At 63.0% G+C, this 57,671-nt stretch carries 47 protein-coding genes and 1 tRNA gene (2 of these 48 running past the window's edge); 33 read left to right on the forward strand and 15 right to left on the reverse strand.

From position 1 onward, the window contains the following. From accD to AC5WNI_RS05190, 8 genes are all read left to right on the forward strand, one after another. Positions 1-373, forward strand: the 3' portion of a protein-coding gene (gene accD, locus AC5WNI_RS05155) for an acetyl-CoA carboxylase, carboxyltransferase subunit beta (protein WP_175088101.1). It extends 647 nt beyond the left edge of the window; the window shows 373 of its 1,020 coding nt (coding positions 648-1,020); its start codon lies beyond the left edge, outside the window; the stop codon is at positions 371-373. Continuing rightward, complete coding sequence (locus AC5WNI_RS05160; protein WP_368448511.1) at positions 366-1,880, forward strand: bifunctional folylpolyglutamate synthase/dihydrofolate synthase; 1,515 nt, start codon at positions 366-368, stop codon at positions 1,878-1,880. The genes accD and AC5WNI_RS05160 overlap by 8 nt, the downstream gene beginning before the upstream one ends. Positions 1,881-1,929: 49 nt before the next feature. Beyond that, positions 1,930-2,640 carry an SPOR domain-containing protein gene (locus tag AC5WNI_RS05165; RefSeq protein WP_175088099.1) on the forward strand — a complete coding sequence of 237 codons (711 nt, stop codon included), beginning with the start codon at positions 1,930-1,932 and terminating at the stop codon, positions 2,638-2,640. Then, positions 2,637-3,365, forward strand: a complete 729-nt coding sequence (locus tag AC5WNI_RS05170; protein ID WP_175088098.1) for a CvpA family protein — start codon at positions 2,637-2,639, stop codon at positions 3,363-3,365. The genes AC5WNI_RS05165 and AC5WNI_RS05170 overlap by 4 nt, the downstream gene beginning before the upstream one ends. Before the next feature lie 242 nt (positions 3,366-3,607). Then, positions 3,608-5,122, forward strand: a complete 1,515-nt coding sequence (gene purF, locus AC5WNI_RS05175) for an amidophosphoribosyltransferase (RefSeq protein ID WP_175088097.1) — start codon at positions 3,608-3,610, stop codon at positions 5,120-5,122. A gap of 235 nt (positions 5,123-5,357) precedes the next feature. Then, complete coding sequence (locus tag AC5WNI_RS05180; RefSeq protein ID WP_368448514.1) at positions 5,358-6,572, forward strand: O-succinylhomoserine sulfhydrylase; 1,215 nt, start codon at positions 5,358-5,360, stop codon at positions 6,570-6,572. Positions 6,573-6,750: 178 nt separating this feature from the next. Next, entirely contained in the window at positions 6,751-7,293 is a 543-nt protein-coding gene (locus AC5WNI_RS05185; RefSeq protein WP_175088095.1) for a cytochrome b, read from the forward strand. 66 nt (positions 7,294-7,359) lie between these two features. After that, positions 7,360-7,959, forward strand: coding sequence for a YceI family protein (locus AC5WNI_RS05190; RefSeq protein WP_368448516.1), 600 nt, complete (start codon positions 7,360-7,362; stop codon positions 7,957-7,959). A 182-nt stretch (positions 7,960-8,141) separates the two neighbouring features. Here AC5WNI_RS05190 and AC5WNI_RS05195 read toward each other — a convergent pair whose 3' ends face one another. Further along, the gene (locus tag AC5WNI_RS05195) at positions 8,142-8,759 is read right to left on the reverse strand and encodes a LysE family translocator (protein ID WP_175088093.1); all 618 of its coding nucleotides are present in this window, start codon (positions 8,757-8,759) and stop codon (positions 8,142-8,144) included. Positions 8,760-9,328: 569 nt separating this feature from the next. Further along, positions 9,329-10,195, reverse strand: a complete 867-nt coding sequence (locus AC5WNI_RS05200; RefSeq protein ID WP_175088092.1) for a 2OG-Fe dioxygenase family protein — start codon at positions 10,193-10,195, stop codon at positions 9,329-9,331. A 695-nt stretch (positions 10,196-10,890) separates the two neighbouring features. Here AC5WNI_RS05200 and AC5WNI_RS05205 point away from each other — a divergent pair. Further along, the gene (locus AC5WNI_RS05205) at positions 10,891-12,681 is read left to right on the forward strand and encodes a putative bifunctional diguanylate cyclase/phosphodiesterase (protein WP_254626934.1); all 1,791 of its coding nucleotides are present in this window, start codon (positions 10,891-10,893) and stop codon (positions 12,679-12,681) included. Between the two features lie 400 nt (positions 12,682-13,081). On the opposite strand, the gene AC5WNI_RS05210 is transcribed toward AC5WNI_RS05205, so the two are convergent. Further along, a complete protein-coding gene (locus AC5WNI_RS05210) occupies positions 13,082-14,005 on the reverse strand; it encodes a LysR family transcriptional regulator (RefSeq protein WP_175088091.1) in 924 nt (307 codons plus the stop codon). 235 nt (positions 14,006-14,240) lie between these two features. On the opposite strand from AC5WNI_RS05210, the gene trpB reads away from it, so the two are divergent. Together trpB and trpA are read left to right on the forward strand one after the other, a co-directional pair. Then, positions 14,241-15,482: a tryptophan synthase subunit beta gene (trpB, locus tag AC5WNI_RS05215; RefSeq protein ID WP_175088090.1), complete on the forward strand. Its 1,242-nt coding sequence runs from the start codon at positions 14,241-14,243 to the stop codon at positions 15,480-15,482. Positions 15,483-15,608: 126 nt separating this feature from the next. After that, positions 15,609-16,448, forward strand: a complete 840-nt coding sequence (trpA, locus tag AC5WNI_RS05220; RefSeq protein WP_175088089.1) for a tryptophan synthase subunit alpha — start codon at positions 15,609-15,611, stop codon at positions 16,446-16,448. 163 nt (positions 16,449-16,611) lie between these two features. On the opposite strand, the gene AC5WNI_RS05225 is transcribed toward trpA, so the two are convergent. Then, positions 16,612-17,403: an alpha/beta fold hydrolase gene (locus AC5WNI_RS05225; protein WP_175088088.1), complete on the reverse strand. Its 792-nt coding sequence runs from the start codon at positions 17,401-17,403 to the stop codon at positions 16,612-16,614. A gap of 547 nt (positions 17,404-17,950) precedes the next feature. Between AC5WNI_RS05225 and AC5WNI_RS05230 the strand changes: the two genes are divergently transcribed. Next, positions 17,951-20,302, forward strand: coding sequence for a sensor domain-containing protein (locus AC5WNI_RS05230; protein WP_495928871.1), 2,352 nt, complete (start codon positions 17,951-17,953; stop codon positions 20,300-20,302). Between the two features lie 190 nt (positions 20,303-20,492). Next, a tRNA-Arg gene (locus AC5WNI_RS05235) sits at positions 20,493-20,569 on the forward strand. A gap of 324 nt (positions 20,570-20,893) precedes the next feature. On the opposite strand, the gene AC5WNI_RS05240 is transcribed toward AC5WNI_RS05235, so the two are convergent. Then, positions 20,894-22,063: a glycosyltransferase gene (locus AC5WNI_RS05240; protein WP_175088086.1), complete on the reverse strand. Its 1,170-nt coding sequence runs from the start codon at positions 22,061-22,063 to the stop codon at positions 20,894-20,896. Between the two features lie 312 nt (positions 22,064-22,375). Here AC5WNI_RS05240 and AC5WNI_RS05245 point away from each other — a divergent pair, with 312 nt between their 5' ends. Then, positions 22,376-23,317, forward strand: coding sequence for a methyltransferase domain-containing protein (locus AC5WNI_RS05245; RefSeq protein ID WP_175088085.1), 942 nt, complete (start codon positions 22,376-22,378; stop codon positions 23,315-23,317). Positions 23,318-23,398: 81 nt separating this feature from the next. Further along, complete coding sequence (locus AC5WNI_RS05250; RefSeq protein WP_175088084.1) at positions 23,399-24,454, forward strand: methyltransferase; 1,056 nt, start codon at positions 23,399-23,401, stop codon at positions 24,452-24,454. Between the two features lie 90 nt (positions 24,455-24,544). Here the strand turns inward: AC5WNI_RS05250 and AC5WNI_RS05255 are convergent, their stop codons facing one another. Then, a complete protein-coding gene (locus AC5WNI_RS05255; RefSeq protein WP_175088083.1) occupies positions 24,545-25,084 on the reverse strand; it encodes a GreA/GreB family elongation factor in 540 nt (179 codons plus the stop codon). A gap of 196 nt (positions 25,085-25,280) precedes the next feature. Between AC5WNI_RS05255 and AC5WNI_RS05260 the strand changes: the two genes are divergently transcribed. The 6 genes from AC5WNI_RS05260 to cysN all read left to right on the forward strand — a co-directional run bounded on the left by AC5WNI_RS05260 (position 25,281) and on the right by cysN (position 31,447). Further along, positions 25,281-25,964 carry a tetratricopeptide repeat protein gene (locus AC5WNI_RS05260; RefSeq protein ID WP_368448525.1) on the forward strand — a complete coding sequence of 228 codons (684 nt, stop codon included), beginning with the start codon at positions 25,281-25,283 and terminating at the stop codon, positions 25,962-25,964. 344 nt (positions 25,965-26,308) lie between these two features. Further along, complete coding sequence (locus AC5WNI_RS05265) at positions 26,309-26,947, forward strand: NUDIX domain-containing protein (protein WP_043337028.1); 639 nt, start codon at positions 26,309-26,311, stop codon at positions 26,945-26,947. Positions 26,948-27,279: 332 nt separating this feature from the next. Beyond that, positions 27,280-27,726, forward strand: coding sequence for a DUF1249 domain-containing protein (locus tag AC5WNI_RS05270; protein ID WP_043337025.1), 447 nt, complete (start codon positions 27,280-27,282; stop codon positions 27,724-27,726). A 120-nt stretch (positions 27,727-27,846) separates the two neighbouring features. Beyond that, entirely contained in the window at positions 27,847-28,593 is a 747-nt protein-coding gene (locus tag AC5WNI_RS05275) for a metallophosphoesterase (protein WP_175088081.1), read from the forward strand. 333 nt (positions 28,594-28,926) lie between these two features. Continuing rightward, entirely contained in the window at positions 28,927-29,838 is a 912-nt protein-coding gene (cysD, locus tag AC5WNI_RS05280; RefSeq protein WP_054557074.1) for a sulfate adenylyltransferase subunit CysD, read from the forward strand. Between the two features lie 157 nt (positions 29,839-29,995). Further along, positions 29,996-31,447 (forward strand): sulfate adenylyltransferase subunit CysN, encoded by a 1,452-nt coding sequence (gene cysN, locus AC5WNI_RS05285; protein ID WP_175089729.1) that lies wholly within the window; start codon positions 29,996-29,998, stop codon positions 31,445-31,447. A gap of 165 nt (positions 31,448-31,612) precedes the next feature. On the opposite strand, the gene AC5WNI_RS05290 is transcribed toward cysN, so the two are convergent. Beyond that, on the reverse strand, positions 31,613-32,830 hold the full coding sequence (locus tag AC5WNI_RS05290; RefSeq protein ID WP_368448529.1) for a globin domain-containing protein: 1,218 nt from the start codon (positions 32,828-32,830) through the stop codon (positions 31,613-31,615). Positions 32,831-33,023: 193 nt separating this feature from the next. Here AC5WNI_RS05290 and norR point away from each other — a divergent pair, with 193 nt between their 5' ends. Next, positions 33,024-34,805, forward strand: coding sequence for a nitric oxide reductase transcriptional regulator NorR (gene norR, locus AC5WNI_RS05295; protein WP_285460224.1), 1,782 nt, complete (start codon positions 33,024-33,026; stop codon positions 34,803-34,805). Positions 34,806-34,928: 123 nt separating this feature from the next. Here norR and cmoB read toward each other — a convergent pair whose 3' ends face one another. Both cmoB and cmoA read right to left on the reverse strand, forming a co-directional pair. Next, positions 34,929-35,957 (reverse strand): tRNA 5-methoxyuridine(34)/uridine 5-oxyacetic acid(34) synthase CmoB, encoded by a 1,029-nt coding sequence (cmoB, locus tag AC5WNI_RS05300; protein WP_285460225.1) that lies wholly within the window; start codon positions 35,955-35,957, stop codon positions 34,929-34,931. Between the two features lie 31 nt (positions 35,958-35,988). Continuing rightward, positions 35,989-36,735: a carboxy-S-adenosyl-L-methionine synthase CmoA gene (cmoA, locus tag AC5WNI_RS05305; RefSeq protein WP_043335167.1), complete on the reverse strand. Its 747-nt coding sequence runs from the start codon at positions 36,733-36,735 to the stop codon at positions 35,989-35,991. Between the two features lie 204 nt (positions 36,736-36,939). Between cmoA and pgi the strand changes: the two genes are divergently transcribed. From pgi to AC5WNI_RS05335, 6 genes are all read left to right on the forward strand, one after another. Next, positions 36,940-38,643, forward strand: a complete 1,704-nt coding sequence (gene pgi / locus AC5WNI_RS05310) for a glucose-6-phosphate isomerase (RefSeq protein WP_285460227.1) — start codon at positions 36,940-36,942, stop codon at positions 38,641-38,643. A 274-nt stretch (positions 38,644-38,917) separates the two neighbouring features. Beyond that, positions 38,918-39,670, forward strand: coding sequence for a YqiA/YcfP family alpha/beta fold hydrolase (locus AC5WNI_RS05315; protein ID WP_285460228.1), 753 nt, complete (start codon positions 38,918-38,920; stop codon positions 39,668-39,670). Between the two features lie 253 nt (positions 39,671-39,923). Beyond that, complete coding sequence (gene parE / locus AC5WNI_RS05320) at positions 39,924-41,804, forward strand: DNA topoisomerase IV subunit B (protein WP_285460229.1); 1,881 nt, start codon at positions 39,924-39,926, stop codon at positions 41,802-41,804. Positions 41,805-41,965: 161 nt separating this feature from the next. Next, on the forward strand, positions 41,966-44,242 hold the full coding sequence (parC, locus tag AC5WNI_RS05325; RefSeq protein WP_368448534.1) for a DNA topoisomerase IV subunit A: 2,277 nt from the start codon (positions 41,966-41,968) through the stop codon (positions 44,240-44,242). 106 nt (positions 44,243-44,348) lie between these two features. Then, positions 44,349-45,560: a phosphoserine phosphatase SerB gene (gene serB, locus AC5WNI_RS05330; protein WP_175089736.1), complete on the forward strand. Its 1,212-nt coding sequence runs from the start codon at positions 44,349-44,351 to the stop codon at positions 45,558-45,560. Positions 45,561-45,799: 239 nt separating this feature from the next. Next, entirely contained in the window at positions 45,800-46,048 is a 249-nt protein-coding gene (locus AC5WNI_RS05335) for a TIGR02647 family protein (RefSeq protein WP_043335179.1), read from the forward strand. A 110-nt stretch (positions 46,049-46,158) separates the two neighbouring features. On the opposite strand, the gene AC5WNI_RS05340 is transcribed toward AC5WNI_RS05335, so the two are convergent. Further along, positions 46,159-46,518: a 5-carboxymethyl-2-hydroxymuconate Delta-isomerase gene (locus AC5WNI_RS05340; protein WP_043335180.1), complete on the reverse strand. Its 360-nt coding sequence runs from the start codon at positions 46,516-46,518 to the stop codon at positions 46,159-46,161. Positions 46,519-46,643: 125 nt separating this feature from the next. Beyond that, positions 46,644-47,861, reverse strand: a complete 1,218-nt coding sequence (epmB, locus tag AC5WNI_RS05345; RefSeq protein ID WP_368448536.1) for an EF-P beta-lysylation protein EpmB — start codon at positions 47,859-47,861, stop codon at positions 46,644-46,646. A 91-nt stretch (positions 47,862-47,952) separates the two neighbouring features. On the opposite strand from epmB, the gene efp reads away from it, so the two are divergent. Beyond that, positions 47,953-48,519, forward strand: coding sequence for an elongation factor P (gene efp, locus AC5WNI_RS05350; RefSeq protein WP_175089738.1), 567 nt, complete (start codon positions 47,953-47,955; stop codon positions 48,517-48,519). Positions 48,520-48,757: 238 nt separating this feature from the next. After that, complete coding sequence (gene epmA / locus AC5WNI_RS05355; RefSeq protein ID WP_495929166.1) at positions 48,758-49,828, forward strand: EF-P lysine aminoacylase EpmA; 1,071 nt, start codon at positions 48,758-48,760, stop codon at positions 49,826-49,828. A 485-nt stretch (positions 49,829-50,313) separates the two neighbouring features. Here the strand turns inward: epmA and asd are convergent, their stop codons facing one another. After that, entirely contained in the window at positions 50,314-51,231 is a 918-nt protein-coding gene (gene asd, locus AC5WNI_RS05360) for an archaetidylserine decarboxylase (protein WP_175089739.1), read from the reverse strand. Between the two features lie 251 nt (positions 51,232-51,482). Continuing rightward, complete coding sequence (locus AC5WNI_RS05365) at positions 51,483-52,346, reverse strand: sulfurtransferase (protein ID WP_175089740.1); 864 nt, start codon at positions 52,344-52,346, stop codon at positions 51,483-51,485. Positions 52,347-52,885: 539 nt separating this feature from the next. Here AC5WNI_RS05365 and AC5WNI_RS05370 point away from each other — a divergent pair. Next, positions 52,886-54,220, forward strand: a complete 1,335-nt coding sequence (locus tag AC5WNI_RS05370) for an NCS2 family permease (RefSeq protein ID WP_175089741.1) — start codon at positions 52,886-52,888, stop codon at positions 54,218-54,220. Between the two features lie 145 nt (positions 54,221-54,365). On the opposite strand, the gene rsgA is transcribed toward AC5WNI_RS05370, so the two are convergent. Then, positions 54,366-55,376, reverse strand: coding sequence for a small ribosomal subunit biogenesis GTPase RsgA (gene rsgA / locus AC5WNI_RS05375; RefSeq protein WP_285460236.1), 1,011 nt, complete (start codon positions 55,374-55,376; stop codon positions 54,366-54,368). A 183-nt stretch (positions 55,377-55,559) separates the two neighbouring features. Here rsgA and orn point away from each other — a divergent pair, with 183 nt between their 5' ends. After that, the gene (gene orn, locus AC5WNI_RS05380; protein WP_175089743.1) at positions 55,560-56,132 is read left to right on the forward strand and encodes an oligoribonuclease; all 573 of its coding nucleotides are present in this window, start codon (positions 55,560-55,562) and stop codon (positions 56,130-56,132) included. Between the two features lie 45 nt (positions 56,133-56,177). Here the strand turns inward: orn and queG are convergent, their stop codons facing one another. Next, positions 56,178-57,248 carry a tRNA epoxyqueuosine(34) reductase QueG gene (gene queG, locus AC5WNI_RS05385; protein WP_254627104.1) on the reverse strand — a complete coding sequence of 357 codons (1,071 nt, stop codon included), beginning with the start codon at positions 57,246-57,248 and terminating at the stop codon, positions 56,178-56,180. A gap of 306 nt (positions 57,249-57,554) precedes the next feature. Between queG and AC5WNI_RS05390 the strand changes: the two genes are divergently transcribed. Next, positions 57,555-57,671, forward strand: the 5' end (the start) of a protein-coding gene (locus AC5WNI_RS05390; protein ID WP_495928878.1) for an NAD(P)H-hydrate dehydratase. Its footprint extends 1,689 nt past the window's final position; 117 of the gene's 1,806 nt are visible here — the first part of the coding sequence; the start codon lies at positions 57,555-57,557; the stop codon falls past the right edge of the window.

Raw genomic sequence — 57,671 nt, forward strand, 5'->3', positions numbered from 1 at the left:
GCTGGGTGACCTGAATGTCGCCGAGCCGAATGCTCTGATCGGCTTTGCTGGTCCGCGTGTCATCGAGCAGACCGTGCGCGAGAAGCTGCCGGAAGGCTTCCAGCGCTCCGAGTTCCTGCTCGAACATGGCGCCGTCGACATGATCATCCACCGCCGCGAGATGCGTGAGCGTTTGTCCAGCATCCTGCTCAAGCTGCAGGGCATGCCGGTCAACGCCGCCAACCTGCCGGTCGCGGATGCGGTCGTCGAAGAAGAATCCGCCGAGGCGGATGCGCCTGTCGAAGCACCGGCCGAGCCGCGCTCCGCCGTAGACAGCGTGCTCGACGAGACCTTTACCAGCGAGAAGCCGCAAGGCGAACGTCGCGATGGCTGAGCAGGGCTCCGCCCCGGCAAGCTGCAGCACCGACGAGGTGCTGCAGTCTTCCTCACTCCCTCCGCTGGATGCCGCTTCGTGGCAGCTTTCTCCTCTGCATGATGCTGTGCCGCGCGGCCTCTCGCTGGATGAGTGGCTGACGCGCCTCGAGCATCAGCACCCCGTCAGTATCGATATGGGCCTTGCCCGAGTGCTGTGCGTGGCCAGGCGTCTCGGTCTGGTCGGGGCGGGCGCGCGTCGACTCGGTGGCCGCATCATTACCGTGGCGGGCACCAACGGCAAGGGATCGACGGTTGCCATGCTCGAGGCGCTGGGGCGTGCCCATGGGCTGAGCACCGCCACCTATACCTCTCCGCACCTGCTGCATTACAACGAGCGTCTGAGCTTCAATGGCCACGACGTCGGTGATGCCGCATTGGTCACGGCCTTCGAGCAGGTCGATTCCGCGCGCCACTCCGGGCTGTCAGCCAGTGGTGAGCCGGTGGATGACGAGGGCGTGATCAGCCTGACCTACTTCGAGGCCGGTACACTGGCCGGGCTGTGGTTGATCGCTCAGCAGCAGCCGCAGCTCGCGATTCTGGAAGTCGGCCTGGGCGGGCGTCTGGACGCCGTCAACATCATCGATTGTGATGTCGCGATGATCATCACGGTCGCGCAGGACCATGCCGCGTTTCTTGGCACCGATCTCGAGAACATCGGCTTCGAGAAGGCCGGTATTCTGCGCGCCGGCAAGCCGGCCGTGTTCGGCTCGGATGTGCTGCCGTCCAGTTGCGCGGCGCACGCACGCTCACTGGGCGTCACGCCGCAGGTGCTGTGGCAGGACTTTCGCTGGCAGGCCGCGGCTGACCTTGTGGGTAGCAGTTCAAACAGCAGCCTGGATGGCAGTACGAGCAATTCGGCTACCTCGCGATGGCAATGGCAGCGCCTGTCGGCGCCGGCGCTGACATTCGATTCACTGCCAGACCCGGGCTTGCCGCGGGACAATGCGGCCAGTGCGCTGAATGCTCTGGTCGAGGCCGGTATCGAGCTCAACGCCGAATGCGTGCGGCAGGCCATGGCGAGCGTCAAGCTCAAGGGGCGCATGCAGTGGCTGACCCGCCACGGGCGTGACTGGTGTCTGGATGTCGGTCATAACCCGCATGCCGCGAGTTATCTGGCCAGTCGTCTTGCCGCTCATGACCTGCGTTGCGCGCGGGATTCTGCCAGCCAGCCGCGGCGGGCGTTGCTCGCCATGCTGGGCGACAAGGATGCCGCTGGCGTGATTCAGGCGCTGGCGCCGGTGGTGGACGGCTTCGTCGTCGCCACCCTGGATGGCGAGCGTAGTCGCCAGGCCAGTGAGCTTGCCGCCGTGGTCCGCCACTGTGGTGGTGAGGTGCTGGCGGAGTGCGAGACGGTCACCGCTGCAGCCGAATGGCTGGCGCGCGAGACGAGCGCTGGAGAAGTATTGGTCTGTGGTTCCTTCTTCACGGTCGGTGAAGCATTGATGTGGCTCGACGCCCAGGCCTGATGCAGGCCGGCGGCGGGTCCGGGATTTCGGGTGCAAGGGAGATGTCACAATGAAATATGGCAAACGCGAGCGAATCAGCGGTGCGGTCATCCTGCTGGCGTTGGGGGTGATCTTCATCCCGATGCTCTTCGATGAGCCGCCGGCCCGTGATGAGCGCCCGAGTCCGGTGATGACGCTTGGCAAGCCGGTGGATATCGATCGCTCCAACGTCGATGAGCCGCAGCCGCCCAGTGAGCTGAAGATCGGCACGGATGTGCCGATTACCTTCGTCGATAGCAACGGCAAGGTGCGTGACAGTGACCCGGGTGCTGGCAGTGGCAGCGGTTCCGAGTCCCCAAGCCGTGTCGCCGAGGCCGAGCAGTTGTCGCCGACCCGCTCTGTGGCCAGCAGCGAGCCGCAGTCAAAGCCGAAGCCGGAACCCGCTGCCAAGCCGGAGCCCAAGCCCACTCCCAAGGCTGAACCCAAGCCCGCGCCCAGTTCTGAGCCAAAGCCTGCGGTGGCCTCGAATGCGCCTTCGTCTTCCGCCGGTGGCTGGGCCGTGCAGGTCGGCAGCTTCGGTGACCCGGCCAACGCCGAGCGTCTCCAGAAGGAGCTGCAGGGCAAGGGCTTCGCGGCATACCGGATTCCGCGTGGCAGCAAGTTGACCGTTGTCTTCGTCGGTCCGTACAAGTCCTCCGAGATCGGTGAGTCCGCACGCTCGCGCCTGCAGCAGCAGGTCAATATCAAGGGCCTGCTGGTACGGCGCAAGGAGGGTGAGTGAACGAGCTGGTCTGGATCGATTGGCTATGTCTGGGCTTGATCGGGATCTCGGTACTGCTGGGGCTGATGCGGGGCCTGCTCAGCGAGGCCCTGGGCCTGGCGGGCTGGCTGGTGGCTCTGGTAGCGGCACGCCAGTTCGGCGCCGAGGTGGGTGGCCTGCTCGATGAGGTGATCGTCTCGCCTGGCATTCGCACCGCGGTAGGGTTCGTGCTGGTGGTGATCGCGAGTGTGCTGATCTGGGGGCTGATGCTGCGCCTGCTGGAACGCTTGATTCATGCGGTCGGCATGGGCGGTTTCAATCGTCTGCTCGGTGGCGTGTTCGGCGCATTGCGCGCGGCGGTCATACTGGTATTGATCACCGCCGTGGTAGGGCTGACGCCCCTGCGTGACAGCGCCGACTGGCAGGCCGCGCAGCTGCGGCCGACGCTTGAGCAGCTGCGCGACTGGTCGTTGGCTCGCTATCGTGAGTGGGATACGAGCGGTGACTGGGGCCAGAGCGTGTCGCTGCCGGATTCCGCCAGTGGCACCCGGCTCAAGCAACAGGCCAGCGGCCTGATCGACAGCGCCCAGCGAGAAGGGCGTGAGTTGAGCGACAGACTCAGCCAGCAGGCGCTGCAGTCGTTCACGCGCCAGGATTCCGCGCAGGAGCAGCCCTCGCTGGAGGCGTTGCTCAGAGGCAGTACCGCTGGCGAGGCCGAAAGCCGCAATGTGGGCGGTGAGCAGTGACAGGCAGGTTTTTCAGCGCCGGGCATCGTGGCCCGGCGTTGTCGTTTTCAGCATTCGGCACGTGTTGCTGAAGCCTCATGCCGGCAGTCGAAGGGGTTGACCCATCGGTCAGGTGTTGCCTGCATGGGGGGCAGGCCTGACAATTGCGCCGTGTGAGCACTCATATTGCCATATGGACGGGCGCCGGCAGCCGCCAGCGTGCGCTTCCCTATCCAAGTGTGTATTAGTGAGGTAATGACGGGATGTGCGGGATTGTAGGTTTGATGGCCAACGCCTCGGTCAACCAGGCGCTGTATGACGCGCTGACCGTATTGCAGCACCGCGGGCAGGATGCCGCGGGCATGATGACCTGGCACGAAGGTCGTTTCCTGCTGCGCAAGAGCAATGGTCTGGTGCGTGATGTCTTCCGCACTCGTCACATGCAGCGTCTCAAGGGCAACATGGGGATCGGCCATGTTCGCTACCCGACCGCCGGCTCCTCCAGCGAGGCGGAATCACAGCCGTTCTATGTCAACTCGCCTTACGGCATCACGCTGGCGCACAACGGCAACCTGACCAACTCCGAGCAGCTCAAGCAGGAGTTGTTCTCCTCTGATCTGCGTCACATCAACACCAGCTCCGATTCCGAGGTGCTGCTCAACGTCTTCGCTCACGAGCTGGGCAAGCAGGGCATGCGTCTGGGTGCCGGTGATGTGTTTGATGCCGTACGTCGTGTGCATCGTCGCTGCAAGGGCGGCTACGCGGCGGTCTCGATCATCAACGGCACTGGCCTGGTCGCTTTCCGCGATCCGCACGGTATCCGTCCGGCGTGTTTCGGCAAGCGTGACTCCGCCGAAGGCGTCGAATACATGATCGCCTCCGAATCCGTGGCGCTCGACGTCGCCGGCTTCGAGCTGATCCGTGACCTGGCCCCGGGCGAAGCGGTATTCATCGATATGGAGCGTGAGCTGCACACCCTGCAGTGCGCGGATGATCCGGTTCTCAAGCCGTGCATCTTCGAACACGTCTACCTGGCGCGTCCGGATTCCCTGCTCGACGGCGCCTACGTCTACGGCACCCGCATGCGCATGGGCGAGAAGCTGGCCGACAAGATCGTGCGTGAATGGCCGGAGCAGGACATCGATGTCGTGATTCCAATCCCCGATACCTCGCGCACTTCCGCCCTCGAGCTGGCCCAGCATCTGGGAGTGACTTACCGCGAAGGCTTCATGAAGAACCGCTATATCGGCCGTACCTTCATCATGCCGGGTCAGACACTGCGCAAGAAGTCGGTGCGTCAGAAGCTCAATGCCATCGATATCGAGTTTGCCGGCAAGAACGTGCTGCTGGTGGACGATTCCATCGTGCGCGGTACCACCTGCAACGAGATCATCCAGATGGCGCGCGAAGCGGGCGCCAAGAACGTCTACTTCGCCTCGGCAGCACCGGCGGTTCGCTACCCCAATGTCTACGGCATCGACATGCCGGCGGCGGAAGAGCTGATCGCCCATGACCGTACCGAGAAGGAAATCGCGGACCTGATCGGCGCTGACCGTCTGTTCTATCAGGACCTCGACGACCTGAAGGACGCCTGTCGTGAAGTCAACCCGGCGCTGGATGAGTTCGATTGCTCCGTGTTCGACGGCGTCTACGTGACCGGCGATATCGATGAAGCCTATCTGAACGACCTGCGTGCCTCGCGCAATGATGGCGCCAAGAGCGCTGGCGAGACCCACGCGGTAGTGGATCTGCACAACGATTCCGAAGATATCGACTGATCCGGCTGCCTGTCATCCTTGGCTGGCAATCACGCGATGAGCGAATCGCAACGGGCTCCGGAGAAATCCGGGGCCCGTTGCGCGTTCAAAACCGGTAACATTGGCGCATCGCTTTTCCTTCTTCTTGCTGTCGACACGACCCGAAATGCTGAAGACGCGACATGTCACAGCGGCGCGTGGCGCTGAATCGTGATTCACAGGGCAGTAGATTCCATCAGTAGAGGTACTGGACACCATGCACGACGACAATCTTTCCCGCGCCGGTCTTTCCCGCGATGAGCTGGGCCTCGAGACGCTTGCCATCCGTGCCGGTCACCTGCGCGGTGCCGAGCAGGAACACGGCGAGCCCATCTACACCACCTCAAGCTTCGTCTACGGCAGCGCCGCTGAGGCCGCAGCCAAGTTCGGCGGTGATGAAGCCGGCAACATCTACTCGCGCTTCACCAATCCGACGGTGCGCTTCTTCGAGGAGCGCCTGGCGGCGATGGAAGGCGGTGAGCGTTGCGTGGCGACCAGTTCCGGCATGGCCGCGATCATGTCCACCGTGCTGGCGTTGCTGGAATCCGGTGATGAAATCGTCGCGTCGCGTTCCATCTTCGGTTCGAGTGTCAGCCTGTTCACCAAGTACTTCGGCAAGCTGGGCATCACCACGCGCTTCGTCGAACTGAAGGATCTGGACGCCTGGCGCGAGGCGATCACGCCGGCCACCAAGCTGCTGTTCGCCGAGACGCCATCCAACCCGCTGTCCGAGCTTGGCGATATCAAGGCTTTGGCTGCGCTGGCCCATGAGAACGACGCCTGGCTCGCCATCGACAACTGCTTCTGCACGCCGGCTCTGCAGCGCCCGCTGACGCTGGGCGCCGATATCGTCATCCACTCCGCCACCAAGTATCTCGATGGTCAGGGCCGGACGCTGGGTGGCGCCGTGGTCGGAAGCTCTGCGCTGATGGAGGAGGTCTATGGCGTGGTGCGTACCTGCGGAACGTGCCTGAGTCCTTTCAACGCCTGGGTCTTCCTCAAGGGCCTGGAGACGCTGAACATTCGCATGGAAGCCCACTGTGCACGCGCGCTGACGCTGGCACAGTGGCTGGAGGCACATCCGGCCATCGAGCGGGTGCATTATTCCGGGCTTGAGAGCCATCCGCAGCATGAGCTGGCCAAGGCCCAGCAGAAGGCCTTCGGTGCGGTGCTGGGGGTGGTGGTCAAGGGCGGCCGCGAGGCGGCCTGGTCGGTGGTCGATGCGACGCGCATCCTGTCGATCACCGGCAACCTGGGCGATGTGAAGACCACCATCACGCACCCGGCCACCACGACGCACGGTCGCCTCAGCGATGACCAGAAAGCGGCCGCCGGCATCGAAGAGGGCCTGCTGCGTGTTGCCGTTGGCCTGGAAGATCTTGATGATATCAAGCGTGATCTTGCGCGCGGGCTTGATCGGCTCGCGAGCTGAGTCCCTTGACGTCTGCCTTTGCGCACCCACGCCCGGTTCTGCCGGGCGTGGGTGTCTCTGGACAAATGTCGCTGGTGTTGCCCGCGAGGGTTGGCGTCCGTTCGGGCACTGGTTAAGCTCTTGCTCAAAGAACCTGTCAGATCGATGATCAGGTGGAGACTGTCATCAGGAGCACCTCATGTGGCGTAATTCTCGACGGGGCTGGGGCTGGCCTGTCATCGTGATGCATTGGCTGTCGGCGCTGGCCATCGTCGGACTCTTCGCGCTGGGCTGGTGGATGACGTCGCTTGGCTATTACGATGCCTGGTATCAGCTCGGCCCGTGGTGGCATCGCTCGGTCGGGGTGATATTGCTGGTACTGACGCTGGTGCGGCTTGCCTGGCGCTGGAGCCAGACGACCCCGCAGGCTCATGGTACGCGCAATGAGCAGCGCGCGGCCCTGATCGGACATGTGCTGCTCTACGTGCTGATGCTGGTGGTGATGATCTCGGGCTACCTCATTTCCACCGCTGACGGGCGTGGTATCAAGGTATTCGATCTCTTCGAGGTGCCGGCAGTGATCTCGGGGCTGAAGGATCAGGCATCGCTGGCAGGTGAGGTGCATTGGTATGCTGCCTGTGCGCTGATCATCCTGTCGCTGGGGCATGCGGCGGCAGCATTCAAGCATCACCTGCTGGATGGGCAGGACACGTTGCGGCGCATGATTCGGCCGCTGCGCTGACGAAAAGGAAGGCGTTGGGTACGGCTCGAACGCCAGATGTGACGAAACCTCTCAAGGAGCATCAACATGAACAAGACATCCTTCCTCGGCAAGTCACTGGTGGCGGGCCTCATGGCGGCGTCGTTGCCACTGATGGCGGGTCAGGCACAGGCCTCCGATTACACGATCGATACTGATGGCCAGCACGCCTTCATCCAGTTCAAGATCAGCCATCTGGGCTATTCCTACGTGCTGGGACAGTTCAAGGAGTTCAGTGGTGATTTCTCCTATGATCAGGGCAAGCCGGAAGACGCAAAGGTGTCGGTGGAAGTCGATGTCGATAGCCTGGACAGCGCCCACGCCGAACGCGACAAGCACATCAAGTCGGCCGACTTCCTGGATGTCTCTCAATATCCGACGGCGACCTTCACCTCGACCGGTTTCGAGTCCACCGGCGATGGTTCCGGCAAGCTGAAGGGGGAACTGACGCTGCACGGCCAGACACAGCCCGTGACTTTGGACGTGGATCATATCGGCGGCGGTGAAGACCCGTGGGGCGGCTATCGTCAGGGCTTTGAAGGCACCACCACGCTGGAGCTCGCCGACTACGGCATCGACACGTCCAAGCTTGGCCCGAATGCGGCTACCGTCGATCTGTATCTGGTCATCGAAGGCATCCGCCAGTAAAGACGGCAAGCGCAGGGTACTGGTACTGACTTCAGCGCCGACAGCGTGCACTGACGCCGTGGACTGAGCACCAGCGCTTTGCTACCCAATCACATGCCTCTCGACACGAACGCCCCTGCCAATCGGCAGGGGCGTTCGTGTTTGTGCAAGGTGCTCGTGTCACGGGGAGCGTCGTTCAGGCGTCAGCCGCGCAATGCCAGATAGCCACCCGCCCCGATCATCAGACCGCCGGCGCCGCGATTGAGGCGTTTGACCGCCTTCGCCGAGCGTAGATAGCGGCGGACACGGCCCGCGAGATAGCCCACCGGCACCACGCCCAGCAGCAAGGCGCTCAGGTTGAGTCCGGCGGCGATCACGATATCGCTGCCGGACAGCCGGGTGATATCCATGAAGGTGGGCAGGAAGGCGATATAGAACAGGATGACCTTGGGGTTGGATGCCGAGATGAGAAAGCCCTGCAGAAAGCCTTTCCACCAGTTGCCGCGTAGTTTGGGAATCTCAGCTTCCTCCAGCGTCGGTGAGCTCGTCCATAACTGGTAGCCGAGATAGAGCAGGTAGGCGGCGCCCAGGATACGGATGACCACGAAGACCTCGCCCCAATGCGTGGCCAGCGCCGACAGGCCGAACACCGCCGCCAGCATGTAGCAGACATCACTGAGACTCATGCCCACGGCCATCGGCACGCAGGCGTTGCCCCCCTGACTCATGCCGCGTGCCAGCAGCGCCAGGATGCCAGGCCCGGGGGTGATGCCAAACAGGAAGATGGCAACGAAGAAGGTCAGCCCGCTTTCAAAGGTCATGAGAGATTCCTGATGCATAGAGGGGAGGACAGCGCTTCCAAAGCGACGATGCAATCAAGCGCGTCGCGACGACTGCGATAGCGCCAAACGCAAGCCACCAGAGTAATGCAAAGTGCGGCGGCGGGGGAGAGCTGAAGGAAGAGGAAAGAAAGGAGAGAAGAGAGAGTAGAGAGAGTAGAGAGAAGAGAGAGAAGAGAGAGAAAAAGGAAGAATCGTGTAACAGGGCAGCGGCATGATCCAAGGCAAGCGCGAAGCAGGCGTTCTGTGGCATATAAAAGCGCCAGCCGGTTGCCCGGCTGACGCTTGGTGCTGCATATGCACGTTTTCGTCGGCGCGCACCTTGTGACAGTGCGTCACCTGATGGTGGCTCTCCTTCTTCATTCCTGCATCTGTCGCCAAGAGGCTCAGGCGCTCAGGCACTTGGGCGCTCAGGCGCTCAGGCGCTCAGAACAGGGTTTCACGTATCGGGGGGCATCGGCATCGTGGCTTCTGCGCGGCGGGGCTTCAGATGAGACGACGCCGCAAGTTGCGATGCGTCTCGCTGCGATGGCTCGCGAGCAGTCCGTTGCTCACTCGCAGTCGTTGAGGACGGCGTCCGGGAAATGACGACGCAGCATGCGGTTCTGGAACTCGTCGATGAACGAGCAGTTGATGATGATGATGAAGCGTTCGAAGTGCTCGCCGGCGTTCTCCTGGGTGATGGAGCTGACACTGTGGAACAGCTGGTCATCGTGGATATGCAGGACCTCGCCCGGTGCCAGCTCCGTGGTGGTCAGCAGCTCTTTGCCCGCCTTGTCCTGATAGAGGGTGTTGATGGCGCCACTGACATTCTCGCGGTTGAGCACCAGGATGCTCAGGTACTTGCAGCCATCGGCGTGGATGCCCTGACCCTGGAGAGGGTCGATGGTGCCATCACCGCGCACGCCGGTGATCTGCATCAGGATCGGTTCACGCGGGCCGATACCCCACATGTCGGCCCATGCCTTCACGAAGGCGCGCACATCCTCGCGCTCGGTGAAGCTCTCTTCCAGCGGTGCGTAATAGCGCAGACGGTCAGCCATGCTGGCGGCGTCATTGAACTTGCCGCCCTGTGCCATCGGACATTCGCCCAGCGTCTCGACCTCATGCTGGTCGTTCAGGTGCAGCCAGGACATGCGCTTCCAGCGGGTGTTGACGTAGGGGTCGCGCGGCAGATCCTTCAAGAAGCCCTGCCAGGCCTCGAGATCGATCTGGGAGGTGATGGAAGCCTTGCTCCAATGCTGGCGTGCCAGCTCCTCGTGGACTGCCTCCGGCCAGTACTGCGAGGCAAGCGGTAGGCGCAAGGGGGCGGTGTCCGTCTTGGGGGCCGGGTAGTGCTCCACCAGGCCGCCCTGTTCCAGGGTGATCTTGCGGGAAGAGTCGGCCAGTTGACGTACGCCACGATTTGCGATGTTCATATGAAATTCCTCGACGTTTTGTGCGCTTGGGCGCAGATGGAAGGTGTTGCGTTGGCAACGTCGAGGAGAATGGGAAGGTGCGCACGAGATAGTCAAACCCGTACCATGGCGGTAACACGCTAATCTCGCGCAAGTATCATCAATATGGGTACATGGCCAGTATCGAGGTATGAGTAATCTAATCGACTGGTATTATGTAAGTCATTGGCGCTATTCTTCGCCCTTTGCAGACGAGCAGCGCAACGCATGTTCAGGCCGTCTGGCACTGCATGAAGCGTTGAGGATAGTCATCGAGAGGCGCTGCAAGACGCTGGGTTTACGCGCAGCAGACCCTTAGACTTTTCTCATGACGACAAGAGCTCGTTCTGTGTGTGAGAGAACTCGTTCGAAGTGACATTCCGTCACGAGTTGATCTGCTCCGCCGAAGTCCGGCGAACAGGCGAAGGACGGCAGCGGAGGTATCCTTCAACATGGCTAAAGGGTTCCGCCAGGCCAGCAGGGTCGCCGGAATATTGTGCTCTCGTCCCGTCATCATTGCCGTGGTACTGACGTTGATGGCGGTGGTGGTGTGGAGCCAGAGCATGCTGGGTCGATGGCCAACCGCGTTACTGATGGTGATTCTTGGCGCAACTGCGGGCATCATGCTATCTCGCAAGCGTCAGGTGTCACATCATCAGCATACGCAGGAGGCGGTCATGCAGACGAGTATGGTTGGCCTCTCGACCAGCAAGGGACTTCCCGTCAGTGATCAGCGCTTTCGAGAGCTGTTGGAAAGTCTGCCGCGCGTCGCCGTTCAGGGCTATGACAGCCAGCGCCGCGTCATCTACTGGAACGAGGCCAGCGAGCGGCTATACGGCTATAGCGAGCAGGAAGCTCGTGGACGATGCCTGGAAACTCTGGTGATCCCGGAGACGATGGCAGATGTCGTGGTGGACGCACACCATGCCTGGGTCTCTCAGGGTATCGAGATTCCCTCCAGTGAACTTGAGCTCAAGCACAAGTCGGGTGCCCCCGTGCCTGTCTTTTCCCACCATGTGATGTTGGGGGAGCGCACTGACAACCCGCTGATGTTCTGTATCGATATCGATCTGGCGGGTGAGCGCAAGGTCCAGCGTGATCTGGATTACATGACGCGTTTCGACCCCCTGACGGAGCTGCCCAATCGCCAGACTTTCGAGAGCGAACTCGGTGAGGCGCTCAGTGAATGTCAGCGTCATGACGACACCCTGATGGTGCTGTTTCTCGATATCGATCATTTCACCGAGATCAATGACACCCTTGGTTACGAGATGGGGGACCGTGTCATCCGCAGCGTGGCCAAGCGCCTGCAGGGCTTCCAGCGCAGCCAGGATCTGCTCTCGCGCTTTGGTGGCGATGAATTCGTGCTGGCGATGCCACGTCTGGACTACGAGAGTGATGCACTGTCGGTGGTCGAGCGCATTCGCCAGGACTTCCAGCGACCCTTCGAGATCGAAGGGCGCCAGTTGCTGCTGCGTCTGAGTATCGGCATCAGCCTGTATCCCGAGAATGGGAGCGAGGCGGCCGAGCTGGTGCGCAATGCCGATGTCGCCAAGCATCGTGCCAAGCTGGCCGGGCGCGATGGCTATCAGTTCTTCAATCAGGAAGTCCGCAACGAGATGCTGCATCAGCACCATCTGGCCGGACGTCTGCAGGCGCTGTTGAATCAGGATGGCGGTGGGGAATTGTCGCTGCATTATCAGCCGCAGGTGGCGGCGCGCAGTGAGCGCATCGAATCCTTCGAGGCGCTGCTGCGTTGGCATTCTCCCGAGGGCTATATTCCGCCCTCAGATTTCGTTAAGGTCGCCGAGCGTACCAATCTGATCGAGCGTCTTGGAGACTGGGTCATCCGCCAGGCGTGTCGTCAGCAGGCCGAATGGCGCGCCATGGGGCTGAAGGGCTACCGGATCGACATCAACATCTCCGGACGCCAGGCCATCAGTTCAGATGTCTTCACCCGCCTTGAGGCCTATGTCGAGGAATACGGGCTGACACCGCGGGACATCGGTATCGAGCTGACCGAGAACGTGTTGATCGATGCCGATATCAAGGTGCGCGACAGCCTACGGGCGCTCTACGACCGTGGCTACAAGATCGCCATCGATGACTTCGGCACCGGCTATTCCTCGATGAGCTATCTCAAGTTGTTGCCCGTGACGGCGCTCAAGATAGATCGCTCCTTCGTGATCGAGTGCGCCCAGGAGCCCAAGGACCGCGCCATCATGGAGGCCACGGTCTTCCTCGGTCATCGCCTCGGGCTGGAGGTGGTCGCGGAAGGGGTCGAGAACGAACAGCAGCTGGAGTTGTTGCGCGAGATGCGTTGTGACTTGATCCAGGGCTATTACTTCTACAAGCCGATGGCGGCCACGGATATTCAGCGTCTGTTACTCGGCGGCAACAATCCGCCGAATCGCGCCTCGGGGGGGCTCGCCTCGGACAAGGGCGCTGCAGCCCCTGGCTGTCACTGATACCGGTCGTCATGCGAGCGATTGATGGTGCTTCTCCAGCAAAGGTCTGTTGCTGTTTGGGCTCTTTTTTGTTCGCGGACTAAAAGATATGATGCTGACAGTTGAAGCGCGTCAGGCCGTCACTCTTCATCTCGAGTCCTCCATCTCGGATAAGGACTGGCCACCTGACGTGAAGTCTTCGAGTTGAGCCTGCCATGGCTCCTCGATCATTTCTGCCGAGGATGGCTGCGTCGTTCAATGCGCAGGGTTGTTCGCCCATCCTCGCTTCCAGCCTGCGTTGCAGGTTGCGATGGTTCCTTGAGCGGATTCACGATCTTTCCGGCGTTATCCTCTGGATACATGGCCGGGCAAGCCAGTCCTTGTGACTGGCTTTTTTTATGCCTGTCACAAAGTGTGGCGGCTAGTGGGGCGGAGCCGTCGCCAGTTCCCGGGCGAGCCATTCGCCCAGCGCTTCGGCATGCGGATGGCGAGCACGAGCGCGGCCGACCTGCGGCAATGTCAGTGTCAGGCATGCCTCGGTCTCGACGAAGCCCCAGGGGGCCACGAGGCGCTTGCTGCGCAGGTCTTCCTCCACCAGATAGTCCGGTGCGATGCCGACGCCCAGCCCGACCAGTGTCGCCTCGAGCAGGTAGTTGAGGTGTTCGAACCCTTGCGCGTAATCAAGCCCCTCACTGGATAGCCCCTGGCGTGAGCACCAATCCGGCCAGGCTTGCGGGCGTGATCGGGTATGCAACAGGGGCAGGCCCAGCAGTACCTCGGGGGAAGGGGCGGTGGAGGCCTTGCCCAGCCACTCGCTGTCGGGCCGCAGGACAGGGCCGATGCGCTCGGTGCCCAGCACGCGCGTCTCCTGATGCTCGGCGTCGTCAAAGGGCGGCGTCTGAAAGCGCAGGACACCGTCCACGCCATTGCGCAGCCCTTCGTTGTCCTCACTGGCGGTCAGGTGCAGCTCGAGTTCCGGCAGGGCGTCCTTGAGTGCCCCCAGCCGCGGAATGAACCAGCGTGCCAGAAATGACCCCGGGCAGCTCAGCACGAAGGGCGCCCGCGCATCACTGCGTGCCAGTGCTCCGCACACGCGTGCCAGACCGCCAAGGTGATGACGGGTCGCAGTCGCCAGCTCACGGCCGGCCTGTGTCAGTGTCAGGCCACGTCCGGCGCGATCGAACAGGCGTGTGCCGAGTGCGTCTTCCAGCTGGCGAATCTGACGGCTGACGGCCCCGTGGGTCACATGCAGCTCCTCTGCGGCGCGCGAGGCGCTCTCATGGCGAGCCGCCACATCGAAGGTGCGCAGGGCATTGAGGGGCGGCAGTAGCTCGGTGCGCTCCATGGTGTGTCTCCTGAGCAAGTGCTGGGCGAATGCTGGACGTGTCATTGGTACGGAAAGGTTCACTGCGCGGCAATGACCGTCTCGACCATCTGTGAGATTTTCTCACACATCTTGGCGAATTTATCGTTTTTCTTCCAGTGCCTGCAGCGCTAGGATGATCACCATATCGCTGGCCCCGCAATTGCCTTGCGCATTCTGTGCGACCAGCCACTGACACGATTTCGAGGAGTTCAGCATGAGCCAGACGACTGCTACCCCCAGCCTGCGCCAAGGGCCTGATGCCAAGGGTTTCTTCGGTGATTTCGGCGGCCGCTTCGTTGCCGAGACGCTGATGCCGTTGATCCTGCACCTTCAGCGCGAGTATGAAGCCGCCAAGCAGGATCCGGCATTCGCCGAGGAGCTGGCTGGTCTGTCCGCGGACTATGTCGGCCGCCAGAGCCCGCTGTATTTCGCCGAGCGTCTGACCGAGCAGCTGGGCGGCGCCAAGATCTATCTCAAGCGTGAAGACCTGATGCATACCGGGGCTCACAAGATCAACAATGCGCTGGGCCAGGTATTGCTTGCTCGCCGCATGGGCAAGAAGCGAATCATCGCCGAGACCGGCGCCGGCATGCACGGTGTGGCGACTGCCACCGTGGCGGCGCGTTTCGGGCTGGACTGCGTGATCTACATGGGCTCCACCGATATCCATCGTCAGCAGCCCAACGTGCAGCGCATGCAGCTGCTGGGCGCCAAGGTCGTGCCTGTCACCGCCGGTGATGGCACGCTGAAGGACGCCATGAACGAGGCGCTGCGTGACTGGGTCACCAACGTCGATGACACCTTCTACATCATCGGTACTGTGGCCGGCCCGCACCCGTATCCCCAGCTGGTGCGGGACTTCCAGTCCATCATCGGTCAGGAAACCCGCGTGCAGCTGCAGCAGAAGGAAGGGCGCCTGCCGGATTCGCTGGTCGCCTGCATCGGCGGCGGCTCCAACGCCATGGGCCTGTTCCACCCGTTCCTCGATGACGAGAGCGTCGAGATCATCGGTGTCGAAGCCGCTGGCGAAGGCCTGGAAACTCCGCGTCATGCCGCCAGCCTCAAGGGCGGCCTGCCGGGCGTACTGCATGGCAACCGCACCTTCCTGCTGCAGGATGAAGAAGGTCAGATCGGCGATGCGCACTCCATCTCCGCCGGGCTCGACTATCCGGGGATCGGTCCGGAACACGCATGGTTGCATGACATCAAGCGTGCCGAATATGTCGCCGCGACCGACCAGGAAGCGCTGGACGCCTTCAAGATGCTGTGCCGTCTGGAAGGCATCATTCCGGCGCTGGAGTCCTCTCACGCGCTGGCGGAAGTCATCAAGCGTGCACCGGGCCTGCCGAAGGACCATCTGATGGTGGTCAACCTCAGCGGCCGTGGTGACAAGGACATGGCCACCGTGACTCATCACCTGGCCGACGAACTGGGCCTGAACCCTGACGGCGAGTAAGCCCGGGTCTGTCACGTGTTGCCCGGCGTCAGAGTCGTCAGTCGCTGATCGAGTCTGAGCGCCCCATGCCTTCTTCGCCTGCAGGTGTCATCGATGCCTGCAGGCCAGCAAATTCGGAGTCTATTGATGAGCACTTCCGCTATCGACACTACTGCCAGCCGCCGTCTTGACCGTCGTTTCGCTGCCGTGCGCGCCGAGAATCGTGCTGCGCTGGTGACCTACATCACTGCGGGCGACCCCGGCTACGATGCCAGCCTCGCGACCTTCCTCGGCATGGCGGACGCCGGCGCCGATGTCATCGAGCTGGGCATGCCGTTCACGGACCCGATGGCCGATGGTCTGGCGATCCAGCATGCCACCCAGCGTGCCCTGAAGGCCGGCCAGACCATGGACCACACCCTGGCGATGGTCAGCGAGTTCCGCAAGCGCGATCAGGACACCCCCATCGTGCTGATGGGCTACTACAACCCGATCTATCGTCGTGGCGTGAGCCGTTTTCTCGAGCAGGCGAGCGAGGCCGGTGTCGACGGCCTGATCGTCGTCGATCTGCCGCCGGAGCACGATGACGAGCTGTGCGTCCCGGCCAACGAAGCGGGCATCAGCTTCATTCGCCTCGCTACGCCGACCACTGACAGTGAGCGCCTGCCGGGTGTGCTGGCCAACACCTCGGGCTTCCTCTACTACGTCTCCAGCAATGGCGTGACCGGCGGCGCGGCACCGACTGCCGAGAAGGTCGAGGCCGAGGTCGGTCGCATTCGTGAACATACCGATATTCCGGTCGCGGTCGGCTTCGGTATCCGTACCGCTGAACAGGCGGCACGGATCGGGCGTTTCTCCGACGGCGTGGTGGTCGGCTCTGCCTTGATCGATCTGCAGGCCAATGCCGAGACACCGGAGCAGGGCACTCAGGCCGTACACGCCCTGACCCGTGAACTGGCTGATGCCCTGAAGACCGCGCGTCAGTGATCGCTGGTTAGCGGTCAGCATGCTCCTCACAGGGGCGATAATTAGATAGATAGACAGCAACGCCTCGAACTCTGTTCGGGGCGTTGCTGTTTGTAGGGCACGCGCTATCGGCATGAGTCGGCGTGTCACGGCCATCGCCTCGTTCTCGCTCTCGCTCTTGCTTTCATTCTTGTGAAGCGTGCGCCGGCAGGAACTCGGCCAACCAGTGTGCTATCCGCCCACGTACCTGCTCACTGTCGTGCCATTGCAGCAGCAGGTGGGGTGCCTCGGGCAGGTAATGTATCTCGAGCGTATCGCGTGAGGCGCTCGGCCAGTCATTGACCAGCCGCTCGATGGCCACACGGGGCACGGTGTCATCGCGATCACCGTGGAGCAGCAAGGTGTGCGGCAGCCGTGTGTCTGCAGAAAGCGCCGCGATGTCATCGCTGGCGTGATCCGTGAAGCGGATCAGACCGTAATAGGCATCAAGGCGCACGGAATGCACGACGCGGGAATCCTCGGCCAACCGCCTGGCGGCCACGGGCTGAAGTTCTCCTTCGGGGTACCTGCGGGGTACCTCCACGCTGGTTGCGGGGATCAGGTGCGCCGCTGTCCAGAGCCCTGCGTTGTACAGATAGCGCCAGCGGATGCCACCGCGGACGCCCGGGGCAGCGAGCAGGCTGCCATCGATCGACAGCTCCGGGTGGCGGGCGAGGGCATTGAGTATCACCGAGCCGCCCATGCTTTCGCCCGCCACGATCAAGGGGAGGTTCGGGTGGCGCTGGCGCAGTACCGTGATGGCGTCCACCAGGTCCTCGACCAGCAACGGGGACTCCGGCCATCGCCCTTGCTGGCCGGACTCCCCGAAACCGCGTTGATCATAGGCGTAGGTCACGATGCCTTGTCCGGCCAACCACGGACCCAGATCGGAAAATGCCAGGCGGAAGTCGCCGTAGCTGTGCAGGCCAAGCAGCATGGCGCGTTGAGGGGTTGCCTGCGCAGGTTGCCAGGACTCCCATGCCAGCGATGTGGCGTCGCGGGTCACGAGATGGGATGAGGGGGAGGATCCATCAAGGTAAGGGGCCTGGTGGATGTCATTGGCCGCAAGGTAGCGCGGGCCGCATCCCGATAACAGTATGCAGAGTGCGACTGACACAAAGGGCAGCAGAGCGTTCAAGGAGTGGCTCTCCATGGCGAATGGCGTGATGTGTGTACTACGCCCGAGGCTTCCGTGTGGATCATGCTGTCAGGCATCTGAAGTCTGAGCTGTCAGAGTTGTGGGAGTGATCGCGCTCGATTCAAAGGCCTGTGTGGCGCTCGAGAGCCGGATGATGGTCAACGCCAGTGCCGATTGAATGACGCTGGACTCATATTCAACGCATCGCAGTGGGTTACTATCACTGCTACATAGGCCGCATACTGGTGCCGAGGATCAGGCACGCTGGTGCTGGTAATTCGCCGAGTCCCAAGGCTCGGCATGTCATCCAGCCAGGATCGCAGAGGAGTCTGCTGAGGATACGCCAGTGAGTGACACCACATCGTTTGGCACCATGCCGAGCACTTCACGGCCCGCCAATGGCCAGGAAGCCGAAGGCTTGCTGAACCAGCTGCTGGATCACACCAGCAACGGCGTCTGTTGCTACGACCTCGAAGGGCGCATTCGCTGGGTCAATCCCGCCTTTGAGCAGCTTCTCGGCTATCGAGAGCAGCAGGTGGTCGGCAAGGTGCCCAGTGAATTCCTGATGGGGCCGGCATCCGATCTGATGGTCATCACCCGATTGCGTGAACAGCGCCGCCGCGGCGAACCCAGCGATGAGGAGCTGGTGCATTACGACAGCAATGGCCAACCACTGCGATTGCGGCTGCGCTGCATTCCGCTCAAGGATTCCGGGGGGCGGGTGGATGGGTATCTGGGGTTGCAGACGGACATTACCCAGATGCACCGAGCCTTGATGTTGAGTCACTCCCAGCTTGAGCTGCTGGAAGCTGTGGCGGCAGGCCAGTCTCTGGACAAGACATTGCGAGACCTGTGCCTGACCATCGAAGGTGCCGCGGTTCAGGTGCGCTCCTCGTTGCTGCTGCTGGATGATGTGGGCCTCACCATCGTGGCAGGGCAGGGGCCCAGTCTGCCCGCAAGCTTCATGCTGTTCACTTGTGGCTTGATGATCGGGGAAGGCGTGGGCACCTGTGGGACGGCGATGTGGCGGCGCAAGCCGGTCATGACGCCTTCCATCGCGCAGGAACCTGCCTGGGAGGGCTTCCGTGAGCATCCGCATGCATTGGGGTTGGATGCCTGCCTGTCGATGCCGATTCTCGATGGCGACGATAACCCCCTGGGCAGCTTTGCCTTCTATGCCGAGACAGGCGAGGTCTTCGATGCGACTCACCATGGCTTGCTCGAAGTCGCGGTCAAGGTGGCCAGACTGGCGATCGAACGCTATCGACGTGACCAGCAACTGACGCATCAGGCCATGCACGACTCGTTGACCGGTTTGCCCAACCGGCGTCTCGTGCGTCGTCATCTCTGTGAGCTGGCGGAGCAGGCCCAACCCGGCGAGATGGGCGCGCTGATGTTCCTGGATCTCGATCACTTCAAGCGTCTCAACGATATCCTCGGACACGATGCCGGTGACCTGGCGCTCAAGCAGGTCGCCTCGCGTCTGGCTGAGATGCTGGGCCCGCAGGACTTCCTCGCGCGCCACGGGGGAGACGAGTTCATCGTGCTGCTGGCACCGAGAGCCGGTGGGCCGCGCGAAGCGGCTAGCCGAGCGCGCCAGGTGGCGGAGCAGATGCTGGAGCGACTGCAGGGGCCGCTGGAGCTTGAAGGACGAACGCATCAGTTGACCGGCTCGTTGGGCATCACGCTCTATCCGCGTCACGAGGAAGGCTATGGCGCCTGCTCTCAGCAAGTGCTGCCGGCCGGCAAGGCGGAGCACGACGAGATCGACAGAGAAGAGGGCGATGCCTGGAGCCACCTCCTGCATCAAGCGGATATCGCGCTCTATGAAAGCAAGGGGGCCGGGCGTGCACGGCTGTGTTTCTTCGCACCAGAGATGCGCCAGCGCATCATCGATGCCGCCCAGATGGAGCACGCGCTGCGTGAAGCCGTGTCTTGCCAGCGGCTGAGCGTCCACCTCCAGCCGCAATTTTCCCTGCCCGAAAGTGGTGAGCCGCAATTGTGTGGCGCCGAGGCATTGCTGCGTTGGCATGATCCGCAGCTGGGGATGGTCTCGCCAGCGACCTTCATCCCCATCGCGGAGGAGTCCGGGCTGATTCTCGAGCTGGGGCATTGGGTGCTGGAGCAGGTCTGTCGCGAGCTTGCCGCCATGACCGCCCGAGGGCATGCACTACCGATGGCGGTCAACGTCAGTCAGGTACAGTTCCGTAGCAGCGAGTTCGTGCCGCAGGTCACCAGGCTGCTGGCGCAACATGACTTCGCGCCTGAGCTCTTGCGTATGGAAATCACCGAGAGCCTGGCGACGGATGATGAAGCGGCAATGCTCGAGAAGATTGACCAGCTGGCAGCCTTGGGTCTGAGCTTCTCGATTGATGATTTCGGCATTGGCTACTCGAATCTGTCGCGTTTGCGTCGTATGCCACTCAAGGAGCTGAAGATAGATCGCAGCTTCATCAATGACCTGTGTCTTGAGGAATCGCCAGACACGCATGCCACGGGCAACGAGATCGTGCGTGCCATGCTGATGATGGCGTGCGCCCTGTCACTCGATGTCGTGGCGGAAGGCGTGGAAGAGGTGGAGCAACTCGAAGTCTTGCGGCGCATGGGTTGCTCGCGAGTTCAGGGCTACCTGCTGGGGCGCCCACGCCCGATGGCAGAGATGATTGGCGACGCGGAGGCCCGGCTGTCGGAAGGATAGGGGAGGCAGGTTCATGAGGTTGTCTCAGCCTGTCAGGGGGCATGGCACCGAAATCAGACGTGGAGTATGCACTCAGGTTATCGATCCTGCGCCTCAATCATGTAGCTGATGACAGGGGGCGTGATGCAGGCGTCGCAGCAATTGTCGGGTTTATCTCGCCACTTCAATGGCTTATACTTCCGCTCGCTACGCCTCCTTAGCTCAGCTGGATAGAGCGGCCCCCTCCTAAGGGGCAGGTCGCAGGTTCGACTCCTGCAGGGGGCGCCAGCATCCCCACCTTCTGGACGACGTCGTCTGTCCTGCCTTCTGCGTCATCGCCTCATCGTCTTCTCTGTACCGTGCGTTGCGTGCTCGGCCCTTGCCGTGAGCAGCATCCGGCCCGGCTTCAGGCTCGCCTCAAGAGCTGCCGCACTTGGTCTTCCTGTCCGATTACCCGATTCACAATGTCCTGGTTCTCGGTCTGGACCTCGTACCGTCGTGTCTGTCGATCGCTTTGTCACTCAACCGATTCGACTTGTCACTCAATCGTCGCGGGAAGGCGCAAGAACAAGCCCTGCAGGAAAGTCTCTCGATAAATGCAGGGCGTTGGTGTCAGCGGGAGTCTGATGTCAAGGCATCAGTGGGCAGGGACAGAAACTCCTGCATGATGCGGGTATCGCGGAAGCGTTCGATCAGCTCCGGATCCGAGTCGAGTGCCGGCGGGTTGGCGAGACCTTCACGAATCTTGGCTGCCAGCGCCTCGATGGAGTCTTCGGAGATCAGACGCGCCTGATCATGGATCAAGACATTGCGAATGCCGCCGGGGACATCCGGTGCCACGCATGGCGTGCCACAGCACATGCTCTCCACCAGCACGATGCCGAAGGCCTCACTGCGTGAACTGAGCACGAACAGGCGGGCGTGCTTCATCCATGGGTAGGGGTTCAGGCGGCTACCGATCAGGTGGACCCTGTCGCCGACACCCAGCTCGCGGATCAGTGCTTCGGTGGCTTCCCGCTTGGGGCCATCACCCACGATGACGAGGTCTTCCTCGATACCTGACGCGAGGTATGCCTTGATCAGCACATCCTGGCGCTTGACATCCGAGAGGCGACACACCTGCACCACGTAGGGACGGGGGGGGAGCTCCACCTCTTCCTCTGCCATGGCGGCGATGGCATCCAGATCACAGACATTGCCGATGGTCGCGAGTCTCGCCGCCTTGATCCCGTGATGGTCCAGCAGGTTTTCCAGTTGCTGACGCACATTGTCGGTATTGCACACGACCTGTTTACCGCTATACAGGCGGCTCAGCAGGAAGCGTTGTCGCCAGCCCTCTTTCAGGTCGCCGGGCCATGACACCGCCACCTGCCACAGGCGAGGGTCCCGCCACGACCAGAAGGTCTCGAAGGCGCCCTGGCCGCGCGTGATGACCCGGTCGATCGGCCCGTGCTCCTTCTCCAGACGCGCGACGAAACGGCGCAGATAGTGACCGCCATAATAGCCTCGCCAGACGTAGCCTGAGCCCTTGATCCAGGGGGTCAGCAGCAGGCGGGTGAACAGGTCGTAGAACAGGCCGATGCCCGTCTTGCGAAATGCCTTGTCAAAGTCGACCTGATGAAGATGCACGCCGGCATCCGGGACGAGCTCCAGTTCACCCTTCAGTACCAGTACATGAACCTCATGGCCTTCGCGGTGCAAGACATTGGCGAGATTGACGGTATTGCGTTGGATGCCGCCGATGTTGAGCTTGCGGACGATTAGCAGAACGCGTTGTTTCATGGCTGAGGTCTATGTCGGAAGTGGAGTCGATGTGCACAAGTCAGTCACGTTGAAGCCTTAGCTGCTCAAGTCGATCAAGTGTCGGTCTTTCTCTGCCCCATGACCGCTTTCCTCGCCATGTGCCGTTCCTTGGCCCCTCGATGCAGGCGCCATTCTACGCCGATCCCTTTGGCGGAGGAAATGCGTGGCAGCAGGCCATCAGCGGCATCACATCGCGGTTCATCCGCGCCGAGAAGTGCCTTTGGCGAGTGAGTGAGGCATTATCTGCACCATCGCAACGTCAGTTCTTTCTCCTTCGCCAAGATATTCTTCATGCCTGAGCCGAAAACCTCGTCCCGCGCTGGCGCTTCCCGCGTTCGCCGTGCCACCGCTGATCGTCATTTCGACGGTCTGGCCGACAAGTTCGAACGTGGTTTCTACACCACGGAGCGCGGCCGTGTTCGTCTTGCGCTGACCCAGCGCCTGATGGATGAGCGTTTCTCGCACCTGCCGCCTTCCCCGGTATTGGAAATCGGTGCGGGGCTCGGGCAGACAGCCCACTGGTGGCTCACGCGTGGGCACCATCTCACGTTGATCGAACCCTCAGGCGAGATGCGTGAGCGCGCGAAACGCTTCCTGAGCACTGCCGCGCCGCAAGGCCAGGGGCTGTCCGCTGGTTCGACGGCTGATCCCTCCCGGGCGGCTCAGGCAATGTCAGATCCGCAAATGCCAGGTCAAGCCGACGCGCTGTCGAGTGATGAGCCGTTCGCTGGGCGATTGGTCTGGGAGGGATGTGATCTGCAGGGCTTCGCCGCCGTGACTGACCAGCAGTGGCCGGTGGTAGTGTGCCACGCCGTGCTGGAGTGGCTGGTCGATCCGCGAGAAGGGTTTGCATTGCTCGCGGAGTTGCTGGCGCCCGGCGGTGTCATGTCACTGAGTGTCTTCAATCGCGATGCGCTGGCGTTTTCCAATGTCAGCAAGGGCAATTTCGACAAGGTGCTGGAAGGGCGCCTGGCGGGCTGGGGTACCGGCAAGCGCTTGACACCCATCTCACCGCTTCGCGATGGCGAGATACGTCAGTGGGCCGCAGAGGCGGGGCTTGAGGTGCGCGAGCTGACCGGGCTGCGCGTCTTCCACGACTATCTGCGTTCACGCGACCCGCTGAGCGAGGCTGACATGCAGAAATTGCTGGCGCTCGAATGCCAGCATTGGCGCACGCCACCTTTCGTCTATCTGGGCCGCTATCTGCACTATGAGCTGGTGCGTCCAGCCTGAGGCGGCGCCTGCACAACCGTATTGTTTCGATATCCGGCGCTCTCGCCGTTGTCCGTATCTTCTTACCCTGTTGGAGTCTTCATGTCTGCTCAAACCCCCGCCTGTCAGCTGCTCGAGCGTCAGGACAGTGATTTCCGTGATTGGCTGTGGGTCGCTGCGCCGCGTGATGACTGGTGGCTGTCATCGGATCGTCAGCGGCGTGTCTGGGGGCATGATACCGGCATCGTGAATGCCGCGCGGGAAGCAGGGCACCGGGTCAGCCATGCGGTGTCCTTCGCTGATGCGCGAGCTGACGACACCATCGCGCAAGCTGCGGGCGCCATCATGTTCTGGCCCAAGGCGCACGCGCTGGGCGAGTGGTGGCTGGTGGCGCTGTGTCATGTGTTGCCGGCTGGCACGCCGATCAAGGTGGTGGGCGAGGTCAACGGTGGCATCAAGCGCGCTGAGCGCATCCTCAAGGCGCTGGGAATGACGGCGCGCAAGGAGGATACCGCGCGCCGTTGCCAGCTGTGGTCATCCGCTACGCGTGAGTTGACGGCCGAACAGGCCGCCAGCAGTGGATCGCCACTGGCAGTGGCTGGACAATGGACAGAAGGCTGGGGCGAATTCGAGGCGCTGGAGATGCGACTGACCAGTCATCCGGGACTCTATGGCAATGCCAAGCTGGACCCGGGGACCGCACTGCTGCTGGAGAACCTGCCGACCCGTGGCTACAAGCGTGCGCTGGATATCGGGGCGGGAGATGGCATCATCAGCTGCTGGCTGGCGCGTCACGGTGCGCGCGTGATGGCAGGCGACGTCAGTGCCTTCGCGGTGGAGGCGACCCGTCGCAGCCTGGCGCTCAACGGGCTTGAGGCGGACGTACGCCTCAGCGATGTCTTCGCGGCGTTCGAGGGGGAGCGGTTCGAGACCATCGTGGCCAATCCGCCGTTCCATCATGAGCGCGATATCGATTACGGACCGGCGGCGCGCCTGATCAGTCAGGCACCGGATCATCTGATGCCCGGCGGCACCCTGACGCTGGTCGCCAACGCCTTCCTGCCGTATCCCGATCTGCTGCAGGCGGCCTTCGGCGAGTTTGAAGTGCTCGCGGAAACGCGCCAGTTCAAGGTCTATCGTGCGCGCAAGGCGCGCTGATTCCCTGCGACCTGAGCCTCTGCGGCCTGATTCCCTGAGGACTGATTCCCTGAGGACTGATTCCCTGAGGACTGATACCCAGCTCGCCGCTTACGCCTCCGGCGACTGATAGCGGATGGCCGTGATGATGTAGGTCGTCTCGCCCCCCGGTGCGGCCACGCTCACCTCGTCATCCAGCCCCTTGCCCAGCAATGCCTGAGCGAGGGGCGCATCGACGCTGATCCAGCGGCGCGGATTGTCGGTCTCGTCAGGGCCGACGATGCGGATCTCCATCTCCTCTCCCTGCTCGTCCTCCAGCGTCACGAAGGCCGCGAAATAGACGCGCTCCAGATCCGCGGGCAGGCGATCGACGACCGTCAGTTCATCCAGGCGTTTCTCCAGATAGGCGATCCTGGCGATGGTCTGATTGAGCGCCTTCTTGTTGTAGGTGTAATCCGCATTCTCGCTGCGATCCCCCATGGCGGCGGCCTCGCCCGTCTTGCGTGAAAGCTCAGGGCGCCTCACGCGCCTCAAGTGGTCCGCCAGCCCCTTCATCTTCGCGTGGCCCTGCGGGGTAATCACGTTGCTCTTCTTTTCCTGGCGCGGGTCCGTCTTGGGGTCGCGCCATCGTGTCATGTTACGACCTTGCATGGTCTGCTCCGCTGGTTCTGTGGGTAAGGCTCAAGGCGTCGTGTGCGATGTTCGCTAGCGTTGAGACCTGCGACCAAGGGTGATTGGCGGCCGATTCAAACGTTCGTTACAGTCAATGTGTGCTCGCCGGAGCACTTGCGCGTCACCCATGCTGAATCTGCCAACAATAACGAAAATCAGGGAGCTGTCCATGCCCATGCTGCCATCTTCACACCCGTCTTGCCGTGTCATGTCCCGTTGCTGTCGCGTACTGCTCTCCGGGGGCATGGCGCTGGGCATCACGCTGGCCGGCATGACCGGAGTCCATGCTGCCCCGGGCGATGATGACGTCTTCCCGCTCTCCAAGCGCTGGGCGCAGATCAACTATCAGGTCTCCGGTGATGCTCAGGAAAAGGGCATGGAAGCCCTGGGAAAGGAGGTGCGCGCGCTGGCGGATCAATATCCAGACAACGCCCATGTACTGACCTGGGAAGGCATCATCCTGGCCTCATGGGCCAAGGCGCGCGGTGGCCTGGGAGCACTGGATCTGGCCAAGGAAGCCAAGGCCGCGCTCGAGAAGGCGATCACGCTCGACGCCGAGGGCGACAATGCCTCAGCCTATGTGACGCTTGGCGCACTCTATGACAAGGCGCCCGGCTGGCCGGTGGGCTTCGGGGATGATGAGAAGGCGGGAGAAGTGCTGCGCAAGGGCCTTGAGGTCAACCCGACAGGCATGGATACCAATTATTATTACGCCGATTATCTGGCTTCCGAAGGCCGTGATGAGGAAGCGCTCAAGCATGCGCGTCTCGCTCAGGACGGGCCGCCACGACCCAATCGTGAGCTGGCCGATCAGGAATTGCAGAAAGAGATCGCCGCGCTGATCAAGCGCCTGCAGTGAGCCTCTGGCATCCGTATCGCTTGCATGGCTGTTGGAAGTGGAGACTGTCTGGAGAGACATCAGTGAGCCCTGCCAGTGAACGGCAGCGCTGGTGTCAGGCGCTGTTCTGACAGCCTCGAAGGAATTCCCGATTCCCTGAATTACTGAGTCCTTGAGCCCCACGGTCCGAGCGGAGATCCCGCTCGGGCCGTGTCGTTTACCGCTCTGTGGATGAGAAGTCGCCCAGATGCCTTCAAATGGCGCTGATGACTGACTCAGTACGACGCGCCAAGCAAGTCTGCAGGTGACGGGCTGGCCAGTCTCGCGGCAGGACAGGATAATGCCTGCTCAGCCAAGGAGGATGCATGAGCGAGCAACAAGAGCACGTCGCAGGGCAACAGGCCTTCGCACATGATGATGTCGAACTGGTCGAGGCCAGGGTGTTGCAGGACGGCTTCTTCCGCCTCGAGCAGCGCGAATTCCGCCACCAGCGTTTCAACGGTGGCTGGAGCGATGTGATCCATCGCGAGGTGCATGTCCGTCACGATGCAGTAGGCGTATTGCCCTACGACCCGGTCAACGACCGCGTGGTCTTCGTCGAGCAGATTCGTGCCGGCATGCTGGAAGACGCACGCACGCCCTGGAGTCTGGAGCCGATCGCAGGGCTGGTGGACAAGGACGAACAGGCCCATGAGGTCGCGCGGCGCGAGGCGATCGAGGAGGCCGGATGTGAGCTGACGGACCTGATCGAACTGTACCGCTACTACCCGAGCCCCGGCGCCTGCACCGAGGAGGTCACGCTGTTCATCGGTCTGTGTGACAGCAGTGGGCTGGGCGGCGTGCATGGTCTGGCCGAGGAGAATGAAGACATCCGCGTGCATGTGCTCGATTTCCAGGCGGCCCTCACGCTGCTGGAACAAGGGCGGTTGGGCAATGCGATGGCCATCATGGCCATGCAATGGCTGCTGCGTGAACGTGCTTCGTTGCGCGTCATGCATGCCTGAGGCAGTGAAGGCGAAGCTTGGCAATCCCTCGTGTCTCACGCAGGCTTCCTCAACCTGTGCGTCAGAGCTGCTATTCTAGAGGCTTGCTGAAAACCGGCAGCCAGCAACAGATCACTGTCTGCGTCAGTGTCCGTATCAGTCTCGGTTTTCGTCTCAGCTTCAGTCCCGAGAACTGGAGTCGATAGCCGAGAGCTGATGGCTGAACGTCGACAGCCTGAGCGCTGGCGCAGCGCTTGATTTATCGCGCGGTGCCCGCATCTTGCCACGCACGATGGCGGGCGTGCTTTGACAGACAACATGCCAATGTTCTGAGATTCGCAAGGAGATCGCCCATGCAGGTCAAGAAAGCCTATGTGGCTGACCTAAAAGCACTCCATGCCGAGTGCGGGTCCAATTATCTGCGCCTCACGCGCATCCTCGGCAAGGCCGAGGCCGGTGACAGCTTCGCCTTCCCGCTGGCGGGCAACCAGGGCCACTTCGGCACGCTGCTGCTCGAGGTGGTCGAATGCGCGCCCTATACCACCATGGTCACGGTCGCCCAGACCGGCGTGCTGGACCACATCATCGATTCGCCGCGCATGAGCGTGCACCTTTACCACGACGTGCGCATGGCGGAGGTCACCGACTTTCAGCGCCAGCGTCACTTCTCAGGGCGCAATCGTTACCCGAATCCGCGCATGCACCAGCCGGACGAAAAGCTGCAGCTCAATCGCTTTCTCGGCGAATGGCTGACCCATGCCCGCGCCTTCGGGCAGGCGGACGTGCCGGAATTGCCGTGACGCTCAACGCTGGCATGGCGCACAGGCGCTGACACCCGATGGATTAACCGTCTTGATTGACAGAACCGCGATGGCCCGGCCGTCGCGGTTCTGTTCATTTCCCTGCTGCTCGAGAGACCGATGCGACTGATTCAGATAAGTGATTGCCATCTGCGCGCCGACCCTGACGCGCGTTCACGGCTGGGCTTCCCCTGGCGTCAGCTGGAGGCGGTGATGGCGCATGCCTCGCGCCTGCGGCCCGATATCCTGCTGGTGACCGGTGATGTCAGCCAGGACGAGAGCCCTGCCTCCTATCGCATGGCGGCAGAGCTGTTCGATGGCCTGGGCTGTCCCTGGTTCTGGTTCGCGGGCAACCACGATCACCCTGAATTCATGCAGGAGCTGCGTCCCTTCCATCACGAGCTGGATCTGGGCGACTGGCGACTGCTGTGTCTGGATTCGCGCGTCACCGGGCAGGCCGGGGGTGAGCTTGGCGAGGAGCAGTTGAGCGAGCTTGCGCAGTCACTGGCGCTTTCCGTCGAGCTGGACCCGCGCCCGATCCTGCTGGCCATGCATCATCATCCACTGCCGATCGGCTCGGACTGGATGGATGTGCTGGGTCTTGCCGACCGCGATGCACTGTGGGAAACGTTGCGCCCATACCCGCAGGTGCGGGCCGTGCTGTGTGGGCATATCCATCAGGCCTTCACGCAACTCAAGACGTGTGGGCAGGGAAGTGTGGCCGTCTATGGCGTTCCCTCCACCTCCGATCAGTTCGCTCCGCTGAGCCATGATTTCGCCGTGGATGAGGCGGCGCGTCCCGGTTTGCGCGTGGTGGATCTCGATGGCGAGCATCTCGAGACCTGGGTGGAGCGGGTCACGCTCTAGCCAGGCTCGCAAGAAGGGGCGGGCAAGCTTGCCCCAGGCGCTGGTGCTGCCACAGCATCAGCATGAATGTTCTGGACGTCAGCGTGAATGCCCTCGGCGTTGATGAGTCTGGTGCAAGGCCCATGGGTATCAGGTATGCCTTTTTGGTCTTAAAAGATAGTTTCTGATTCTTTGACGTTATCAAGGCGGCGCGGGTACCGTAATGGTATCCAGCATGCTCCGTGGGACGAGAGAGTGAGGCTCTCCTGGCTCGTCATGACCTTCGGGCATGCCCTGTCTGTCACGGGCCGCCTTTCGGGGCGACTCCCAGCGCTCATGAGGTTGCCGCACGCGATGCTTACCCCCGAACGTCAGACCCACCTCAAGCAGCTTGAGGCCGAATCCATCCACATCATCCGTGAAGTGGCAGCGGAATTTGCCAATCCGGTCATGCTGTATTCCATCGGCAAGGATTCCGCCGTCATGCTGCACCTGGCGCGCAAGGCTTTCGCGCCGGGTGTCCCGCCGTTCCCGCTGATGCACGTCAACACCACCTGGAAATTCCAGGAAATGATCAAGTTCCGCGACGAGATGGCCGCGGAAGTCGGCATGGAGTTGATCGAGCACATCAACCAGGAAGGCGTCGAGGCGGGCATCAACCCGTTCGATCACGGTAGCGCCAAGTACACCGACATCATGAAGACCGCCGGTCTCAAGCAGGCACTCGACAAGCACGGCTTCGATGCTGCCTTCGGTGGTGCACGTCGTGACGAGGAAGCCTCGCGGGCCAAGGAGCGTGTCTACTCCTTCCGTGATCAGTACCACCGCTGGGACCCCAAGAATCAGCGTCCGGAGCTGTGGAACATCTACAACTCGAAGATCAACAAGGGCGAGTCCATCCGCGTCTTCCCGCTCTCCAACTGGACCGAGCTGGACATCTGGCAGTACATCTATCTCGAATCCATCAAGATCGTGCCGCTGTACTACTCCGCCGTGCGTCCGGTAGTGAAGCGTGATGGCCTCGACATCATGGTCGACGACGACCGTCTGCCGCTCAAGGAAGGCGAAGTGCCGGAAATGAAGTCCGTGCGTTTCCGTACCCTGGGCTGCTACCCGCTGACCGGCGCCGTGGAATCCACCGCCGCGACCCTGCCGGAAATCATCCAGGAAATGCTGCTGACGCGTACCAGTGAGCGCTCCGGGCGTGCCATCGATCACGACCAGGCAGGCTCCATGGAGAAGAAGAAGCGCGAAGGGTATTTCTAAGGTCGCCCCAGCATTTTGCCTGCAAGCGCCGTCACATGGTGCTTGATGACCCGAACGAACAATTCGCCTGATGAGTCGGCTCGCAGCCTCACGAGACATTGGTTCGCGATACTGGCTCGCCACTCATCAGGCTCATGACAGCGGCAAGGAGAAGAGTGTGTCCCACGCGTCAGACAAGATTTCCGCGGATATCGAAGCCTACCTGCAAGAACACGAGCGCAAGGACCTGTTGCGCTTCATCACCTGCGGTAGCGTTGATGACGGCAAGTCGACCCTGATCGGTCGTCTGCTGTTCGATTCCAAGCTGATCTATGAAGATCAGCTGGCCTCCATCACCCAGGCCTCCAAGACCAGCGGCACCACCGGTGACGAGGTCGATCTGGCCCTGTTGGTCGATGGCCTGCAGTCCGAGCGTGAGCAGGGCATCACCATCGATGTCGCCTATCGCTTCTTCTCGACCGACAAGCGCAAGTTCATCATCGCCGACACGCCGGGGCACGAGCAGTACACCCGCAACATGGCCACCGGCGCCTCGTCCGCGAGCCTGGCTATCATCCTGATCGACGCGCGCTACGGCGTGCAGACCCAGACCCGTCGTCACAGCTTCATCGCCGACCTGCTGGGCATCCAGCACCTGGTGATCGCGGTCAACAAGATGGATCTGGTCGATTATTCCGAGACGCGCTTCAATGAGATCGTCGCCGAGTATCAGGAATTCGCCAACAAGCTGAACGCGCCGGACATCCGTTTCGTGCCGATGTCCGCCCTCAAGGGCGACAACGTCGTCAACCGCAGTCCAGCACTGGGCTGGTACACCGTGGATGGCGAAGCGGGTCCGTCACTGCTTGAGGTGCTGGAAACCGTCGAACTGACCCACGACCAGAATCTCAGCGATCTTCGCTTCCCGGTGCAGTACGTCAATCGTCCCAACCTCGATTTCCGCGGTTACTGCGGCACCCTGGCGGCCGGTGTCGTGCGCCCGGGTGACAGCGTCAAGGTGCTGCCGTCCGGCAAGACCTCGACCATCGAGCGTATCGTCACCTTCGATGGTGATCTCGAGATCGCCTACCCGGGTCAGGCCATCACCCTGACGCTTGATGATGAGATCGACATCTCGCGTGGCGACTGGCTGGTGGCGGCGGATGCCGAACTGCCGCTCTCCAATGCACTGGAAGCGGATGTCGTCTGGATGCACGAGAAGCCGCTGCAGCCGGGCCGTCAGTACGATATCAAGCTGGCGACCCGTGATCTGACCGGTCAGGTCAGTGCCATCGACTACCTCTACGACGTCAACACGCTGGAGCATCACGAGGGCGACAGCCTGGCGCTGAACGCCATCGGTCGCGTCCAGCTCGAGCTGACCCAGGCGGTGCCGGTGGATGACTACCGTTCAAGCCCGGGCACCGGCAGCTTCATCGTGATCGATCGTCTGAGCAACGTGACCGTCGGCGCGGGCATGATTCGCGGCGTGGGCCGCTCAGGCACCCAGGCCACTACCCAGCAGACCGACTGGGCCGCGTTTGAAGCCGACCTCAACGCGCTAGTGCGCAAGCACTTCCCGCACTGGGAAGCGCGAGATGTGCGCGAGCTGCTTGGTCGCACCAACTGATTCCATCCTGTAGCGACAGCAGAATGGAAGTCAGCGAGATACCAACAACAACGCTGGACACGCAATAACAACACGGCCTGCTGGAATGAAGCCGGAGAACGCAAAAGCCCCCATGGCCGTAAGGCGATGGGGGCTTTTTGCATGGTGCGGCTCACACCTGGCGCATCAGGCGACAGCCGTGTCGATGGCGAGCGGGGCGGAGGGACCGAAGTGCTCGTGGTGACACTGGCTGAGCGGTACGCCGATACGGCTGAGGTGCTGGATCATGTTCTGCATGAAGCCATGCGGGCCGATCACGAAGGCCTGCAGCGACTCGGCGCTGGCACCGGTCGCGGCGATCTGCTGCGCCAGCCAGTCGCGCTCGATGATGCCTAGCTGCGCATGGGGCGGCAGCGTCTCGGCCTGTTCGTAGCAGACCTGATAATGCAGCTGCCTTGGATACTGCGCGACCAGTGCCTTGAGGGTGGCATCGAAGGCATGCACCTCGGGATTGCGTGCCGCATGCAGGTAGATCACCTGGCGGCCCGCCGCCAGCGCCGCCGTCAGCAGCGGCAGCATCGGCGTCTGGCCGACACCGGCCGACAGCAACAGCACCGGGGCATCGGCGCTCTGCGGGGCAGCATGTTCGAAGGTCAGCTCGCCGGCCGGCGGCAGCAGCTCGATCTCGTCACCTGCCTTCAGCGCATGCAGGTACTGGCTGGACTGGCCGTGGGCCTCGCGCTTGACCGAGATGCGGCAGAAGCGCTCGTCCGGCGCGTGGGACAGGCTGTAATGACGATGGATCACGCCCTGCGGTGTCGTCAGGCGCATGCCGATGTACTGGCCCGGCAAGAAGGAGAACATCGGGCCTTCCACCGGCGCCAGGTACAGCGAGCGAATCTCGCGGCTCTCGTCCTGTGTACGCTCGATGCGAAAACGGCGCAGCCCCTGCCAGCCGCCGCGAGTGGCGGCGAAGCTGTCGTAGCGGCCCTGCTCGGCGGCGATCAGTACAGCGGCCAGTTCCCCGTAGAGGGCGCCCCAGGCATCGGCGATCTCCGGGGTGACGGCGTCCCCCAGCACCTCACCGATGGCGGCCATCAGGCATTCGCCGACGATAGGGTAGTGCTCCGGCAGGATATTGAGCGAGACATGCTTGCTGACCACGGGCGCCAGCAGGCGGTCCACTGCCTTACGCGAGTGGCGCGCGCCGACATAGGCGAGTACGGCGCCGGCCAGTGCACGGGCCTGGCCGCCGCTGGCCTGGTGGGTCTGGTTGAACAGCGGCTTCACCTCGGGATAACGCTCGAACATCAGCGGATAGAAGCGCGCCGTGATGGCATTGAGATGCTCGGCGACGACGGGAGCGGTGGCGGCGATCAGGTCTTCCTGGGCGTTGGTCAGCATGACGATACCTCTGATTGATGTCCCTCTCTCCATGGCAAGGGGCGTGCCAACTCTTGAGACCAGCCGTCATGCACTCTGTGGGTCCATGATGTCAAAATGACATGGTCATGTGACGTGTTCCAATGACATCAATCGTGTCATGATGACATCAATCTTCAGCCCTCTCGCTCCCGACACCCGCAAGGATGACCGCATGCCCGATGCCCACTTGCCCCAGAACGATACGCCGGTCGCGGCCGTGAATGCCTGGCTCGCCGCCTGGTTGTCCCTAGAAGAGGGCGGCGAGCGGCGAGCGCTGCCATGGACGCGTCTGCTGGCCGCGATCATGCAGCAGCTGCCCGGTGAGGCGGCGACCCTGATGCGCTACCTGCCCGAGCGTGACGAGCTGTTGCCACTGGCCACCTACGGCCTGCCTGCCGAGGTGCGCGGGCGACGCTTCGCGCTGGCGGAGCACCCGCGGCTCAAGGCGATCGCCGAGCACACGGGGGTACATCGTTTCGCGCTGGACAGCGACTTGCCAGACCCCTTCGATGGTTTGCTGGGGGACGTGCATGGGCCGGATCTGCTGGTGCATGACTGTGCCGGTATCGCGCTGCGTGAGGGCGATACCCTGCTGGGGGTGATGACTTTCGACGCGCTGACGCCGGGGGTGCTGGCCCCGCTGGAATCGCTGTGCGCCTCTGCGAGCACGGACGACCTGGCACTTCCGCTTCAGGAGTTGCAAGCCTGGTTGTCACTCCCCGCACATTGTCTGTCGCTGTCCCTGCGACAGGAGTGGGCCGCGGGGGCCACGGTCGGCAGGTCAGGCCTTTCGGCTTCCATGGTCGTGTCACAGGCAGACATGGCGTCACAGAGTGCTGTGGCCTGCCCGCAGCGTGGCCCGGCGATGACCAGGCTCGAGGCGCAGCTGGAGGCGGTCGCCGATACCGAGATGACGGTGCTGGTGCAGGGCGAGACCGGCGTGGGCAAGGAGGGCGTGGTCCAGCGGCTGCACGACGCATCCCGGCGGGCTGCGCGGCCGCTGGTGCGCATCAACTGCGCCGCCTTGTCGCCGGACCTGGTCGAAAGTGCTCTGTTCGGTCATCGGCGTGGCGCCTTCTCGGGCGCGACCCATGATCACCGTGGCCACTTCGTGATGGCGGATGGCGGCACCCTGCTGCTGGATGAGATCGGCGAGCTGCCGCTGACGCTGCAGCCCAAGCTGCTGCGGGTGCTGCAGGAAGGCGAGCTGCAGCCGCTGGGCAGCGATCGCGTGGTCAAGGTCGATGTGCGCGTCATCGCGGCCACCAATCGCGATCTCGAGGCGGAGGTTGCCGCCGGGCATTTCCGTGAAGACCTCTATCACCGCCTGAGCGTCTATCCGCTCAGGGTGCCGCCGCTGCGTGAGCGCGGACGTGCGGACCTGCTGGCGTTGGCCGGCACCTTTCTGGAACACAACCGCACGCGCCTCGGACTGGCCAATCTGCGCCTGACGCCGGCGGCGGAGCGCCTGCTATGTGACTACCCCTGGCCCGGCAACGTGCGTGAGCTGGAGCACTGCCTGAGTCGCGCCGCCCTGCATGCCCGGCTCGCGCATGGTGCACTTCCGACTCGCCTGCGCGCCGATGGGCGCCAGCTGGTGGTAATCACACCGGAACTGCTGGGGCTGGAGGTCAACGCTGAGGTGTCACTCAGGCGGGCCACCAGTGTGGCGCAGGAGATTCAGGACGCGCAGGTGGGGAGGACGGATCAGGTGGAAACAATGGCTCTGATGGCAGGGGCGAGCCAGACAGGAGGAGCAAGCTCTGCACAGCGCGCCGCCTGGCAGGGCGGCGATGAGACGCTGGGGCTGCGCGATGCCACCGAAGCGTTCCAGCGCGAGCACATCTCGCGGGTCTGGCAGGCGAGTGATCGCAACTGGGCGGAGGCGGCGCGCAGGCTCAAGGTCGATCGCGGCAATCTGTACCGGCAGGCGCAGCGTCTGGGAATCGTCTGAGGCGCGAGGCAGTGTCTGATATGAGAAATACAAGAACGGCGATGCTCTGGGAGCATCGCCGTTCTTGTATTTCTGCCGCCGTCGGCCCTGGGGCGATGAGAAGTCCGAGTCTCGAGCGCCAGTTCAGGCGCGAGTGGCGATCAGCACCGCACGCCGTGGCGCCGGGTGGCCTTCGCGGGTCAGGCTCGGGTCAGCGGGATCGAGGAAGTCACTCAGCGAGTGGTAGGTCATCCAGTCGGTGGCACGCTGCTCGTCCAGGGTGGTCACGGCTTCATCGACGATGCGCACGTCCTTGAAGCCGGCGCGCTCGCACCAGTGGGCCAGCGCCTGCGAGGAGGGCAGGAAATAGACATTGGGCATCGCGGCGTAGCGCTCGCCGGGCATCAGTACCGTTGTCACGTCACCTTCCACCACCAGGGTTTCCAGCACCAGTTCGCCGCCGGGGCGCAGGGTATCGCGCAGCTGGAAGAGGTGGTCCATCGGCGAGGGGCGGTGATAGAGCACGCCCATCGAGAATACGGTATCGAAGGCGCCCATCTTCGTCGGCACATCCTCGATGCCTACCGGCAGGAAGTGCAGGTTGCGGCCCTGGGGGTGGTCCGCGCCGATGAAGTGGCGCACGGCATGGAACTGGCAGTAGAAGCGCGGCGAAGGGTCGATCACCAGCGTGAAGGCCGCGCCTGCACCGACCATGCGCCAGCCGTGGTAGCCATTGCCGCCGCCGACATCCAGCACGCGGCGATGGGTGAGATCCGACAGGTGCGGCGCGAGACGCTGCCACTTCCAGTCGGAGCGCCATTCGGTGTCGATATGGATCTCGTCGAGCTGATAGGGGCCCTTGCGCCACGGCATCATCGCGCGCAACAGGTTTTCGCTCTGGCGCAGCTGGCCGGTGCTCAGGCCAGTCGGAAAGCGTGCACCGACCCGATCGGCATCCAGCTGTACATCGCGCGCGTCGGGCAGGGCGGGCAGCTTTTCCAGCGCGCCATGCCAGGCCTTCAGATCAGCATGGCGCTTGCGGTCCAGGCCAGTGGCCAGTTGCTCGGGCAGGGCGCCCAGCCAGCGGGCGAAGCCGTCGCCGACGGCGCCTGGCTCACAGGCAAGCGCGGTGAAGGCGCGGTAAAGGTCGCGGTCATACGGGGAAATGCTCATGCGCTGGGTCGAGTCCGTGCAGGCGTAGCGGTCATTCGGCGGCTTTGAAGGCGACCATCGAGGCGAAATTCAGGTATTGCAGCCAGGTATGGCTGCGCTGGAAGCCGGCGCGCGCCAGGCGCTCGTGATGCGTGTTCAGGCTGTCGGGCTTCATCACGTCCTCGAGGGCCTCACGTTTCTGGGAGATTTCCAGATCGGAGTAGCCGTTGGCGCGCTTGAAGTCATGATACCGTTCGATCAGCCAGGCATTCTCGACCGGATCATCGCTGATGATCTTCTCGGAGAGGATCAACACGCCGCCGGGTTCCAGCGCCGCGAACAGCTTGTCGATCACGGCATCGCGGTCTTCCGGCGGCAGGAACTGCAGCGTCAGATTGACCACGATCATGCCGGCCGGCTGATAGTCGAGGGTGCGAATGTCGGCTTCGGTGACGTTGATGCGGTGGTCGGGGAAGGCCTCGGCGAGTTCACGGCTGGCGCGCTCGACCATCGGTCGGGACAGATCGACGGCTTCGATCTCGATATCCTCGGCGGCCATCTCGCGGGCCAGCGCCATGCTGGCAGCACCCAGTGAGCAGCCCAGGTCATAGACCCGCGCGCCGGGGCGCAGGTGAGCGCGGGCCATCAGGCCCAGCATGGCGATGATCTGACCGTAACCCGGCACCGAGCGGCGCAGCATGTCCGGAAAGCAGCTGACGACCTGCTCGTCGAAGGAGAAGCTGGCGACACGGTCAAGGGGTGTCGTAAATATCGCGTCACGGTAAGATGCATCACTCATGGATCAAGGCTTCATCGGGCAGTGGGCCAGGGCGACATGCCTGTGGCCGAGGACCGGCCGGGCAGAGTGCCCCGTCGGGCCCGCCATTCTACGCATTCGGCGCCCGTGACGCACCCGTCACGGCTGTCGGGTGATGCCTCCATCAATCGATTTCAGGCCGGGCCATGCAGGGCCGGTCATTACACTTCAAGGAGAGAGGTGGCCATGTCCACTCAATCAGCGGCACGTTCTGCGCGTCGTAATACCCAGGCTTGGCAGGCTCTCGCGCGCCATCATCAAGAGCAGATGGCCGATGTGCATCTGAAGGACCTGTTTGCCGAGGATGCGGCGCAAGGGCGTGACCGAGTGGCGACCTTCACGCGCTCCGCTGCGGGGCTGCGTCTGGATCTCTCCAAGCAGCGCCTCAAGGGCGAGACCCTGGAGCTGCTGCTGGATCTGGCGCGCGAAACCGGCGTCGAGCAGGGCATCAAGCGCCTGCTGGCCGGTGAGCATGTCAATCGCTCCGAAGACCGTCCGGCGCTGCACGCCGCGCTGCGTCTGCCGCGCTCCGCCAGCCTCGAGGTGGATGGCGAGGATATCGTGCCGGCCATCCATGAGAGCCTCGAGCACCTGGCCGAGATGGTCGATACCTTCCACAGTGGCCAGTGGCGTGGCGCCACCGGCAAGCCGATCACCGATGTGGTCAACCTCGGGGTCGGTGGCTCGGACCTCGGCCCGCTGATGGTCTCCAGCGCTCTGAGCGATTGCCGCCCCAAGGACATCCACGAGATCGGCGTGCACTTCGCCTCGACCATGGATGGCTCCCAGCTGGCGGACTATCTGGAATCCTTCAGCCCGGAAACCACGCTGTTCATCCTGTCCTCCAAGTCATTCTCGACCATCGACACGCTATCCAATGCCCGCACCGCGCGCGACTGGCTGAAATCACGTCTCGACCCGGAAGGGCGCCTGGAAGCGCTGATCAACCGTCAGCACTTCATCGGCGCTTCCGCCAAGCCGGAGAAGATGACCGAGTGGGGCATCGCGCCGGAACATCAGCTGCTGTTCTGGGATTGGGTCGGCGGCCGCTATTCGCTGTGGGGCACCATCGGCCTGCCCATCGCGCTCAACGTCGGCATGGACAACTTCCGTCGTCTGCTGGCCGGGGCGCATGAGCTGGATGAGCACTTCCGCACCGCGCCGCTGGAAGACAATCTGCCGGTGCTGCTGGCGCTGGCGGGTATCTGGAACAACAACTTCCTCGATATCCGCGCCCACTCCATCCTGCCCTACGACGGTCGTCTGGAATACTTCGCCAGCTACCTCGAGCAGCTGGAGATGGAATCCAACGGCAAGTCAGTGACCAACGATGGCGAGATGATCGACTACTCGACCTGTCCGGTGCTGTGGGGCCAGCTGGGACCGAACGCCCAGCACGCCTTCTATCAGCTGCTGCACCAGGGCACCCAGGCGGTCGAGTGTGACTTCATCGCACCGATGTGTCGTTATGATCATGTCGAGGACGCCGAGACGCGCGCCCACCTCAAGGCACAACACCGCCTGACGCTGGCCAACTGCTTTGCCCAGTCACGTGTATTGATGCTTGGCGATGACGCCATCCCCGGTGATGAGGCGCAGCCGAACCACAAGCGCTACCGTGGCAATCAGCCGTCGACCACGCTATTGCTGGAAGCGCTGACACCGGAAACGCTGGGGGCGTTGATTGCGCTCTACGAGCAGAAGGTCTTCGTGCAGGCCACCATCTGGGATATCAACCCGTTCGATCAGTGGGGCGTGGAGCTGGGCAAGCAGATCGCCACCGCCACCGAAGCGACCATGACCACCGGCGAAGGCTTCGAGATGCTGGATGCCTCCAGCCGCGCGCTGATCGAAGCGGTGTGGGCAGCACAGGATCAGGACCCGCGCTGAACCCGCGGCGGATGTGAGTGAGGGGGGCGAGTGAGAGAGTGTGTGAGGGCATGCCGATATGCCGTGCAAGACGAGTGGCGGCGCCAGTCGCCGCTCTCTGTTGATTTATACAGTATTCTCGCTATCCTATAAGCGAATCAATCGTTTACACTAGACAGCACGACGCGGACCGTCGAAAACCCTGCTTCCAGCGCATGAACGCTCGAGAGATTCCTAGCCATCTTGAAGCGTGGGAGGGGCGGTGTCGCGGGCTGGCGTGTTGTCGGGAGTGCTGATGGCCAATTCCCTCTTTCCGTCAGATACGGCAGCGATGCACACCACCGCGCCCGTCAAGGGGCTGCTGTACCTGCACGGCTTCAATTCGGCCAGTTGTTCGCCCAAGGCGCGCTTGATGCAGCGCGCGGCAGAGCAGTTCGGCCTGCCGTGCGTGATGCCGGATATCCCTCCGGCGCCCGATGCGGGTCAGGCGGCGGTCAACGCAGCCTATCTCACGCTGTGTGAGCGCCTGGCGCTGGACCCCGCAGACCCCGCCTGTGATGACGCCATCATGGTGATCGGCAGTTCCATGGGCGGTTTTCTGGCCACCTGGCTGGTCGCGCGTGAGGCCGCACGCCTCGAAGGGCCGGCTGGTCCCTCCCAGAGCGTCTGGCGTCTGGGGCCACGCAGTGTGCTGATCAATCCGGCCGTGCGTCCCGCGCGACTGGTCAGCGAATGGCTCGGCTCGGTGCATGCCAATCCCTATACCGGCGTGACGTTTACCGTCACCGAGGATTTCGGCCCCGGGCTGCTTGCATTGGAAGCGGAGCCTGTCACGGCGCAGCGCACCCTGGTGCTGTTGGCGACGGCCGATGAGACATTGGATGTCAATGATGCCGCAGGGCTCTATCAGGGAAGCCGCTTGATCATCACGCCGGGTGGTGATCACGGCTTTGCGCAGTTGGCGGAATATCTGCCGGCGATCATGGCGCATGGCGGACACCGGCTGGCCCCCGCCACCGCAGCGGCGATGCATGTCGCGCCGGACTAGCAGGTCACGTGTGTGGTGCTTTCTGCCAGACCCGCCGCCACCCGCCACGACTTGGCTGGACACGGCATCTCCTGGCATGACATGGATTGCCACGACATGGATCGCCACGATACGGATTGGCACGACATGGCAGGGCGTTTGATGCTGAACGCCAGGCGCCGGTCTCTCATTTTTCAGGAATCCGTTGTTCGTCTCGCGCACGTGAAATGGCGAGTCGGATGGCGGACGTCAACACCAAGGACACAAGGCTGCGATGAGTCAGTACAGCGCCAGTTCCATTGAGGTCCTCTCCGGCCTCGAACCGGTCCGCAAGCGGCCCGGCATGTATACCGACACTTCTCGGCCCAACCACCTGGCGCAGGAAGTCATCGACAACTCCGTCGATGAGGCGCTGGCGGGGCACGCGAAGGAAATCCGCGTGCGCCTGCTCGAGAATGGCGGTATCGAGGTCGGCGATGACGGTCGTGGCATGCCCACCGACATCCACCCCGAGCATGGCGTGACCGGCATCGAGCTGATCCTCACCAAGCTGCACGCGGGGGGCAAGTTCTCCCAGGACAGCTATCGCTTCTCCGGCGGCCTGCACGGCGTGGGCGTCTCGGTGGTCAATGCGCTGTCGACGCGTCTGGAAGTGGAAGTGTGCCGCGATGGCCTGCGTCAGCGCATCGCCTTCGAGAATGGCGAGAAGGCCGAGGAACTGACCCGGATCGGCACCGTCGGCAAGCGCAATACCGGCACCCTGGTGCGCTTCTGGCCGGACGAGAGCTACTTCGACAGCCCGCGCCTGGCGATGCCGCGTCTGCGCCACCTGCTGCGTGCCAAGGCCGTGCTGTGTCCGGGGCTCAAGGTCGTGCTCATCGAGACCGATGGCAGCGAGACGACCTGGCATTACGAGGATGGCCTGCGCGATTACCTGCTCGGTGCCACCGATGGCTTCGAGCGTTTGCCGGAATCGCCGTTCGTCGGCCATTTCGAAGACGAGGAGCACGGGGTCGACTGGGCGATCCAGTGGCTGCCGGAAGGTGGCGAGCTGGTACAGGAGCCCTACGTCAACCTGATTCCCACGCCGCTGGGCGGTACTCACGTCAATGGTCTGCGCTCCGGTCTGCTCGAGGCGCTCAAGGAATTCTGCGACTACCGCAGTCTGCTGCCGCGTGGCGTCAAGCTGAGCGCGGATGACCTGTGGGAGCGCGCCGCCTTCGTGCTGTCGGTGAAGATGCTCGATCCGCAGTTCGCCGGCCAGACCAAGGAGCGTCTGTCCTCGCGCAGCGTCGCCGCCTTCGTCTCCGGCGTGGTCAAGGACGCCTTCTCGCTGTGGCTCAACCACCATGTCGACCAGGCCGAAGCGCTGGCGGAACTGGTGATCTCGGCGGCCCAGCGCCGCCTGAAGAGCGCCAAGAAGGTCGCGCGCAAGAAGGTCACCTCCGGGCCCGCGCTGCCGGGCAAACTCTCGGATTGCGCAAGCTCCGACCCTGCCGAAAGCGAGCTGTTCCTGGTCGAGGGTGACTCCGCCGGCGGCAGTGCCAAGCAGGGGCGCAACCGCGAGACCCAGGCGATCCTGCCGCTGCGCGGCAAGATCCTCAATACCTGGGAAGTCGAGTCGCATGACATCTACTCTTCCCAGGAGGTCCACGACATCGCGGTCGCCATCGGCCTGGACCCGGGCTCGGATGACCTCACCAAGCTGCGCTATCACAAGGTCTGCATCCTGGCGGATGCCGACTCCGATGGTCTGCACATCGCCACGCTGCTGTGCGCGCTGTTCGTGCGTCACTTCCCGGCGCTGGTGGATGCCGGGCGCGTCTTCGTCGCCATGCCGCCGCTGTACCGCATCGATCTGGGCAAGGAAGTGCACTACGCCCTGGACGAGAGCGAGAAGGCGCACATCCTCAAGCAGCTCGAAAGCAAGCGTGGCACGCCCAATGTGCAGCGCTTCAAGGGTCTGGGTGAGATGAATCCGCTGCAGCTGCGGGAAACCACCATGGCGCCGGACACCCGCCGTCTGGTGCAGCTGACGCGCAGCGTGGATGATGGCACCCACGAGATGCTCGACATGCTGCTGGCCAAGAAGCGCGCCAGTGATCGCAAGAGCTGGCTCGAGGACTACGGCAACATGGCCGATATCGAGGTCTGATCATCGGTTGAGCTTTCACGGCCAGTTGGACTTCGAAAGCCAACCGGGCTGCGAGGGCAGCTTAACTTCGAAAGCCAGACAAGCTGCGCGACAGCATTCTTTCGGGAGCGCCACAGTCAGACGCTCCCCGGTTTTACGCTCGTAATCAAGGTCAAGCGCCCATGAGCATGGATATCCAGGTCGCGGAGGGTGACGTCGAACGTCTGGCCCTGCGCGACTACACCGAAAAGGCGTACCTCGACTACTCGATGTACGTGATTCTCGACCGCGCCCTGCCGCATGTCGGCGATGGCATGAAGCCGGTGCAGCGCCGCATCGTCTACGCCATGCGCGAACTGTCCCTGACGGCCAACGCCAAGTACAAGAAGTCGGCGCGTACCGTCGGCGACGTGCTGGGCAAGTTCCACCCCCATGGTGACAGCGCCTGTTACGAGGCGATGGTGCTGATGGCGCAGCCGTTCAGCTATCGCTATCTGCTGGTGGATGGCCAGGGCAACTGGGGTAGTCAGGATGACCCCAAGTCCTTCGCGGCGATGCGTTACACCGAATCGCGGCTGTCGAAGTACTCCGAGGTGCTGCTGTCCGAGCTTTCCCAGGGCACCGTCGACTGGGTGCCCAACTTCGATGGCACCATGAGCGAGCCCAAGGTGCTGCCGGCGCGTCTGCCCAATGTGCTGCTCAACGGTACTACCGGCATCGCGGTGGGCATGGCGACCGACATCCCGCCGCACAATGTGCATGAAGTCGTGGCCGCCACCCGCCATCTGCTGCGCCATCCGGACTCTGACAGCGATCAGCTGATGGAGCACCTGCCGGCACCGGACTTCCCCACCGAGGCAGAGATCATCACGCCGCGCACCGACCTCGCCAAGCTCTACCGCACCGGTCGTGGCAGCGTGAAGATGCGCGCCCGCTACGTGCTGGAAGAGGGCGATATCGTGATCACGGCGCTGCCGTATCAGGTCTCCGGCGCCAAGGTGATCGAACAGATCGCCGCCCAGATGCAGGCCAAGAAGCTGCCGATGGTCGCGGATCTGCGTGATGAGTCCGACCACGAGAACCCGACGCGCCTGCTGATTCAGCCGCGCTCCAATCGTGTCGATATCGAAGGCCTGATGGCGCACCTGTTCGCCACCACGGACCTCGAGAAGAACGCGCGCGTCAACATGAACGTCATCGACCTCAAGGGGCGTCCACGGGTGATGGCGCTGCACGAGATGCTGGCCGAGTGGCTGCGCTATCGTCGCGCTACCGTGCGTCGCCGCCTCGAGCATCGTCTGGCCAAGGTCGAGGATCGTCTGCATATCCTCGAGGGTCTGCTGACGGCTTACCTGAATCTCGACGAGGTCATTCGCATCATCCGCGAGGAAGAGGACCCCAAGGCCAGCCTGATCGAGACCTTCCAGCTCTCCGAGCGTCAGGCCGAGGCGATCCTCGAGCTGCGTCTGCGTCACCTGGCACGTCTTGAAGAGATGAAGCTGCGTGGCGAGCAGGACGAGCTCAAGCGTGAGCGCAAGCACCTCAAGCATCTGCTGGGCAATGACGAGGCACTGATGGACCTGATCGACAGTGAGCTTGAGCAGGCCGCCACCGACTTCGGCGATGCACGTCGCTCACCGCTGGTCGAGCGTGGCGAAGCCAAGGCGCTGTCTGAAGTCGAGCTGATGGGCGCCGACCCGATCACCGTCGCGCTGTCCGAGAAGGGCTGGATCCGTGCCGCCAAGGGGCATGATATCGACCCCGAGGGTCTGTCCTACAAGGCCGGCGACCGCTTCCATCTGGCGGCGCGCGGCAAGACCAATCAGCCGCTGGTGCTGCTGGATGACACCGGACGTGCCTACACCCTGGCCGCGCACAATCTGCCCAGTGCACGCGGACAGGGCGAGCCGATCACCGGGCGCATGAATCCGGCGGCGGGGGCGGCGATGGTCGGGCTGCTGCTCGATGCGCCTTCCGCACGCTATCTGCTGGCCTCCGATGGCGGCTATGGCTTCGTGACCACGCTTGAGCAGCTGACCGGCAAGAACAAGTCCGGCAAGGCGGCACTGACTCTACCGCGCGGCTGTGCGGTGCTGCCGCCGGTGGCGATTCCCGAAGTGCCTGAGTCAGCGCAGGGCGATGGGGCTGCGCTGGAAGTGGCGGTGGTGTCCAATGAAGGGCGCCTGCTTGTCTTCCCGCTCTCCGAGCTGCCTGAGATGTCCAAGGGCAAGGGCAACAAGATGCTGTCGATCCCGGGCGAACGCGCCGCCAACCGCGAGGAGTTCGTGCGCTCGCTGGTGGTCTTGCCCGCCGACACGACCCTGGTGGTGCATGCCGGCAAGCGCAAGACCCTGCTCAAGGGGGCGGATCTCGATTATTATCGTGGCGAGCGTGGCCGCCGCGGCAGCAAGCTGCCCAAGGGCTTCCAGAAGGTCGACCGTCTGGCCGTCGATAGTTGAATCCGGGCCGGATGGCCTGGCTTGTTAGCAGAGGTGCGTCGGCATTGACGCCGACATGCCCCGTGGGCGACACCTTGATGATTCATTGCTCAGGAATGATTTTCCAATGACACAACGTATCTTGATCCGTGCCACCGGTACGGCTCGTCCAGGACAGCTGGCAGGGCTTGGTCAGGCGCTGGCGCGCAGCGGCGCACGACTGCTGGACATCAATCAGAGCGTGACCTTCGGGCTGGTGTCGCTGGAAGCGCTGGTGGCTCTCGGTGCGGAGTCCGATCTGGAGGCCGCGCTGGCCGCCGCCGGTGAACAGCTGGGGCTGGATGTGCAGGCCGTGCAGGTCGGTGCTGAGGAATATGCGCGCTGGAGCCATCAGGCGGAGCGCCCGCGCTGGATTCTGACGCTGCTGGCGCCGTGCCTGCCGGCCGGCATTCTGGCCGAGGTCGGTGGCCTGACAGCCGAATTCGGGATCACCGTCGAGCTGATGCATCGTCTGTCGGGGCGTGAGCCGCTGGATGGCGAGTCACCGGCCGAAGGCGCCTGTGTCGAGTGCTGGCTGCGCCTGCCGGAGAGTGACACCGACATCGACGCCCTGCGCGAGAAGGCGCTGGCGCTGGGCGCGCTGCACGGTGTCGATATCGCGATCCAGGAAGATGATATCTGGCGTCGTCATCGTCGCCTGATCTGCTTCGACATGGATTCGACGCTGATTCAGACCGAGGTGATCGACGAGCTGGCGCGTCGTCACGGTGTCGGCGAGGAAGTCTCGGAAGTCACCGAGCGGGCCATGCGGGGCGAGCTGGACTTCAAGCAAAGCTTCCGCGAACGCATGAGCAAGCTGGAAGGCCTGGATGAGTCGGTGCTGGCCGATATCGCTGCCAATCTGCCGCTGATGGATGGGGTCGAGCGCCTGATGGCCAACCTCAAGGCGCTGGGCTATCGCACCGCGATCCTGTCCGGCGGCTTCACCTACTTCGCGCGTCATCTTCAGCAGCTACTGGGCTTCGATGAGATCCACGCCAATGAGCTGGTGATCGTCAATGGCAAGGTCACCGGTGAAGTGCGTGAACCGATCGTCGATGCCGAGCGCAAGGCATTGCTGCTGCGCGAGATCGCCGAGCGTCATGGCCTGCGCATGGAGCAGACCATCGCCGTCGGTGACGGTGCCAATGACCTCAAGATGCTGGCCGAGGCGGGGCTGGGCATCGCCTTCCGTGCCAAGCCGCTGGTGCGTGAACAGGCGCGTCAGTCGATCTCGACTCTGGGCCTGGATGCCGTGCTCTACCTGATGGGCTATCGTCAGCAGGATCTCGAGCACTGATCCGTGATTCAGCCGCTGAACGCCCGGGCTGAGTCACAAGCCAGTGTGTGAGTGATACCGCCTCCATCGCCGCCGCGATGGGGGCGGTGTCGTCTGGTCATCAGATCGCAGAATAGTCCCAAAGCAGCAATGCGCTTTCAGGTGTGAGGGCTAGACTGGAGGGGAAGCGCCGACGACTCGTCGCTCGTCAGTTGACGCCATACTGAAATGCCACTCGCCACGCCGTCAGGAGTTTGCCCATGCCGTCACCCTATGACGATGAACTGCACCTGCTGTGCCTGTTTCCGCACGATGCCGCTCTCAAGGGCTTGAAGATTCGCCACGATGCCAGCCCTGACATGGTGGCCGCCGCCGAGCGTCTGCATGCCAAGGGGTTGACCACGCTGCCGGATGGCGGCTATCTGACGTCGGTGGGCCGTGAGGCCGCCGAGCACGCCCATCGTCTCAATGACCTGCTTCACGTCCCGATGGCCATGACGGGCACCTGAGTTCGCCCACTGGCTTGAATCGCTGATCGCGAGAAGGAAAAACGCCCCGTGGCTTTCGGCCACGGGGCGTTTTCGTATATGGCCTCAGGGGCAGTGAGGAATCCGTGCGCTCAGGCCTTGTGCTTGCGATAGGTCGCGCGGGTGATCTCGACGATCTCCACGCTGACTTCGCGGGCTGCCTCGCAGTGAGGCTTGAGGGCCTCCATCAGGATATCCGCCAGACGTGACTTGTCGTCATCGCTGCGGCCTTCCAGCTGATGGCAGTGCAGATTGACGAAGCCGTGCTTGTGCGCCAGCGGTGCCTGATTGCCGGCCAGACGCCAGTGACGCCAGCTTTCCGCGCGCACCTTGATGTCGGTTTCCTTGAACAGGCCGCTTTGCATGGCAGCGGCATGCAGGTCATCCATGATCGCGTCCATGTCGAGGCTGGGGGCCAGACTGTCGGCATAATCAATGACGAGATGAGGCATGTGATGGGCTCCTTGAGCGTGGCCACGCCTCTCGGGGCGTGTGCCGATGATGAAATTGGCCAGCGATAGTAGCAAATTTTGTGCGGCACGCCGCCTGTTGTTGCCTCACGCTGCCAGTGCGCCAATCACGCACTGGCGATGATACCCGTCAGGTTGAGCGAAGATGGCTCGCGCTCGTCGTCCGCAGGGGAAGACGGCGAAGGGTGAGTGGTGGCGTCGACTCCCGGAGGTGTCCTGGACACTGTGGGCTTGGACACAGGGGGCTTGGACAGAGGTGTCTTGGAGCGTCGTCCTGGCACTTCACGTACCAGGCGCGGCATCAGGAAGCCGGGTAGATGCTCAAGCAGCGCTTCCATCAGGTTGCAGGCCTCGTCATCGCTGACCGCGAAGTGGGCGGCGCCCTGCACCGGGTCGAAGGCATGCAGGTAGTAGGGCAGTACGCCGCACTCGAAGAGACGCTCGGCAAGGGCCGTCTGCACTTCCACGCTGTCATTGACGCCGCGCAGGATGACGCCCTGGTTGAGCAGGGTGACGCCGGCGCTCTTGAGGCGAGTCATGGCGGCAGCGACGGCATCGTCCAGCTCGTTGGCATGGTTGGTGTGAATGACCAGCACCTTCTGCAGGCGTGTGGTGCCCAGCCAGCCGAGCAGCTCGTCATTGACGCGGTCCGGAATCACCACCGGCAGGCGCGTGTGGATGCGCAGGCGCTTGAGATGCGGGATCTCGTCCAGTGACTCCACCAGCCATGCCAGGCGCTTGTCGGGGGAGACCAGCGGGTCGCCACCGGACAGGATCACCTCGTGGATGCGCTCGTCGGCGCGCAGGTAGTCGAGGATATCCTGCCACTGCGCGCGGCTGGGCTGATGGTCGTCATAGGGGAAGTGACGGCGGAAGCAGTAGCGGCAGTTGATCGCGCAGCCACCGCTGGCCATCAGCAGTACCCGGTTGGTGTACTTGTGGATCAGCCCCGGCAGTGGTGTATGTTCGGCCTCTTCCAGCGGGTCGGTAACGTAGCCGTCGAGCACGTCGGTCTCGGCGTCCAACGGCAGCACCTGGCGCAATAGCGGGTCGTCGGGGTCATTGGCGCGGATGCGGCTGGCATAGGCCTCGGGCACGCGGATCGCGAACAGCTCATGCCCGTCGCGGGCGCCCGGCAGCCACTCGCGCTCCAGCCCCAGACGCTCCAGCAGAGCCTGTGGAGAGCGGATCACGTCGCGTAGCTGTGCACGCCAGTCATTCGGGGCAGACGGGGTTTCAGCGGCAGTCGAGAAGGCCTCTGAGGCACGACTTTCGTGGCTGTTGTGCGGGATGGTATGCAAGGATGCAGGGGTTCGGGTTATCATGCGCATCACTTCTAGTCATGATTGCAGCCAATTGACTGCAATCTGGAATTCATGGCGGGCAAGACCCGTTAACGAGTCGAGAGCGAGCAAGATGGCCAACTATTCTACCAACGAATTCAAGTCCGGTCTGAAAGTGATGCTGGACAATGATCCCTGTGCCATCGTCGATAACGAACTGGTCAAGCCGGGCAAGGGTCAGGCCTTCAACCGCGTCAAGCTGCGCAACCTGAAGACCGGTCGTGTATGGGAGCGTACTTTTAAGTCCGGCGAGAGCATCGAAGCCGCCGATGTCATGGAAGTCGACATGGAATACCTCTACACCGACGGTGAGATGTGGCACTTCATGCGTACCGATGGCTCCTTCGAGCAGTACGCTGTCGATGGCAAGGCGCTGGGCGACAACGTCAAGTGGCTGAAGGAGCAGGTCGTCTACACCATCACGCTGTGGAACGACAACGCGATTGCCGTGACGCCGCCGAACTTCATCGAACTGGAAGTCGTCGAGACGGACCCGGGCCTCAAGGGCGACACCGCCAACGGTGGCTCCAAGCCGGCGACCCTGTCTTCCGGTGCCGTGGTGCGTGTGCCGCTGTTCATCAACCAGGGCGAAGTCCTCAAGGTTGATACCCGCAGCGCCGAGTACGTGTCTCGCGCCTGAGCCCTTTCGCTCACGTCGTGAACACCCTGATGCCTCGCCTCGTGCGGGGCATCATCGTTTGTGCTGCTCATTTGTGCTTCTCTTTCGTGCTGGTCATACGTGGAGGGTGATCGTGTCGATCAGCCCTCCCGGTTGGCCAACGTCTTCTGCTGGTCCCTTCCTCGAGCTTCCCATGTCTGATGCCGATTCTTCCGCCGCTGCTTCACCTCTTTCAGCCGCTGCCGCGCCAGGCGCTGCCCTGGTAGAAGACTGGGCACCCACTGCCACGCGCGAGCGACTCGTCCAGCGCGCGCGTCTGATCAGTGAGGTGCGGGCTTTCTTCATCGAGCGTGAAGTGCTGGAGGTGGAAACACCGGTGCTGGGGCGGGCCGGTTCGACGGATGTCGGTCTCGCGTCATTGTCCTTGACCGCGCAGTTTCCGGGTGAGCGTGAGCGTGTGCCGCTGTGGCTGCAGACATCGCCGGAATTTCACATGAAGCGTCTGCTGGCGGCCGGTAGCGGGCCGATCTTCCAGATCGCGCGTGCCTTCCGTGATGGCGAGGTCAGCCGTCGCCATAATCCCGAGTTCTGCATGCTGGAGTGGTACCGCCCCGGCATGAACCTTGAGGCGATGATGATGGAGACCTGCGAGCTGATCCTGCGCGTGATGGCGCTCGGGGCACAGCTGACCGGCCAGCCGTCGCTGCTCAGTGAGTCTCAAGATGCAGAGGCCAGGCCTGCCATCACGCCTTACCGTGCGCTGTTTCGCCGTGTGCTGTCGCTGGACCCCTTCACGGCCACGCTCGAGGAACTGCGAGCCGCCTGCGCACGCGAATGTGAGGTCGCGGCTGATAGCTGGTCGCATGAGACCTGCCTGGATGCGCTGATGAGCCTGGTGATCGAGCCGAGCCTGGGCTCTGGGGCGCAGGGCGCAGAAGCACAGGGCGCAGAAGCGCAGGGACAAGCCACCGTGGAGCTGGTCACCGAGTACCCAGCTGCGCAGGCTGCCTTGGCGCGCAAGCACCAGGACAGTGAGGGGGATTGGGTGGCATCGCGCTTCGAGGCCTACGTGGCGGGCATCGAGCTGGCCAACGGCTATGACGAGCTGACCGATGCCAGTGAGCAGGCGGCGCGCTTTGCCGAAGACAATGCCGCGCGAGTCGCCCGGGGCCTGCCTGAGGTAGCGGCCGACCAGCGCTTGGTGGCGGCCCTGCAGGCGGGCATGCCCGCGGGGAGCGGGGTGGCGCTGGGGCTGGATCGTTTGATCATGCTGGCGCTGGGGGAGCGCGATATCTCGGCGGTCATCGCTTTCCCGGCATCACGTGCTTGAGAGTAGGCTTTAAAGGCAGCTTTTGATGTGATTTGCGTGAATCCCAGCGTTTATTGCCGACACGCTTGCCGAGCGTGCATTGACTAGACTGGAGAGGTCAGCGTGGAGGGTTGGCGCTTGCCGGCGAAGCCGCAGGCAAGGTGATGGCAGGACCAGGGCAATGGTCGCAGCGGGTCTTCTTTTATCGGGCATGGTGAAAGAGGGCGACAGATGATGCCTCGAACCCTCGGAGCCTTCGAGGCATCATCCGGCAGTCGCGTCGTGAGAGCGTGACGCCTGTCATGGAGGACTTTGATCTGTTTGGGCACTGAAGGTAGTGATCACCCCGATGGCAGCGTTCATCGCGGACAAGGCAAGAAGACGAGGAGCGCAGTCAGGCTCCTGTCGTTAAAAAGGGAAGCCAGGGGCTTCCCTTTTTTTATGCTCGATTTTCATGTGCGAGTTTTATGCGCACACGTTGTGCTCGCGCTGCGCCAGGCCTGGCGTTATTTCTCGTCTGCGGTCGGCGTGTCCTGCGCTGTCTCTGCCGCATGCGCTTCTGACTCGCTCGGGGCCGGTGCTGTCGCAGGCGGGCGCATGCCGAGTGACTGACCCATGCTGACCTTCTGGCCCGGCGTCAGGGCGTCATCGAACTCGACGCTGTCCGGGAAACACATCACCACGGTGGAGCCGAGCTGGAAGCGGCCCATCTCGGCGCCATGCGCCAGCTCGATGAGTTGATCGAAACGGGTCGTCTCGACATCACCGGAAAGCGGCGTGACCTGACCACTCCAGACGGTCTTGATCGCCGCGACGATCATCGCGCCCACCAGCACCATGGCCATCGGGCCATGCTCGGTCTCGAAGATGCAGACCAGGCGTTCGTTGCGCGCGAAGAGGCCCGGTACGTGCTTGGCAGTGGCTTCGTTGACCGAGAACAGGCGTCCCGGAACGTAGGCCATCTCGATCAGACGACCGGCCACCGGCATATGGACGCGATGGTAGTCCTTCGGTGACAGGTAGACGGTGGCGAAGCGGCCGTTGCGGAAGGGTGCGGCGCGCTCTTCACTGCCGCCCAGCAGCTGGGTCAGCGAGAATGCCTGACCCTTGGCCTGTACCAGGGTGCCATGTTCGATATTGCCGAACTGGGACAGTACGCCATCGGCCGGTGATACCAGGCCTTCACCGATGGGGCGGGCGTCCGCCTTCAGGGCGCGGGTAAAGAAGTCATTGAAGCAGGCATAGGCACGTGGATTCTCCTCGAGCGCCTCGTTCATGTTGACGCCGTAGGCCTTGATGAAACGCTCGATGAAGGTGTTCTTGACCCACGGGTTGGTGCAGGCGGCGACACGGCCGATGAGGCGTGAGATCAGGTGCTGGGGCAGTGGGTACTGGCTCAGGGAAAACAGCTTGGCGCGATCCACGATGGCGATCCTTGCAGGCACTTCAGGAATGAAAAGCCCGCTCCTCGAGAGGGCGGGCGTTGGCCGGCAACAGCGGCGGCCAGCAGTTGGGCTGCACCTTAGCCCATCGCCAATAACGGCTCAAGCCTGCGAATTGCCGCAGTCGTGGGCCTGGTGACAGTTGCCAGGCAGGCCATGCGTGTCATTCCGGCATGGCTTGGCTTGGCGTGCTGGCGTTCGAAAGGGGCATTCCAGTCTACGATCAAGCGCCCTCAGCGTTCGATGGGCGTGTCGTCACGGTTGCCCCATTCCTTCCAGGAGCCCGGATAGGCGCGCACATCGCTGAAGCCAAGCGCTTGACCCACCAGCCAGGTCAGGCCGGAGCGGTGATGGCTCTGGCAGTGCGTCACGATGTGCTGTTCGGGGTTGAGGCCGCGAGCGCCCAGTTCGGTCACCAGCTCCGCATAGTCGCGGATGCGCAGGTTGCGTTCACGGTCCATGGCCTCGGTCCACTCGAAATGCACGGCGCCCGGAATATGGCCGAGGCGGGCGTTCTGGCCCTTCTCGCCGCGATATTCCTCCGCCGAGCGTGCATCCCAGATCACGACGCTTTCCTGCGGGTCCTCGGCCGCCAGCCGGTCGAGAATGTCCTCCCGCGTCGCCATCACGCTGGTGTCCATGTAGGCGGCGTGATACTCGCTGGGACTCCAGTCGCTGGTGGCGTCACTCAGCGGAAGGCCATCGCCTTGCCATGCGTGCAGGCCACCATTGAGGTAGCTGTAACGGGTATGGCCGAGCAATGCGAGGGTCCATAGCAGGCGTCCGGCCCAGCCGCCGCCTTCATCGTCATAGGCCACCACATGGCTGTCACGGGTGATGCCAAGGGCTGACATCACCTCAGACAGCGCCTCGGGGCTCGGTACGCCGGGAATGTCATCGTCATTGCTGCCGACCAGCTGCTTGAAGTCGAGCAGACGAGCGCCGGGCACGTGACGCGCATGGCTCTCGGCTTTCAGCGGCACGTCGACGATCACGATATCAGGATGGTCGAGCATCTCCGCGAGCTGCTGCGGTTCGACGATCAAGGGCAGCAGGTCGGCTTCCGAGGGGGAAGGGTGTGAAGAATCGTGAGACATGGCGTAATCCTTGCTTCTACGAAGAGAGTGATCCTTCCGGCATCATGGCACGTCGGCTGGCACTGTGGTCAAGTCACTGTGATCAAGAGATGCAATCAAGTGACTGCGGTGAGGCGAAGTGTCGTCGCGCCAGATTCCTTGCCATCTTGTCCCCTGAAACGACATGTTTTCAGTATAATGCCGCGCGTCACATTCTGGGGCGAACGTGTGAAAGCCCAGTGTGCGCCACGACCTGACCTCCTGGACAGCCTTCCGGATTCCGGACAGTTTCAAGGACGGGTTTCTGGTCAGCTGGTGAGATAGACCAGTAGATCCAGTAGACCTTGTTTCAGCCCAGCGCCCGGTGGCGAATGCAACATTGGCCCTCGAGGCATCCTCTTCGCGGCCTCAGGCAATACACTGTCTGTCGCCAGTGGCGCTGCTGCACTTTTCGGGTGCGGTGCTGGCGCTCAATGTGTGTCATTTTGGTGCGGCGTGTCGGCGACCCGTCGACGCTGAGCTGCTACTCAATCGCTTCATCCTGAACGGGAGTCATCATCTTGCTCGAGCGCCTATTCTCACTGCGTGCCGAAGGCACCACGACGCGCACGGAAGTGCTGGCGGGCATCGCCACCTTCATGGCGTCGATGTACATCATCGTGGTCAATCCCGGCATCCTGTCAGCCGCCGGCGTGCCATTCAGTGCGGCCCTCACGGCGACCGTGCTGGTCAGCTTCTTCGGCAGCCTGATGATGGGGCTGTACGCGCGCAACCCGATCCTGGTCGCGCCGGGCATGGGCATCAATGCCCTGTTCGCCTACACCATGGTGCTGGGCGGCGGCATGAGCTGGGAGGTCGCGCTGGGCTGCGTGTTCTGGGCCGGCGTCATCTTCGCAGTACTGGCCATGTTCAACGTGCGCCGCCTGGTGATCGATGCGATTCCCGCTCAGCTCCGCTACGCCATCGCCTGTGGTATCGGCCTGTTCATCACCTTGATCGGTCTGGTGAATGCCAAGCTGATCGTCTCCAACTCGGTCACCGTGGTCAGTGTGGCGCCGATGACGCCTTCGTTGGTGGTCTTCCTGTTGGGGCTGGCGCTGACCGCCATTCTGGTCGCGAAGCGCATTCATGGCGCACTGATCATCGGCATCATCGTCACGACCCTGATGGCGACCACCATCGGGCGTCTGTGGGGGGATGGCAGTGCCTACTTCCCGCCGGAGATCGCTCAGCCGACACTGGTCAACTTCACCGGTATCTTCGCCGCGCCTGATTTCAGTGGCCTGCTGGCGCTGGACCTGCTCGGTTCGCTCAAGGTGGCCTATGCGCCGTTCATCTTCGTCATCCTGTTCACGGTGTTCTTCGATGCGCTCTCGACCTTCATGGCGGTGGCCGAGGCAGGCAACCTGAAGGACGAGAATGGTGACCCGCGCAATATCCGACGCTCGATGATGGTCGATGCCTTCTCGGCGCTGGTGTCCGCGCCACTGGGCACCAGTCCGGCGAATGCCTACATCGAATCGGCGGCCGGTATCAGTCAGGGCGGACGCACCGGGTTGGTCGCGGTGGTGGTGGCGCTCTGCTTCCTGCCGTTCCTGTTCCTGGCGCCGCTGCTGTCGCTGGTGCCGTCCATCGCGACTGCTCCGGCGCTGATCCTGGTCGGCGTGTTCATGATGGAGCCGATCGGCAAGATCCATTGGCACCAGTTCGATGATGCGATTCCGGCCTTCATCGCCATGGTGATGATCCCGCTGACCTACTCCATCACCCACGGTATCGTGTTCGGCTTCCTGAGCTTCGTGGTCATCAAGCTCGGCGTCGGCAAGGCGCGCGAGGTCCGCCCGACCATGTGGGTGCTGTTCGCACTCTCACTGCTGCTGTTGCTGGAAGGCTAGCCCTGGAAAGCGGCAGTGATGTGTCTCGAGGCTGTGATGTGTCTCGATGATGTGATGCATCCCGAGAGTGTCGAGCATGAAAAAGCCCCGCCAGGCAGTGACTGCCTGGCGGGGCTTTTTTTGACGGCTTCTGGATCGCGCCTGATCAGCTCTCGGTCAGCGAGAGCAGAATCTTCTTGTAGCTCTCGAAGCGTACGCGGCCGATCTCACCATTGTCCACGGCCTTAAGCAGGGCGCAGCCCGGCTCCTTCTCGTGCTTGCAGTCGCGGAAGCGGCAATAGCCGAGATAGTCGTGGAACTCGCGGAAGCCGTCGGTGACCTGCTCGGGAGTCAGGTGCACCAGGCCGAATTCGCGGATGCCGGGCGAGTCGATCAGGTCACCGCCATCCGGCATATGATAGAGCCAGGCGGTGGTGGTGGTGTGCATGCCCTGGCGTGATTCGGCCGACAGCGGGCCGACGCGAACCTCTTCCCTGGGCAGCAGCATGCCGATCAGGGACGACTTGCCGACGCCACTCTGGCCGACGAAGACCGAGGTGCGATCGCTGAGCTGGGCCTTGAGGGCATCAAGCCCCGACTCGCCACGGGTGGTACAGGCAACGACTTCGTAGCCGAGTGCTTCATAGCGTGCCAGCAGGTCGCGCAGTTCACCGCCGCTTTCCGGCAGCAGATCGACCTTGTTGAGCACCAGCACCGGCGTGATGCCGGTGGCTTCCGCGGCGATCAGATAGCGGTCGATCAGGTTGGGTTGCGGCGCGGGCTCGGCGGCGAACACGATCAGGATCTGGTCGATGTTGGCCGCCACCGGCTTGAGCACGCCGCGCATGTCGGGGCGTTCAAGCTCGGTGGTACGTGCGCCACGCGCGACGACGACGCCGCTGGCATCGCTGGCTTCGCGCCAGATGACCCGGTCACCGGTGACCAGCGTCTCGAGGTTGGCGCGCAGGTGGCAGCGGTGCAGGCTGCCGGATTCGCTCTCGACTTCCAGGCTGCGCCCGTAGTGGGCGATGACACGGCCATGCTGCTCCGGGCCATATTCGCCGGCGTCGAGCTTGTCGCGGTCCTGCGTCTCGCGCTTTTCGGCGCGCTTGGTACGCTCGGCCTGCACCTTCTCGATTCGCCATTGCTGCTGGCGGCTTAGCTTGCGTTTACTCATGCTTGGCTGGTGACTCCGGTCGCCGTTCGTTCGCCAGGGATGGGAGAGTCTTCCCCCCTTTGCGGCGCGATTGTACCCTTTGCGCCCTCGGGTGTCGTGCGACGCCCCGGGATGGCGTGTGATACTGCTGTCATCGACTGGCGTCCCGCGCCATTCCATCATCTGTTCAGCAAGGAGTGACCCATGGCAAATCCCACCGCGCAGGCCGACCGCCTCGTCTGGATCGACCTGGAAATGACCGGTCTCGACCCGGCGCGTGAGCGCATCATCGAGGTGGCCACGCTGGTCACCGACGGCGACCTCAATCTGATCGCCGAAGGCCCGGTGCTGGCCGTGCATCAGCCGGACAGCTTGCTGGAGGCGATGGATGAGTGGAACACGCGCACCCATGGTGAATCCGGGCTGGTGAAGCGCGTCAAGGAAAGTCAGATAGATACCGCCGAAGCCGAACGCCAGACCCTCGAGTTCCTGGCCCGGCACGTGGCGGCAGGCGCTTCGCCGATGTGTGGAAACAGCGTGCATCAGGACCGTCGCTTCCTGCAGCACGAGATGCCGTTGCTGGAAGAATTCTTCCACTATCGCAACATCGATGTCTCGACCCTGAAAGAGCTGGCCAAGCGCTGGAATCCGGCCGCGCTCGACGGCTTCAAGAAGCGTGCGACCCACCAGGCGATGGACGATATCCGCGAATCACTGGCGGAGCTTGCGCATTACCGCAAGACCTTCCTCAAGCTGACCCAGCAGGGCATCGTCTAAGCATCGTTCCTCAATTCAAAGCGATAGCCCACGAGGCAACGGCTCTTAAAGCGCGGTGGCCAGGCGGGCGCCGCGCTTGATGGCCTGCTCCTTCAGCGCCCAGCGCACATGCTCGCGCAGCGGCTCGCTGGGGTAGGCCAGGCGGGCGCGCAGCACATGCTCGACCTGCTCCGACCAGGGCGCATTGCCCAGCCCGATGGCGATGTTGGAGAGCCACTTCTCGTAGCCGATGCGTCGGATCGGGCTGCCTTCCGTCTTGCTGAGGAATTCCTGCTCCCCCCAGCAGAACAGACGGATCAGCTCGATGCGATCCAGATCATGACGCGGCGAGAAGTCAGTCTCCTGGGTCGCCTTGGCGAAGCGTGTGAAGGGGCAGAACAGCTGACAGTCATCGCAGCCGTAGATGCGGTTGCCCATCGGGCGGCGGAATTCCTCGGGGATGGCGCCATCGAGCTCGATGGTCAGGTACGAGATGCAGCGCCGCGCATCGACGACCTTGTCCTCGACGATGGCATCCGTCGGGCAGGCGACCTTGCAGGCGTTGCAGCTGCCGCAGTGTTCCTTTTCAAAGGGCGTGTCCACCGGCAGGGGCAGGTCGGTGTAGAGTTCGCCCAGGAAGAACAGGCAGCCGGCCTGCTGATTCATCAGCATGGCGTTCTTGCCGAACCAGCCGATGCCGGCTTTCTGTGCCAGGGCACGCTCCATCACCGGGGCGGAGTCGACGAAGGCGCGATAGCCGAACTTGCCGACCTCCTTCTCGATCTGCTTGGCCAGGTTGGCCAGTCGCTTGCGCATCAGCTTGTGGTAATCACGCCCCAGCGCGTAGCGTGACACATAGGCGCGCTCGGGTTGGCTGAGCACCTGAGTGGTCTCGACCTCAGGCGGCAGGTAATCGAGGCGCACGCTGATGACGCGCAGTGTCCCGGGCACCAGCTCTTCAGGGCGAGTGCGCTTGGTGCCGTGCTTGGCCATGAAGTTCATCTCGCCGTGATGGCCGTTGGCCAGCCAGCGCTCCAGATAGGCCTCATGGGCCGTGAGGTCGACATCGGTGATGCCGATCTGCTGAAAACCCAGCTCGCGCCCCCATGTCTTGATGCGCGTCGCCAGCTCCGCCATGGCCTGTTCATCGGCGGCGGGGCTCCCGGTGTCATCAGGTGATGCGGCAGCAGTGGAGGAGTGCGGAGCAGACATGGGGTTTCCAGCGAGATCGAGGGCAGAGGCGCGCCACCTTAGCGCAACTTGCCGGTCAGCCCAAGCGTGCTGCCTGTCGGGGCGTGCACGGCAGGTAAAGGTGGTAGAAAGGAAGGCGGCATGCAACGCCGTGCCTCACGATAGGCAACGAGCGTCCAGACAGGCAATGAGCGTCCAGACAGGCAACGAACATCCAGCCAGGCAACGAATACCCAGACAAGGAGTGTAGGCATGGCAGTGCACGAATCGACCTCTGAGCAGACCTGCCCCCCGGCATCTTCGGAGACCATGACGCTGTGGCGTTCGGTCAACTGCCTGTGGCCGTTGGCGGCGCTGCGCGATCTGGAG

The sequence above is a fragment of the Cobetia sp. PDI-12MA genome, assembly GCF_059507695.1.

What these genes read in the sequence shown, in the direction of transcription:
- serB (WP_175089736.1), top strand. Translation starts at nt 44,349, where the DNA reads ATGACACAACGTATCTTGATCCGTGCCACCGGTACGGCTCGTCCAGGA.
- parC (WP_368448534.1), top strand. Translation starts at nt 41,966, where the DNA reads ATGAGCATGGATATCCAGGTCGCGGAGGGTGACGTCGAACGTCTGGCC.
- purF (WP_175088097.1), top strand. Translation starts at nt 3,608, where the DNA reads ATGTGCGGGATTGTAGGTTTGATGGCCAACGCCTCGGTCAACCAGGCG.
- AC5WNI_RS05160 (WP_368448511.1), top strand. Translation starts at nt 366, where the DNA reads ATGGCTGAGCAGGGCTCCGCCCCGGCAAGCTGCAGCACCGACGAGGTG.
- AC5WNI_RS05365 (WP_175089740.1), bottom strand. Translation starts at nt 52,346, where the DNA reads ATGTCTCACGATTCTTCACACCCTTCCCCCTCGGAAGCCGACCTGCTG.
- trpB (WP_175088090.1), top strand. Translation starts at nt 14,241, where the DNA reads ATGAGCCAGACGACTGCTACCCCCAGCCTGCGCCAAGGGCCTGATGCC.
- AC5WNI_RS05190 (WP_368448516.1), top strand. Translation starts at nt 7,360, where the DNA reads ATGAACAAGACATCCTTCCTCGGCAAGTCACTGGTGGCGGGCCTCATG.
- AC5WNI_RS05340 (WP_043335180.1), bottom strand. Translation starts at nt 46,518, where the DNA reads ATGCCTCATCTCGTCATTGATTATGCCGACAGTCTGGCCCCCAGCCTC.
- parE (WP_285460229.1), top strand. Translation starts at nt 39,924, where the DNA reads ATGAGTCAGTACAGCGCCAGTTCCATTGAGGTCCTCTCCGGCCTCGAA.
- AC5WNI_RS05250 (WP_175088084.1), top strand. Translation starts at nt 23,399, where the DNA reads ATGTCTGCTCAAACCCCCGCCTGTCAGCTGCTCGAGCGTCAGGACAGT.
- AC5WNI_RS05315 (WP_285460228.1), top strand. Translation starts at nt 38,918, where the DNA reads ATGGCCAATTCCCTCTTTCCGTCAGATACGGCAGCGATGCACACCACC.
- AC5WNI_RS05210 (WP_175088091.1), bottom strand. Translation starts at nt 14,005, where the DNA reads ATGGAGCGCACCGAGCTACTGCCGCCCCTCAATGCCCTGCGCACCTTC.
- efp (WP_175089738.1), top strand. Translation starts at nt 47,953, where the DNA reads ATGGCCAACTATTCTACCAACGAATTCAAGTCCGGTCTGAAAGTGATG.
- cmoA (WP_043335167.1), bottom strand. Translation starts at nt 36,735, where the DNA reads ATGAGTGATGCATCTTACCGTGACGCGATATTTACGACACCCCTTGAC.
- cysD (WP_054557074.1), top strand. Translation starts at nt 28,927, where the DNA reads ATGCTTACCCCCGAACGTCAGACCCACCTCAAGCAGCTTGAGGCCGAA.
- AC5WNI_RS05270 (WP_043337025.1), top strand. Translation starts at nt 27,280, where the DNA reads ATGCAGGTCAAGAAAGCCTATGTGGCTGACCTAAAAGCACTCCATGCC.
- AC5WNI_RS05165 (WP_175088099.1), top strand. Translation starts at nt 1,930, where the DNA reads ATGAAATATGGCAAACGCGAGCGAATCAGCGGTGCGGTCATCCTGCTG.
- orn (WP_175089743.1), top strand. Translation starts at nt 55,560, where the DNA reads ATGGCAAATCCCACCGCGCAGGCCGACCGCCTCGTCTGGATCGACCTG.
- norR (WP_285460224.1), top strand. Translation starts at nt 33,024, where the DNA reads ATGCCCGATGCCCACTTGCCCCAGAACGATACGCCGGTCGCGGCCGTG.
- AC5WNI_RS05245 (WP_175088085.1), top strand. Translation starts at nt 22,376, where the DNA reads ATGCCTGAGCCGAAAACCTCGTCCCGCGCTGGCGCTTCCCGCGTTCGC.
- AC5WNI_RS05195 (WP_175088093.1), bottom strand. Translation starts at nt 8,759, where the DNA reads ATGACCTTTGAAAGCGGGCTGACCTTCTTCGTTGCCATCTTCCTGTTT.
- AC5WNI_RS05205 (WP_254626934.1), top strand. Translation starts at nt 10,891, where the DNA reads ATGCAGACGAGTATGGTTGGCCTCTCGACCAGCAAGGGACTTCCCGTC.
- AC5WNI_RS05290 (WP_368448529.1), bottom strand. Translation starts at nt 32,830, where the DNA reads ATGCTGACCAACGCCCAGGAAGACCTGATCGCCGCCACCGCTCCCGTC.
- AC5WNI_RS05180 (WP_368448514.1), top strand. Translation starts at nt 5,358, where the DNA reads ATGCACGACGACAATCTTTCCCGCGCCGGTCTTTCCCGCGATGAGCTG.
- pgi (WP_285460227.1), top strand. Translation starts at nt 36,940, where the DNA reads ATGTCCACTCAATCAGCGGCACGTTCTGCGCGTCGTAATACCCAGGCT.
- queG (WP_254627104.1), bottom strand. Translation starts at nt 57,248, where the DNA reads ATGGCGGAGCTGGCGACGCGCATCAAGACATGGGGGCGCGAGCTGGGT.
- AC5WNI_RS05240 (WP_175088086.1), bottom strand. Translation starts at nt 22,063, where the DNA reads ATGAAACAACGCGTTCTGCTAATCGTCCGCAAGCTCAACATCGGCGGC.
- cmoB (WP_285460225.1), bottom strand. Translation starts at nt 35,957, where the DNA reads ATGAGCATTTCCCCGTATGACCGCGACCTTTACCGCGCCTTCACCGCG.
- AC5WNI_RS05275 (WP_175088081.1), top strand. Translation starts at nt 27,847, where the DNA reads ATGCGACTGATTCAGATAAGTGATTGCCATCTGCGCGCCGACCCTGAC.
- AC5WNI_RS05335 (WP_043335179.1), top strand. Translation starts at nt 45,800, where the DNA reads ATGCCGTCACCCTATGACGATGAACTGCACCTGCTGTGCCTGTTTCCG.
- rsgA (WP_285460236.1), bottom strand. Translation starts at nt 55,376, where the DNA reads ATGAGTAAACGCAAGCTAAGCCGCCAGCAGCAATGGCGAATCGAGAAG.
- AC5WNI_RS05265 (WP_043337028.1), top strand. Translation starts at nt 26,309, where the DNA reads ATGAGCGAGCAACAAGAGCACGTCGCAGGGCAACAGGCCTTCGCACAT.
- AC5WNI_RS05200 (WP_175088092.1), bottom strand. Translation starts at nt 10,195, where the DNA reads ATGAACATCGCAAATCGTGGCGTACGTCAACTGGCCGACTCTTCCCGC.
- epmB (WP_368448536.1), bottom strand. Translation starts at nt 47,861, where the DNA reads ATGATAACCCGAACCCCTGCATCCTTGCATACCATCCCGCACAACAGC.
- AC5WNI_RS05260 (WP_368448525.1), top strand. Translation starts at nt 25,281, where the DNA reads ATGCTGCCATCTTCACACCCGTCTTGCCGTGTCATGTCCCGTTGCTGT.
- AC5WNI_RS05255 (WP_175088083.1), bottom strand. Translation starts at nt 25,084, where the DNA reads ATGCAAGGTCGTAACATGACACGATGGCGCGACCCCAAGACGGACCCG.
- AC5WNI_RS05225 (WP_175088088.1), bottom strand. Translation starts at nt 17,403, where the DNA reads ATGCTGCTTGGCCTGCACAGCTACGGCGACTTCCGCCTGGCATTTTCC.
- trpA (WP_175088089.1), top strand. Translation starts at nt 15,609, where the DNA reads ATGAGCACTTCCGCTATCGACACTACTGCCAGCCGCCGTCTTGACCGT.
- AC5WNI_RS05185 (WP_175088095.1), top strand. Translation starts at nt 6,751, where the DNA reads ATGTGGCGTAATTCTCGACGGGGCTGGGGCTGGCCTGTCATCGTGATG.